This window comes from Candidatus Eremiobacteraceae bacterium, assembly GCA_035710745.1.
Lineage (GTDB): Bacteria > Vulcanimicrobiota > Vulcanimicrobiia > Eremiobacterales > Eremiobacteraceae > JANWLL01.
The window spans coordinates 1-57,671 of sequence record DASTCX010000026.1; the positions used below are offsets into that span (position 1 = coordinate 1).

A 57,671-nucleotide genomic window follows, 5' to 3' on the forward strand; every position below is an offset into this window, starting at 1 on the left:
CGCGCCAGCGTCGAGTTCTTTGAGGATCGAGACGATCTGCGATTCGGTGAAGCGGCTCTTCTTCACGTGAGTCTCCTTGGCGGGCCTTACGCCCGAGAACTCACAGTTTCCGCCTGTCCGAAATCACCGCCTCAGGTCAGCTCTTCGACCGCCTCTTCGATCGCCTTCACAACGGTCAACTGGGGGTCAAGAGGGTTCTTGCGGGCTCGAAATGAGAACGCCACTTTCCCTAATGGAAAAGGGGCGTTTCTGGCGTGGTGGAGATGAGGGGACTCGAACCCCTGACCCCTTACATGCGAAGCAAGTGCTCTACCAGCTGAGCTACATCCCCACGGGTCCGGCGGATATCCTATCATACAAGAAAAGACGGGGCAATACCCCGTCCTTTTTCGTGCCCACTGCCGTAAGGGTCGGGTTATTGCCCGCCCGGGTCCATCGCGTTCGAGTCTTGCTGCGCCTGAAGTTCGTCTGAGGCCGCGCCGCCGTTCTGATCGCCTGCATGATTCGCGGCGGGTGCCGCCGTCGGCGCGCTGTTGGTGTCGACTTCTACCTGCGCCTGCGTCGCGAGCTGGCACTCGCCGGTGTCTTGCGACTGCGGATGCTGCTGGCACCACGCGAGCATCGTCGTGCGATCTTGCGTGTGCGCGACCCAGTAGTCGACGGTACCTTTATCGTTCGGATCGTGCGACACGGCGGGCGCGAAGTAGCCTTTCGCCATCCACGCGATGATCGCGGTGGCGAGCAAGAGGCTCAAAAGACTGAAGTTCCGCATGTCTCAGATATCGGCAACCTAAACGTACGCGAGCGCGATTGTGACCGACGTCACGCACGCAACGCTTAGGGCGCCGGACTCCCTATTCGTATCGTCGTGACGCCGTTGATGAAGCGCGCTTGCGTCTGATCTTCGGGGACGACGAGCTGGCAGATCTCTGGTCCGGGCGGTGGCGCCCCATCGACCGCGTATGCGAGCAAGATCTGCTTGTTGTTGAACGCCACCTCGAATTCGGGAAACGAGACGAGCGCGGCGTCGCCATTGACGCCTTCGATGAGCGCGTATGCGCTGGTCGATCCAGTCGCCCCGCCGGGCCCGACCGGGGATACCGAGGAGATGAGGTCGCGCAAGAGCACGCCGGTGTACGTGTGCACGCGCCACTTGCCGTCCGAGTCGAGCACGCGCAGCGTCAGCGACGATCGGCGCATCCTCTGCAAGTCCTTGAGCGTGACGACGCGCGGGTCGGCGACGTCACCGACGACTTGAATGACCGATCCGGGCGGCGCCATGACCGAACCACCACCGGCGTTCGACGGCGAGTTCGGCTGCACGGGGGGCGTTGTCGCCGGTCCGTTCGGCGCCATCGTCGGCAACGCCGGAAGCGTCGTCACCGAAACCGTCGGTGACGGCGCGAGCGCTACCAACGCGTGCGCCGCTGCCGGCGCTGCATAGAGCCGGTTGGCCGCGACGATTGCGACGAAGGCGACGAGCACGATCGAACCGAGGATACGGGTCATCGGATCTCCTCGCGTGCCGAGCTTCGCTCGGCCTACTACATCCGGTCGAGCTAAAGCTCGACCGCTACACTGCCGGTGGTTATTGCTGCGCCGACGGAAAGCCTCGCGCGCGCAGCCAGCGCGAGACGACGAAGCGCGACCGCTCGGCGCAGTCCGTGTGGTTCGCGTCGACGATCTCGAACGTTTTCGGCTCGCGCGCATCGTCGAACAGGCGTCTGACCGCGCTCGGCGGCACGAGCGCGTCGCGCAGTGCGGCGATCAGCAGGATCGGCCGCGGCGCGACGTCTCCGACTCGATCGGTGTAGCGGTCCATCGCCGCTGTGATCGAGTCGGGGTCGGCTCCATCGACATACGCGGTCCGATTTCGCAGACCGGAGAGCATCGTGTCGTCCGTCAGCTGGCGGCTGCGGCCGGTCGACGTCGCCATCGCGATGACGCCCTCGATATCCGCATTCGCGACCGCGACGCCGATCGACGTGGCGGCACCCATGCTGTGGCCGCCGATGACGAGGTGCTCGATACCCTCCATGCGGCGCGCGACGGCGCACGCATCGAGGGCATTCGCGACGAGGTCGGCGCCTTCGCGCAGCGGCCCGCTGCTCGCGCCGAGCCTATGCCCGAGAAAATCGAATGCGAGCGAAGCGTAGCCGTCGGCGGCGAGGTGGAAAGCGAGTGGGTCGACGTTGTGTTTGGACGACGAGTAACCATGGCACAGGACGACGCACGTCCGCACGCCTTCCATACTATAGTAGAGACCGCGCACGGTCCCACCCGCGCTCGGGAATTCGACGCGGTCGATACGGACATGCGACATGTCGCGTAGTCTCACCATGCGTGAGCTGTCAGATGAGCGACCTCAATGTGAGCACGATGTCCTTCGTCGCTTTGCGCCGTTGATACGCGAGCGCGACCTTCGTCCCCGTCGGCCGATCGAACGACCGCACCGCGGAGTCGAGGTCGAGCGGCGGTTTGCCATCGATCGAGAGGATGACGTCGCCCGGACGAAGTCCGACGCGATCCGCCGGCGATAGCGGCACGATGCTGCGCACGACCACTTGACCGTCGCGCCAGATGAGCCACAACCCGCTGCCGTCGAACGGCGACGGCGCCGCGTTCGTCGCCGCCGCGCCGCTCTGTGCGAGGGTAAGCGTGCCGCCGAGCTCGTCGATCGTCACCACGAACCGCGAGAGAAGGCCGCTGCCGATCACCGCGTGGACCGTCGATGATAGCAGCGGCTCTTCGCTCGAGCTCATCCTATCGACGAGCGGCCCGGCGATCGTCAATGCTCCCATCGACATCGCCCCTGCACGTTCTACCGTTCCGTTGACCTCGTGATCCGGTTCGGCATCGCGGATGCCGATCGACCGCCTGCTGAAATCGGAACCGGCGCCTCCCCACACCGCGATGTCTTCGTCCGAGCAGACGTCGACGAAACACGGCGGCTCGTTCTTGCCGTCGATTCCGCACGCTACCGTAGGCATGCCATCGACGAGAGCCAGCGGGATCGCCGCCGCCCCCGCTGGGCGCGCCGCAGCGGCGGCCGCCTCGTCGCGGTAGATCGTCATGCTCACGTTCGCGTAGTCGATCGTCACCGGGTAGTGCGCGAACAGATCGGCGCCGAGTATCCCAGTCGCGTTGGACCCGAGATACGCTTGCGCGAATGGCCCGATTCTCGCGGTCGCGACTTTCAATCCGACGAAGCGGACGGCCCCGACTTGCAGCGTTCGGATCGAAGGCACGTCGCCGCCGCGATTGACCGGAATGGAATCATCGATCGTCGTCTGACGAAGACTGCTCAATAGGAAGTCGCGACGAACACCGTCGAGCACGACGGGGACGTATGGTCGCCCGCCGTGCATCGCAAGCGGGATCGTCGACGAGGCCGCGTCGCCTTGCCAGAACGACGGCGCGAGCGTCGGTTCTGGGCGTGGAGTGACGACACCGATCGGCGCTGTCGTCGGCGAGATCGCCTGCGCATCGGGCGGAGGAGCCGGCGGCGGCGGAAGCGGCGTCAGCGTCGGAGTGGGCGTCGGGGTTTCGGTCGGTGCGGGCGCCGGAGCAGACGACGCCGTCGGAACGGGTTGTGGCAAGCGCGCCGCGACCGCAAGCGTGCAGCTCGCGATTGCGATGATCAAAGCCACGGCGAAAGCGCGCGCGATCACGAAGCCGACAAGAACTCCTCGACGATGCTGACAAAACGTTCGGGTTGCTCGATCTGCGGGCAATGCCCGCATTGCTCGAAGATCTCGAGGCGGGCGCGCGGCAGTACGCGCGCGAGTGAAGCGGCGTCGCTTGCCGGAAACAAGCGATCCTCATGACCCCAGATCGCGAGTATCGGAACGTCGAGCGAGGCGAGCCGTTCGTGGAACGGCTCGAGCCGCCGGCAATAGTCGAAGAATTTCGTGAACGTGTGGCGGGCGATGCGCTTTGCACGCGGATCGGCATGCCGCCGCGCGAGCTCATCGACGGTCTCATCGTCGACGCGCGACGCGTCGAAGAACGCCGTCGAGTACAGCGCGCGCGTCATCGCTTTCGTGCGCGGGATGCCGACGAACAGGCGCATGAGCGATGCCGCCGCCGTGCCGAGCAGATTATTCGGCATCGGCGTGAATCCGACCGGGTCGACGAGCACGACGCGGCGATATCGTCGCGGCGAGCGGAGCGCATCGAGCATGAGCGCGAGCCCGCCGGCGGAGTGGCCGATCGCATCGAGCGAGCCGAGACCGAGCGCCGAAGTCGTCGCTTCGACGACTTTCGAGAAATACTCCGGGCCGCCGTACGGTTGCGCGTCGGGCGCCGGACTCTCGCCGAAACCCGGAAGGTCGAGAGCGATCGTCCGATGGTGTGACGCAAAGGCGGGCATGACGCGCCGCCAGGCGGTCGACGACTGACCGAGGCCATGGAGCAACAGCAGCGGCGAACCGGCACCGGCTTCGAGATAGCGCGCGCGCGCGCCGGTGACGTCGACCGATCCCGCGGAAGGGCTGAACGCCTGCATGAATGGCTGGATTCTTGACGGGCCGAGGGACTCCCGTACGCACGAGTGGGAGCGGTCGAGATTTATCTCGACCGCCGCGGCCTTACTCTGTAGTACGGTTGAGATACGGGAGCTACGGCTGGCGCGGACCGACGTCGACGACGCCGCTCTCGCTCGCGGCCGTGATTTCAGGGCCGCCGCCCGCAAGGCTCATCGACATCGCGTGTTGCGACCGGAAGCGGACGCTCGCGGTCCGAGCGAAGCGGTTTATCACCGAACCTCGCGTGCTTTGCGCGTCGATCGTCGCCGCTTGACGTCCATCAAGGGTGACGTGCACGTTGCCGGTACCGCTCGTGAAGCGATACGGGCCGCCGGCCAGGCCTCCGAAACCCCAATCGATGTCGCCGCCCTCGGTCTTCACCTCGGCGCGTTCCGCGAGCATCGCCGTGCCCATGACGCTGCCGGTCGTCGTCTCGACGCGAAGGTTGCCGGCGACGTGCGTCATCGTCACGCGACCAGACGACGTCCGGACATGGCCGAACCCGGCGAGCTCGCGAAGGTCGACGGATCCGCCATTCGTCACGACGACATAGGGCCCGCGGAACTGCGAGAGCGCTGCATCGCCGCTGTCGAGCTTGACCAGCACCGCCGCGTCGCGCTGCGGCACGTATACCGTCACGTCGCCGCCGGAGTTCTCGATGCGAACGCCCGTCGTTCCCTCACGCACGCCGGGAAGCGTGAAGCGCCGCGGCGGAAGACCCATGCCGCGCGGGATCATCATGCCCTGGTTGGTCGACGTGATATGAAACGTCGTCGCCGTCGGGTTGTCCCCGCCGACGACGCGGACCGCGCCGTCATCACCGCGCGTCACGGTGACGAGTCCAGCGGTCGAATGGATGACGACGACCGGAGCATCGGGCGTCTGGACGATTTGATCGGCGAGCGCGGGTCGATAGGCCGCTAAAGCGGTGAGGGAGAGCAGGGCCGCGCTGAGCAGCGGGCGGGCGAGGCGAGCGATAGGCATGGTGCGAGGACCTAAGCGTACTGCGTTAGCGGCTCGAGCGCATGAGCCGGCAGTGAGCCGGATATGAGGCGTGCATGAGAACCCGCCGGCGCGCCGGCGCCGTTCATCGAGCGACATCCGCGTCACCGCTTCGCAGCAGCGGGATGTCGACGGTGAAGGTCGTCCCCTTCTCAGGTTCGCTCGCGACGGACACGGCACCGCCGTGCACGCGCACGATGTTGCGGACGACCGCGAGGCCGAGACCCGTGCCTTCGACCGCGCGCGAGCGCGCACGATCAGCGCGATAGAAGCGCTCGAAGACGTGCGGCAAGGCGTCCGCCGGGATCCCCGGGCCAGTATCGCCGACGACGATCCGGCCGGTACCGTTGAGGCGTGCGACACCGACGCGCACGCCGCCCGACGAAGTGAACTTGATCGCATTCTCGGTTAGGTTAGCGACGAGTTGGCGAAGGAGCCCGGGCTCGCCCATGACGACGGCGGGAGCAGTCGCGTCGATCGTGAGCGATAGTCCCTTCTGTTCGGCCGACGGACGCAACCCCGAAGCCGCATCCTTGACGACTGCCGCGAGATCGGTCGGCTCCATCGCGAGGGCGCTTGGGTCGTCCGTCTTCGCAAGCGTCAGCATCGCATTGAGGACGCGCGCCATGTTCGCGCTCTCGGCGCGGATGGTCTCGAACGCTTCCCGGCGGATCTTCTCATCGCCATCGCCCCAGCGCTCGAGCATCTGCGCGTTCGCGCTGATGACCGTCAGCGGCGTCTTCAGCTCGTGCGACGCGTCCGCGATGAGCCTGCGCTCGCGAGCGAATGCCCCCTCGAGACGTTCGAGCATCTCGTCGAACTGCGCGGCGAGCTGGCCCAATTCGTCGCGCCGCCCTTGCCAGTTCAAGCGCTTTGCCAGATCCTCGCTGCCGATCTCGCGCGCCGCGCGCGCGATCGCGTTGATCGGACTGACCGCCCCGCGCGCCAGCCAGAACGAGACGCCGACGACCGCGGCCAACGCCAGGGCGACCGTGATGAGGAGGAAGATCGAAAGGTTCTGCTGCTCGGCGTAGACGCCCGCGAGCGAGGCCCCGACGATGAGCGTCAGGATCGGAGCGCGGGGACTCGATTGGATCGTGCTGATCCGCACGAGCACCGGTCCGACACCGTTCGCGCTCGCGGTCCCCCAATCTCCGGTGAGGCCGCGCGGCGGGAACCATCGATCGTACGTCTGGATCGACAGATCGGCATCGCCGAGGTTCGTCGTCTTGCCGACGCGGAAATCGGCGCCGTTGTAGACTTCTGCGTAGATGCCGGGTCCGACGAACGTATCGAGCGTCGTCTGATCGGCGAGCGCCGAGACCGCGGAAACGGGACCGAACGGATCGTTCGCCTCGGCGTGGGTGAACGAGTCGATCTCTTGCCCGACACCCTCGATGCGATCGGCGAGCGCGCCCCACACGATGCGCCCCGCCTCGATATAGACCGCGCTCGCGAAGACGAGGATGAAAAGCGCGAGCACGCCGCCGTACCACGCCGTCATCCGGCCGCGCAGCGAGGAGAAGAACGGGAACGGCGCGCCGCCGTCAGACGCGGAGCGCGTACCCGACGCCACGGACCGTGTGGATGAGCTTGTCATCTGTGTCGACATCGACTTTGTTGCGCAAGTAGCGGATATAGACGTCGATGAGGTTCGATTCGCCGAGGAAATCCGAACCCCAGACGCTGTTGAAGATCTCGTCGCGCGTATGGACTTTGTTCGGGTACATGAGCAGGAACTCGAGCAGCGAGAACTCCTTCGCCGTGAGCTCGATCGGTTTGCCGGCGCGGACGACCTCGTGCGTATCTCGGTTGAGGACGAGATCCTTTGCGGTCAGGAGTCGCGGGGCCGGCTCGTGGCTTCGCAGTTGAACGCGGATCCGCGCGAGCAGCTCCTCGATCGAGAACGGTTTGGTCAGATAGTCGTTGGCGCCGGTATCGAGACCGGTGATCCGGTCCGGCACGGCGTCTTTCGCGGTCAGCATGATGATAGGAACGGATGAGTGCTTTCGGACGCGTCTGCACACCTCGAGGCCGTCGATGCGCGGCAGGAGCAGATCGAGGATGATGAGGTCAGGTCCTTTGAGCGCGCGCTCGATCGCGGTGGCGCCGTCGGCGCACCATTCGACTTCGAAGCCTTCGTGTTCGAGCTCGAGCTGCAAGACGCGCGCTATCTTCTGATCGTCTTCGACGACGAGGATCTTCTGTTTCGGAGCAGCGGCGGGGGAAGGCCCTAAGTCCATGCCGATCGCCTCCTTCCTTTAGAGTATCGGGGAGCCTGGCGGCGGGCATTAACACCCCGTGAGAGCGCCGACCGGGAGCGGCCCCTAAACCCTCCGAACCCTCGCCGCGTGAGCGGACGTCTCTTCGTGGCAGTCGATCTCGACGAACCGATGCGCGATCTCATCGACGATGCGATCGCGCGCCTGAAGGCCGCCGGCCTCGACGAGCGTTTCACTTCGCGCGAGAAATGGCATGCGACGCTCGCGTTCCTCGGGCCTGTGGACGCGTCGCGGCGCGCCGCCATTAGCGAGGCGATCGCTACGGCCGCCAAGTCGTGCGACGCCTTCGACCTGACACTCGACGTCGTCGGCGCGTTTCCGGACGCGCGCCGGCCTAAGGTCGTATGGGTCGGATCGTCGTCGCCGCAGACGGGTTTCGCCGCATGTGCCGAGGCGGTGCGCGCACAGTTATCCGCCATCGGCTTCGACTTCGAGTTCGACGCGGTCCCGCACGTGACGGTTTGCCGGCTCAAGCGTAGCGGTCCGCTCCCGGCCGTCGGAAGCCTGAACCCTCGAACGATCCATGTCGACTCACTCACGCTGTACGAATCGGCGCCCCAGGGCTCGTCGACCCGCTATGCGGTGCTCGGCGAAATGCCGCTGCGCTGACGAACGTTATGGAATCGAAGACCGCGAAAATGCGGAATTGTAGCGGTCGAACTTTTAGCTCGACCGGCCGAGCGAAGCTCGGCTCTGGAGTGCCGACAGATGACGAATAACCTAGCCATGACAGCAGCCGCGTTAGCGCTGTTGCTCGGCGCGCCGGTCGCCGCCGGAGCCGACCCCGCTCAACCGCCGACGATCAGCGTCAGCGGAAGCGGGTCGGTGTCGTACGCACCCGATATCGCCAGCATCTCGCTCGGCGTTCGCGCGCAATCGGCGAGCGCGGCGGCGGCCGCGAACATGGTCAACGTGAGAGCCGGGTCCGTCGTGAGCGCCATGCACAAACTTGGCATAACAGACGCGGCCATCACGACGTCCGACTACTCGATCTCGTACCAGCCGCCGGATAACTCGGAACAGCCGGTGCCGATGGGAGCGTCGACAAGCGTCGCGCCCAGGCGACCGGTCGCGCAAGGCTCCTACGTCGCGACCGAGACGATCGATGTCAAGTCGTCGATCGCGAAGGCCGGTCCGGTGCTCGACGCCGGCGTCTCAGCGGGCGCGAACGAGACGTACGGCATCTCGTTCGATACAAGCGAACGGACGGCGCTCTATCGCGAGGCGCTCTCGCGCGCCGTCGCCGACGCGCGCGCACAGGCGGAGATACTCGCGAAGGCGGCGGGCGTGAGCATCGCCGGCATCCAAACGATCAGCGTTGGATCAGGCCCCGGGCCGATCGAGCCGATGGTGCGAGCGATGAACTTCTCGGCGCAACCGGCGACGATCAGCGGCGGCACCGGCACGGTCGACGCGTCTGTCCAGGTCGTCTACCGGATCAGGTAGCACCAGTCGCTGCGCAGGACACGCTAAGAAAACGATGACCGCCGGCCTGAGCCGGCGGTCTGCGCTTGTCGAGGAGGAGGAGGTTACGTTGAAAGCTTTGAGATGCTAGTCGGTGTCACTCGTCGCAACGAGCGATCGCGAGCGCCCAGCCACGCGGAGTCATCTTCCGCACCAAATAACCGTCTTTGGTCCGGTCGAAGTACTGGAAGCCGCTTGACAGCGCTTCCCCGATCGACTTGAAGATCATAATCCCTTGCATGGCGTTGGCCCCCCATGGCCTTCTATCTGTATTACGGCCGTTGCGGCGAGATTGTTACTTTTGTCGTCCCGTCTTGAGGCTCTCACCGAGTTTTTATGATGACAGGCACATGCAATTCGCCGTCATTACACTAGGTCGGAAGAAGATTGGAAGAGGTTCGGAAGAGATCGAATAGGCCAAAGGTCGCCCTTACGTTTGCGCGAAATCCGCGTCCGATGGTGTCGACGCCGCTGTTAGAAGCCGCGGAACTCATAAGCCGGGAGCGCGTCGCTCCCGGTTTTTGGTGTCTTGGGTTTCGCAGCCCGGAAATTGCCCGCCGCGCCCGCCCCGCGCACTACGTGGCCATCGACCTGCCAGGCACGTTCTCCGTCCGCCTTCCGCTCGGCATCTGGACGGCGCGCGACGACACGTTCACGCTCCTCTTCCGCGAATGGGGCGAGCGGACGACGCGCCTCGCGTGCATCGCCGACCACGAGCCCCTATCGATCATCGGGCCGCTCGGCAACGAATTCTCGCTCCCGGATACCGGCAAGCGCGCCGTGATCGTCGCCGGCGGGATCGGCGTCGTGCCGTTCTGGCTGCTCGTCCGCGAGCTGCTCGCCGCAAAAGTACGGACGACGGTGGTGCTCGGCGCGCGTTCGAAGCATATGCTCGTCGGCGTCGACGAGCTGCGCGCGCTCGGCGCCGAAGTCAAGATCTGTACCGATGACGGATCGGCGGGAACCCGAGCGACCGCGCTCGACCTCGCGCGCGAGTTGGCGCCGCCCGACATCTTCTACGGCTGCGGGCCGCCGCCGTTGCTGCGCGCCTTGGGCGAACACGCGAACGCCGCCGGCATCCCGTGTCAGATATCTATGGAAGAGACGTTCGGATGCTCGATGGGCACGTGCTGGGGGTGCGTCGTGCCGATCCGTCGTGGCAGCCCGCAAGCCGTCGGCTACCCGCGGGCGACGAACGAGAAGCGCGAGTATGACTTCGCGCGCGTCTGCGTCGACGGCACCGTCTTCTGGAGTCGCGAGATCTTATGGAACCGATGATCGGCGCCGCCCTAGAAAGCGACCTCGACCTTTCGGTCGAGCTCGGCGCGCTGCGGCTTCGCAACCCGATCATCGCGGCGAGCGGGTGCTACAACCGTGGCGCCGAGTTCGGTCGGATCATGGACGTCGGCGCGTACGGCGCCGTGACGCTGAAAAGCGTGACTCGCGAGCCCCGGCTCGGCAACGAGATGCCGCGCCTGCTGTCGACGCCGGGCGGTTTGCTCAACGCGATCGGCTTGCAGGGGCCCGGCATCGCGTATTTCCTCGAACACGAAGCGCCGAAACTCCAGTCGGTGCCGACGGCGGTCATCGCGAGCGTCGCGGGTTTTTCCGTCGGTGAGTTCGCCGAAGTCGCTTCGCGGATGGACGGCATACCCGGCATCGTCGCGATCGAACTCGACGTCTCGTGCCCGAACGTCGATGCCGAGGGCGCTTGCTTCGCGGAGGATCCGTCATCGACCGCCGCGGTCGTCGAAGCGGTGAAAGCGCGTGTGACGAAGGTGCCGATCATCGCGAAGCTGACGCCGAACGTGTCGGACATCAAGCCGGTCGCGCGGGCCGCCGAGGCGGCAGGCGCGGATGCGCTCTCCCTCATCAACTCGCTGCGCGGCATGTCGGTCGACGTCGATCGGGCGCGCCCGTGGCTGGCGAACAGCTCTGGTGGCCTGACCGGCCCCGCGATACGACCCATCGGTGTCTACCACGTGTGGCAGGCGGCGACCGCGGTGAAGATCCCGATCATCGGCATGGGCGGCATCGAGAACGGGCGCGACGCGCTCGAGTATCTCATGGCCGGCGCGACCGCGATCTCGATCGGAACGGCGAACTTCCGCGATCCGCTCGCACCGCTGCATGTCGGTGAATCGATCGCTGCGGAACTTCGGAAGCGCTCGTTCACTCGCGTCCGCTCGCTCACCGGGATGGCGAACCCCGATTTCGCCGGAGTGCGTGCGTGAAGCCCGAGCTCGTCATCGCGCTCGACGAACCGGATTGGGAACGCGCGTCGACTCTCGTCGCCAAGACGCGCTCGCGCGTGCAATGGTACAAGGTCGGCTACCAGGCGTACTACGGCTACGGCGAGCGGATCATCGCGCAGCTGCGCGACGAAGGAAAGTCGCTGTTCCTCGATCTGAAGCTTCACGACATCCCGACGACGGTCGCAGCGGGCGTGCGCGCCGCGGCGAAGACCGGCGCATCGCTCTTGACGTTGCACGCCGCCGGAGGCCGCGCGATGCTCGAGGCCGCCGCCGGGGCACGAGATGAGGTCTCTGAGAGATCGCGACTGCGTCTGCTCGCCGTGACGGTGCTGACGAGCATGCGGGCGGCGGACTTGCGCGAGGTCGGTGTCGACCACGATCCCGAGACGCTCGTACCGATGCGCGCACGCCTCGCGGCGTCATGCGGGGTCGATGGGGCCGTCTGTGCGGTCGCCGAGGCGCGCGTCGTGCGCGAGGCGACGGACAAAGATTTCGTCGTGCTTTGCCCGGGTATCAGACCTGCCGGTGCGTCCGAAGGCGATCAGCGCCGCGTCGCGACGCCGAGCGACGCAGCGAGAGCGGGAGCCGACTTTATCGTCGTCGGCCGGCCGATCGCCCAAGCCGCTGATCCGGGCGAAGCAGCCTATGCGATCACGCGCGAGATCGAGGGAACGCTCGCATGACACCGGCGGAGTTGCGCGCGATGCTCGAACGGCGCGGCGCCATGCTCGCTGGGCACTTCGTCTTGTCGTCCGGCCTCCACAGCGACCGCTTCATCCAGAAGTTCCGGATCTTCGAAGATCCGGCGACAGCCGAAGCGGTCGGCGCGGCGCTGGCCGATCTGCTGCGCCCGGCGAAACCGGACGTCGTCGTCACGGCAGCCGTCGGTGGGATCATTCCCGGCTTCGTCGTCGCGAAGGCGCTCGGAGTGCGGAACATGTTCGTCGAAAAGGTCGACGGCGTGCCGAGGCTGCGCCGCGGGTTCACCGTCGCTCCCGGCGAGCGTGTCGCAGTCGTCGAGGACGTCATGACGACCGGGAAATCCGTCGGCGAAGTCATCGACGTCGTTCGTGAAGCCGGTGGTGAAGTCGTCGCGATCGGGGCTGTGGTGAAACGCGGCATCGTCGATCTTCCGTTACCGGTGAGCGCATTGCTCGATCTGCCGCTCGCCGACTACGCGCCCGAGGACTGCCCGCAGTGCCGCGCCGGCGTGCCGCTCGAAGACCCGGGCAGCCGCCGCTCTATCTAGGCGACCCCATAAAAAGGGAGCGGTCGAGATTCATCTCGACCGCCGCGGCCATTCCAACCGAGCTAAAATGGAGCGGTCGACCTTCACGGTCGACCGCCGCGGTCTTTCTAGTTCGGATCGTCTCTAATAGTGTCCGAGCGTGCCGTCGCGGCGTGCGCGGTTGACCGCTGTTCGGAAGATGAAGAGCGACAGCGGCAAGAGGATGGCCGTCGCAACGAGCAGCCAGATCGCATCCGAGGCGACGGCGGGATCGGTCAGCGCTGCGCCCGCAGTCATTTTTTGGTGACCCGGCAGTAAGCCGATCGCCGCTCTGATGCCATTGAGCGAGTGGGTGATCGGCAGGCACCACGAGAGCAGCTGCAGCGGCTTTGGCAGGAGCGCCACCGGGATGAGCATTCCGCCGAGCAGCTGCGCGGCGCTGCCGGCCACGAATTGCGTCGGCGCGTTCTGCTTGAATGTCATGATCGTCGACGCGGCCATGACACCGAGCGGCGACATGCATGCGATCGTCAGCAGCACGAATACTATGAGCGTCAGGAAGTTCACGTGCGAGAAGTCGACGCCGAGGAACATGCCCATGACGATATAGAGTATGACCTGAAGCGCGGTGAGCGTGAAGCCCCAAAGACCCGGCGACATGACGACGGTCGCGAGGCTCGTCGGCGTCACGAGCACGCACTCGAGCGTACCGAGCATCTGATCGCCGCGGATGGCGGTTTGGAACGCCTGAAGCGCGGTCAGCTGAAACCGGGAGAAGCCGAGACTGATGAGCCAGTACGAAAAACCGGGGAAATGCGAGTTCTTGCCGGGGGGTATCAGTTTCGCGATGAAATAGAATACGAATACCTGCACGACGATCTGCAGCCATTGGATGATGAACGCCATGTCGTACGACGTGGCGATCCGCCGATCGCGCTTGTAGATCGCGCCCGCCTTCGCAAGCGTCGCGAGCAACGTGTTCTGACCCGGTGCGGGAATCGCAGGTGCGATGCTACTCATCGCCGTCACCCGCTTGGGTTATGTCGGTGAAGACTTCCATCGGCCTCGGCTCGTCGAAGGTGAAGGACCGAACGGTGATGCCGTTGTCGCTCACAGCGCGCATGAGTTCGGTGACGGATCTTTCGTTCGTCGGTTCGATCTCGACCTCGACGGTGACACCGTTGGGGACGTCGACCGTGACGACGGTCGTCACGCCTGGGACCTCGCGCACACGCTGAAGGAGCGCCTCGTCCGTCTTGTCGACCGTGATCTGGTACTTGAGAAGGCGCGCGTAGCTCGCGTCGAGTTCCTTCGGCGGCCCGAGCGCAGCGATCGTGCCGCGCCGCATGATCGCGAGGCGGTCGCACAGCGCCCACGCCTCGTCGAGGAGATTCGTCGCGAGGATGACCGTCTTGCCCCGACGATTGACGAGCTCTTCGCGGATGAGCGTTCTGATCTGCTCCGCGTGCACGGGGTCGACCGCGCGTGTCGGTTCGTCGAGATAGAGGATGGGTGCGTCGGAGAGCATCGCGCGCGCCATCGTGAGGCGTTGCCGCATGCCCGACGAAAAACCGGAGAACTTCGTGCCCATCGCGTCGGTGAGATCGACGACCTCGGCGACGTGCTCGATGCGTTTGCGGAGAATATCGCCGCTCAACCCGGCGAGCGATCCGAAGAACTCGAGATTTTCGCGCGCTGTCAAACGGAAGTAGAAGCTGCGCTCTTCGCTGCTGCACAATCCGATGCGGCGTTTGACGGCGATCGGGTGCTTCACCGCATCGATGCCGTCGACGGTGATCGTGCCCGCATCTGGCGTCGTCAGCGTGCAGAGAAGTTTGAGGAGCGTTGTTTTGCCGGCGCCGTTCGGGCCGAGGAGCCCGAAGAGCTCTCCGCGCTTCACGGTGAAAGAAATGCCGTGCAAGATCTCGCGGCGCGGGATCCTACCCCGGTACTTGATGTTGGGGATAAGGCCGTACGAGATCGGGAACGATTTACGTAGTTGGTCGACGACGATCAAATCAGGGTCCTCGGGCTTAGTGTATCGTACACGGATTACCGCATCTAGGGACTATCGGGACCGATGCCCGGGGCCGCCCGGCGTCAATTATGAAGGTTCGCCAGGCGGGTGGCCTTCTCTTGATATCGGCTATCTTTAGCGGGACAACACGATATTCGAGACGACCTGCGTTCCCACATGCTGGGCAGTGAGCAGTTCGACGATCGACGCATGATGCGCCGTGAGGTCGAGCAGCTGAGCAGCGTCGACGCCCGCGCGGACGCCAAGCGCCGCCGTTCGCAGATGATGGACGAGCTCGGCCGAGAGCGATCCTGCAGCCGCGAGGTCGAGAGCTTCCGAGGAAGTGAGTTCTTGAATGATGCCGTCATCTTCGATCGAGGGAACACCGCCGCGTTGCGCCGGCAACAGCAGCCGAACGGCATGGGTGGCCGAAGCGAGCATTCGCGCGGCGTCGTCGCCGTCGATCCGTATCGGTAACCCCGAGAGTGCCGCGCCTTGCGCTGCGAACACCGGGATATAGCCTTGCTCGAGCAGCAGCGACATGAGCTGCGCGTTGACGGTCCGGACGACCGCATTGCCGTCACCGTCGTTCGCCGCGATGAGCGTGCCGGCTGAGGTGCCGTCGAGACCGACCGCGTCGCCGCCGATCCGATTGATCATGCCGATGATCTTTGCGCCGGTCTCGCGATCGTCGGCATCGTGGACGACGAGCGGGCGGACGCCGAGGCGACGCATGAAGATGAGGTCCGATATCAGCGTCGACGCTTCGGCCGATTGCGGATCGAGCCGGAGCACGACGGTGCGGCCGATGAACGCCTTCGCGGTCGGCAGCGATTCGGGATCGGGCGCGCTCAAGAAATCCATTGCCATAATATTAGACGCACATCGGGTCCAGGGCGTTACTGGATACTACCCAAGTTTTCGGTTAAAGCGCTAAGAAAGTGGAGCGGTCGACCTTTATGGTCGACCGCCGCGTCCCTCCTATCGTCGGCGCGCGATCAGGTTGAGGACGATCGTCAAGATCACTGAAATGAGGATGCACGTGGCGATCGGTATCGAGATCTGCCAACCTTTGCCGGACCACGTGAAGTCGCCGGGCAGCGAGCCGAGCCGCAAAGTGCGGCCCCACATGACGAGTAAGCCGACGACGACGAGCGTGATGCCTGCGCCCACTAGCAGCCTGCCCAACACGTCACTTTGCGACATATGCGGATATTCGGGTCACGTCGTCGAGGTTCATGGTTGCCCATAAGGCAATCGAAAAGTCGAGCTTCGCTCGGCCTACTACACTAAAACGCTCGAATGCAAGGCCGCGGCGGTCGACCATAAAGGTCGACCGCTCCCTTCCTAAACGGAACGGCCGTACATTTTATTCTTGCGACGGAGGGGCGCCGCCGTTCGCGTTGACGAGCGCGATCGCCGCTTCGATTCCGCCGTGCAAGAACGTCTCGACGCCGGCGACGGCGCGATCGATCACTTCGACCAGCGCCTTCTCTTCCGCGGTCGTGAAGGCGCCGAGCACGACGCCGATCGCGTCCGGACTCGAACGTCCGACGCCGACCCGCAGGCGCGGATATTCCGGTGTCGAGAGAGCGTGCTCGATCGACCGCAAACCGTTGTGCCCGCCGGAACTTCCGTCGCGTCGCATTCGCAGCACGCCGAACGGCAATGCGATGTCGTCGCAAACGATGAGCGCGTTCTTCGGCAACACCTTATAGAACCCGGCGGCGCCGCCGACCGCCTCGCCCGAGTCGTTCATGTATGTCTGCGGCAACACGAGCAGCGCGTCGAAGGACTGCGCGTGCGCGACGCGAGCATGGAACTTCGAGCGCCACGATGTGACACCGTGACGGCGGCCGAACTCCTCGACGACCCGGAAGCCGACGTTGTGACGAGTACGAACGTATTGGGCCCCGGGATTGCCGAGGCCCACCACGAGGTGATGCACGCGTTCTTTCGGTCGTCGGAAGAGCGAGAAGAACGTCGCCGCTATTCCGCCGGTTCTTCGTCGGGTTTCTTCGCGCCGATGAGCTCGGGCTCCGCAGGTGCGGCGCCAGGCACCGCCTCGGCGACCACAGGCTCTTCGACCTTCGCAGGCGGCAACACCGACACGACGATGTCGTTGGCATCCGCGGTGATCGTGACGCCTTCCGGCGCGACGAGATCGCGGACGTGGAGCGCTTGACCGATCTCGAGCTCGCGCACGTCGATCTCGAGGTGATCCGGCACGTTCGCGGGCAGTGCGCGGACGTCGACTTCGCGAGCGACGAGGTCGAGGATGCCGCCGTTCTTCACACCCGCGGCGGTGCCGACCGCGATGACCTTGACGAGCGCGTCGACTTCTTCGTTCAAGTTGACCGCATGGAGGTCGAGGTGGATCGGACGCTTCGAGATGACGTCGTCCTGGCGTTCGTGGAGAAGCACCGGTGTCGTGCCGCGACCCTCGATCGTCAGGTTGATGATCGAGTGAACGCTCTTGCCGGACATCGCGCTGCGGAACTCGCGGGCGTCGATCGTGATGGGGAGCGCATCGCCGAACTCGCGTCCGTAGACGACGGCCGGGATCTTATGCTCGCCGCGAAGGCGACTCGCGGCTCGGGTGCCGCTTTGCGTCCGCGGTTTGGCGCTGAGGTTGACGGTTTCCATTCCTATTCCTTATCGTGCGGTCAGTTAGAAGCGGTCGCGGGCTCGGGCATAGGCTCGACGGACCCCGCGTCAAAAAGCGTCGAGCCGAGCCGGTCACTCGACGGCTGCTCCTTGTCCTGCTCCTCATAGAGTTCGGATATCGATCGGTTCTGGCCGATGCGACGGATCGCGTCCGCCAGCAGCGACGCGACCGACAAAACCTTGATCTTGGTGTCGCGGATCGACTCGGGGACCGGTATCGTGTTGGTGACGACGACCTCGGAGATCTTCGATTCGACGAGCTTCTTCGCGGCGTTGTCCGCGAAGATACCGTGCGTCGCGCATGTGATGACCGACGTGGCGCCGCGCTCGAGGACCGCCTCTGCCGCTTTCACGAGCGTGCCGCCGGTCGAGATCATGTCGTCGACGATGATGGCGGTCTTGCCGGCGAGGTCGCCGACGACTTCGCTCACTTCGTTGACGTCAGGCCTCGGTCTGCGCTTGAAGACGACGGCGACCGATGCATCGAGCTTTTTCGCGAACGCTTCCGCGCGCGCGAAGCCGCCGGCATCCGGTGAGACGACGACGATCCCGGGCCCACGCAGCTTTTTCGTGTTGATGATATAGTTGCGCAGGATGTAGCTCGCGGTGAGGTTGTCGACCGGCTCGTCGAAAAAGCCTTGGATCTGAGCGGCGTGGAGGTCGACGGTGACGATCCGATCTGCACCCGCGGCGACGAGCAGGTTCGCGAGCAGCTTTGCAGAGATCGGCTCGCGGCCTTTTGTCTTCTTGTCCTGCTTCGCATAGCCGTAGTACGGGATGACGGCCGTGATGCGATACGCCGACGCGCGTCGCAGCGCGTCGATCATCAGGAGCATCTCCATGAGGGAATCGTTGACGCCGCGGGCGCCGTTCTCCGATTTGCAGATCGATTGGATGACGAATGCGTCCGCGCCGCGGACGTTCTCGTGGATCTCGATCCGGCACTCGTCGTTGGCGAACGTCGTCACGAGCGCTTTGCCGACGTCTTTACTGCCCAGCTTCTGGGCAATCTCCACGGCGAGCGCGCGATTGGAGTTGCCGGAGAAGAGGACCGGTTTTGCCGTAGCCATAACCTCGGTCTCCCCCTTTGGACCCGTCTTAGCGGACCTTGTCTTTCTGCATGCGGCGCACGCCTGTCCTGTGGGACGGGCTATGTTTTCAGTTACTTTTGGCGGACGCCCGCGATAGGAACACGCATGACGTCGACCAGCAAGAAGGCGCGGATCGCCGGCTTTCTCTACCTCCTGTTAGCGGCGCTTGGACCATTCTTGCTCATCTACGTGCCGAACGCGCTCGTCGTCGGTGGAAACCCCTCGGCCACCGCCGCGAACATCCAAACGCACGAGACCTTGCTCCGGCTCGGAATCGCTTCCGACGTGGTCGGCGGCGTGTTAGCGCTCGCGGTCTCGCTCGCGCTGTACTCCCTATTCGAGACGGTCGACGTGAAGCTCGCGTGGCTCGTCGTCATCCTCGGCGGACTATTGCCGTGCGCGATCTATTTCCTCAACTCGCTCAACTGGTTCGCGGCGCTCGTGCTCGTCCATGGCGACTCGATCGCGCCGGCCTTCGCCGGACCGCAACGCGACGAACTCGTCATGTTGTTCATGCGGCTCCACCACTACGGCGTCATCGTGAGCCTCATGTTCGCGGGTCTGTGGTTGCTGCCGCTCGGCATGCTCGTCATCAAGTCGGGCTTCATCCCAACGTTCCTAGGCTGGTGGCTTCTGCTCGCGGGCGTCTCGTGGCTCGCGCAGAGCCTCACGCCGATCGTGCTGCCGCAGTACGCAGACATCGTCAGCAACGTCGGCTTCCCTTTCGGAGTCGGCGAAGTCGCGTTTTTACTCTGGCTGCTTGTCTTCGGCGCGAAGGAACATTAAGCGCGACCGCGGCGGTCGACCGTAAAGGTCGACCGCTCCATTTTTACTGCGCTACGGTGTATAGATCTCCGCGCTTCTTATCGGGACGAAACTAGGACTCAGGCCACCCGCGACAAGCACGCGGCCATCGGCCAGGCGCACGGCGCTCTGCACCCAGCGCGCGATGTTGAGGTTTGCATCCAACGTCCAGTGTTGAGTCGTAGGATCGTAGATCTCCGACTGTTTGACGAGCATGGTCGGCCCTTGGCCTCCGACGACCAGAACGCGACCGTCAAGCAGCAACGTCGCCGTGTCCGCTATGCGCGTGACATTCATACCGCCTGCCGTTCCGGTCCACGAACCCGACGTTGGATCGAATAGCTGCGAGGTCGGCGGGTTGATCTCGTCGGTCGCGAGCACGTGGCCGTCGTCGAGAAGCACGAGATTGGCCGATTGGCCGTGGATCGATTGCGTGAACGTCCAGACATTTGTGACAGGATCGTACAACTCGCACGTCAGCGTTTGGAGCGCGTCTTGCGACGTGCCGCCCTCGACGAGCGCGCGACCATCGGCGAGCTCGGTCGCGCCGAACGCGTAGCGCGAGATATTGAGGCTCGGCGTCGACGTGAAAGTGTTTGTCGACGGATCGTAGACGTCAGCGCTGTCGCGCGGAATCGTTCCGACCGATGCGCCGGCCGGAGCTATGAAGGTGCCGTTCCCGAGCGGTATGAGCGCGCCCAACGTCCGAGGGCTGTTCATGATTCCGGCGACGGTCCACTGACCCGTCGACGGGTCGTAGATCTCGGCGGTCGACCGCCATACGTTACCCGCGTCGCCGCCGACGACGAGCACGCGACCATCGGGCAGCAGCGCCGCCGAGTGGCGGCAGCGACCGAAATGCATGGAACCTGTCCGCGACCACTTCCCGGTCGCGGGATCGAACAACTCGGCGCTCGCGCCGCCGGTTGTGAACGGTTGCGTGCAACCTTCGACGAGCACTTTGCCGTTGCGCAAGAGCGTCGCGGGCGCACCCGCGCGAGCGACATTGAGCGAACCGGTCAGCGCGAAGCTCCCGATCGTGGGAGAATCGCCGACGCGCTCGATCGAGCGAGTGACTGCCGGCAGTCGTACGGAGCGACGCGCCGAGAGCGGCGCGCGGGGCAGAAACGCTTCACGCGCCATCATTCCGAGCGTGAAGATCTCGGCCGTCGCTGTCGCCCCACGCCTCGTTCCTCCGCCGATGACCATCGCCCGACCGTCCGAGAGCGTCACCATGGCCTGTTCGTCACGCTCGACCTGCATGTCCGGAGTCAACGTCCATAGCGACGTCGCTGGGTCGAAGAGCTCGGCCGAGCGGAGCACGCGAAATGTCTGCGCGTCGTGCGTATAGCCGATCCCGCCGGCGGCCAACACCATACCGTTGCCGAGCAATGCCGATGTGTAGAATACGCGCCCGCTCACCTTGGGAATGCCGCCGATGACGACGTTCATATCGCCGACCGCCGACCAGGTCCCGGTCGAGGGATCGAAACGATCGGTGGACGGGAACGGATCGTACGCGACTTCGTCGCCGTAGGCGCCGCCGGCCACGATGATCGTGCCGTCGCGCAACGTTATTTGGGTGTGGAAGAACCGCGAGCTTGTCATCCTGCCCGCTAGGTTCCAAATGTTGTGCGCTGGATCGTAAACTTCGACGCTCCCTTCCGTCGGCGTTATGAACCCCGGGTCGCCGCCGGTGACCATCACGTCGCCGTTCGACATGAGCGAGGCCGCGTGACCCTCGCGTGCGACGGGCATGAACGAAGCGCCTCGCCATCGACCAGTCGCTGGATTGTAGATCTCTGTCGATGATAGCGACATGATGCTGTTCGCACCGACGCCTCCCACGACGAGTACTCTGCCGTCCGTCATCAAGGTCGCTGTGTGCGTCATGCGCGCGGTGCCCATCGATCCCGTACGCGACCACTTGCCGGTGGACGGATCGTAGAGCTCGCAGCGGTTCGTCACCCCCTGCGACGTCTCGCCGCCGGCGACGAGCACTTTGCCGGTTTGCAGGACCGTCAACGTCGCACCGACGCGGTCGACGCTCATCGATCCGGTCCGCGACCACATGCCCGTTGCCGGATCCCACAGTTCGGCCGACGCGAAGCTGTTCGGATTGTTGAATCCGCCCGCGACGAGAACTCTGCCGTCCGGCAGCGTCACCGCGATGGGCGAGATGCGCGCCACGTGCATCGATCCGGTCGTCGTCCACGTGCCGGTTGCAGCTAAAGCGGCTCCGTAGCCCGACGAAAGGACGAAAAAAGCACACGCAAGCGGGCACGTGTAAAGCAATCGATTCATCACGAACACCGTTCTAGCAGTGGGAAAGCGTCAGCGTGAATCCTTTGCCGTTTCTCGCGAACAGGCCGAGTCCGGTGCAAAGTCGCCGCATGCCCCAAGCCCCCGTGCGTCTAACTTTGCGCCGCCGTACTGAAAAGTTGCTGAACGGATCGGCTCGATACGCGATAGCCGTGGTTTTCGCAGCGCTTCTATCTGTTAACGCCGGCGGCGGGACCCAACATCAGCGTCTGCGCGTAGACCCATCCCTCGCGTCCGGCATCGGGGCCGTCCGTGACGTGCACGTGGAGTTCGGGCTGGTAGGCGGCGCCGTTGACATCGAGCACTTCGAAGCGCGTGTCGACCGGCTCGAGGGTCGAGTCCGAGTCGCCGCGGTAAGGAACATCAGGCCGGTCGTAGAGCCGGACCTTGGCGAACGGCTGCTGGATAATAGCTCTGGGCCCAGGTTCGCGCCACAGCTTGTCGCCGCCCACGAAGCCGCTCCACGACCCGTCGCGCGCCGCGATCGCATAAACGACGTATAGCCCACGATAGAGACGGTACGGGGAGACTGCCGTCACGGCGGTCGCCGTCGTCGCGGCGATCGTTCGGCGTTCGGTTCCGTGCACTAGACCGTCGAGCGATCCGTAGACCGTGGCGTAGTCCGCGTGGTGCCGGTCATGGTAAAGCCGCACGCTTTCACCCTTCGTGAACGCGGCGACGGGCGTCGCTCCGGCTGAATCGAAGTCGAAAGCCTGGTACGACATGAGCGGCAGCCTCCCGAACGCCGCGTACTGCGCGGCGACGACGAGCGCCGGGATGACGAACGCGAGCATGTGCGGGCGCCGCCGAATCGCCGCTTCCGCGATCGCACCGATCGACAGCGCCATGATCGGCACCGCATACGCGACGCTCGTCAGCTTCGCGAGCGCGTCGACCGACAGCGCGGCGGCGACGAACTGTTCCACGAAGACTGCTGCGACGAAATACGGAAGCGCGGTACGCCTCGCCACGATCGCGCCGCTCAACAAGATGACGACAACTATGACGCTTAGAGTCGCCGCGAAATGCGGCTGGCTCATCCACTCGTCCGGGTACGAGAACGCGAACAACGCCGCTGGTGCCCCGCGGATGTCCGCTCGCGCGATGGCCGCGGTCGTCGAATCGCTCGGCAGGAACGCTGTGCCGATCGCCAACGCCGCCGTCGCACACGCGACGCCGACTCCGAGATCCGGTCGCCGCACCGAAATCGAGCGCGTCAGAGCGTACGCCGCCTCCGACAGCACGAGCCATGCCGACTCGACGTGCAGTCCGAGCGCGATAGCGGCAGTCGCAAACCATAGCATCCGCCACTTTCTGACGTACTGCGAGTCGCCTCGACCGAACGCCTCCACGGTGAACCAACACGACAACGTGCCCGCGATGACGCCGAGCGCCGCGGGCGACATCTGGTTGACGAGCGCGAACAAGAATGGGCTCGTCGCCGCGACGGCGACCGCGACGCCCGCGCTCCACCAACCCGAGAGGGCACGCGCCGCTAGAAAGACGGCGATGGCGGACACGAAAAGACACGCGACGACGATCGCGTGCGGAACGCCGCCCGGGCACGCCAAAGAGTGAAGGAGCCTGGCGATCGGCATGAACGGCTCGACGTTGTCGAAACAACGTTGCGTTCCGCCGTCCCAGAGAATCTCTCGTCCCCGCAGCGCCGGAACGTTGCCGAGCTGCCAGCTTAGGAAGTCCAAAGCCGACCACAGCAGCGCAGCGGCGACACCGATCGGCAACGCGCGCTGCAACCATTCCGGAACGGCGATGGGGTCGGTGAGCTTCATCGCTATAGCGGGATTCGCCCGTATGGCGATGCGGTCCGGGTTCGAGCCGGTAAATATGACAGGTTTGCATGGTCCGCAGGCGGCGCGTGTCGAATAGCCGCCAAATGCCGCAATTCGAGGTCGTATCACCCTTCAAGCCGTCCGGCGATCAGCCGCAGGCGATCGCAAAACTCGCCGAAGGCGTCATGCGCGGCGATCGAGCGCAGGCGTTGCTCGGCGTCACCGGCAGCGGAAAGACCGCGACGATGGCCTGGACGATCGAGAAGGTCCAAAAGCCGACGCTCGTCTTGTGCCACAACAAGACGCTGGCGGCGCAGCTGTGCGGCGAATTCCGCGAGTTCTTCCCCAACAACGCGGTCGAATATTTCGTCTCGTACTTCGACTACTACCAGCCAGAAGCATACATCGCGTCGTCCGACACGTACATCGAAAAGGATTCGTCGGTCAACGAGGAGATCGAGCGCTTGCGCCACTCGGCGACGCAGTCGCTGCTGACCCGGCGCGATACCATCATCGTCGCGTCGGTCTCGTGCATCTTCGGCCTCGGCTCGCCATCCGACTACATGGAGATGTCGCTCCACCTGCGCCGCGGCGACGAGTACGACCGCGACAAATTGCTGCGCAAGCTCGTCGATATGCAGTATACGCGCAACGACATCGCGATGGTTCGGGGGACGTTCCGCGTGCGCGGCGACGTCCTTGAGTACGTCGCGGTCGACGACGAGATCATCACGCGGCTCGACTTCTTCGGCGATCAGATCGACCACATCACGCGCGTCAACCAGGTCACGGGCGAGATGATCGACGATCTCGAAGAGATCACGATCTTCCCGGCCAAACATTTCATCACGCCCGAGGAGAAACTGCGTCGAGCGGTCGAGACGATCGAGGCGGAGCTCGAAGAGCGCCTTCTCTACTTGCGGGGCGAGGGCAAGCCGCTCGAAGCGCAGCGCCTCGAGATGCGGACGCGCAACGACGTCGAGATGCTGCGCGAGATCGGCTATTGCAACGGCATCGAGAACTATTCGCGGCACCTCACCGGCCGAGCGCCGGGCCAGACGCCGTTCTGCTTGCTCGACTTCTTCCCCGACGATTGGCTGCTCTTCATCGACGAGTCGCACGTGAGCGTGCCGCAGGTGCATGGCATGTACGGCGGCGATCGGACGCGCAAGCTCGCGCTGGTCGAGTACGGCTTCCGCCTGCCGTCGGCTTTGGACAACCGCCCGCTCACCTTCGAAGAGTTCGACAAGCACATCAATCAAGTCGTCTACGTCTCGGCGACGCCCGGCGAGTACGAGAAACGCGCGTCGACGCAGGTCGTCGAGCAGATCATCCGGCCGACCGGTCTCGTCGATCCGCAGATCATCGTGCGCCCGACGCAGGGTCAGGTCGACGATCTCATCGATGAAGTGCAAAAGCGCGTCGAAAAGGGCGAGCGCGTCCTCGTGACGACGTTGACGAAGAAGATGGCGGAAGACCTCACCGACTATCTCATCGAGATGAACATCAAAGCGCGCTACCTCCACTCCGAGGTCGAGACGCTCGAGCGCATCGCGCTTTTGCGCGACCTCCGTCTCGGCGAATTCGACGTGCTCGTCGGCATCAATCTATTGCGGGAAGGCCTCGATCTCCCGGAGGTCTCGCTCGTCGCGATACTCGACGCGGACAAAGAAGGCTATCTGCGATCGGAGACCTCGCTCATCCAGACCGTCGGTCGTGCGGCACGACACGTGAGCGGCATGGTCCTCATGTACGCGGACAATATCACGCAGTCGATGGAACGAGCGATCAACGAGACCGAGCGCAGACGGACGAAGCAGCTCGAGTACAACGCCGCACACAACATCGATCCGCAGTCGATCCGTAAAGCCGTACGCGACATCTTGTCGGCTGCGGTGGCCACCGACGCGAAGCGATCGCGCCGCCAGCTCAAAGAAGTGCCGCGCGAACTGCTCGTCGCGACGTGCCAGAAGCTCGAGCGCGAGATGAAAGAAGCCGCCAAGAATCTCGAGTTCGAGAAGGCAGCTGCCCTACGAGACGAGCTCTGGGAACTGCGCAGCCAACTCCCCGACGCTGGCGACGCGACCCTCTCGCGCAAAGCGCCTAAGGTCTTCGGCAAGGAGCTGCGCGAAGCGGCGCTCTTCTAACGAACGACCACGCGTCTCAAAACAAAAAGAGCGGTCGACCTTTACGGTCGACCGCTGCGGTTTGCAAGCAGCAGGCCGAGCTACGCTCGGCATACCACATTGAGCATCAGGCAGTGACTACTGCTGTACCGGGAGCTTGCTGCGGATGACGCCTTCACCGAACGATGCGAGGAACAAGTAGCCGTTGCTCCACGACGCGCCGATGAAGTGGTGCGCGATCGCCTCGTGGTCGACGCGCTTCCAGGTGTTGCCCGCATCCGTCGAGACCCATGCGCCAAAGCGCGTCGTCAGGACGACGTCAGGGATCTGACCCGTCGGCGGCGACGGATTGAACACGAGGCGGTTGCCGAAAAAGCGCGTCGCGTAGTAGGGGAGATTTCTTGGCGCGCGTTCTTTCGGCGTCGGGAACGCGAGGTGCGGCCACGGGCGCGACGGCGCCGGCTGTATGAACGTCTTGATGTGCGTAAAGCTGACGCCGTTGTCCGTGCTCCGGAAGACGAGGATATTGTCGGTGGCCGGATCGTGGTCGGCGACGAGGATCGTGCCTGGCGTCGCCTGATCGAACGCGGCATAGAAGCGGTTGACCGGGTAGTAGAGCGTCGATTGGCCGAGCGCCTTATGAGGGAGGCCCGTCGACGGCGTCCACGTCGTACCGCCGTCGTGCGTGTAGTATAAATGCGGCGTCTGACCCGGCGCGCCGGTCGCGACGACGATCGACTTCGCATCGTTCGGCGAAACGGCTACTTGATACGGATACGTGAACGACCACCCCGTCGCGGTCCACGAGCTGCCGAAATTCGTGCTCGTGACGACGGACGGATTTTGATCGGCGTTCGTGATCCCATAGAGCTTGCCGGAATGCGTCGGGTCGAAGGTGACGGATTCGAAACCGGCGTTCACGACGAGGCTTGTCGTGGCGCACGAATTTGACGACATCCACAGACCCGAGTCGGGATGTGCGAAGTAGCAGTGGGTGTTGTCGTATGGGTCGAGCGTCACTTCGCCGCCCTCACCCGCGTTCGCAGCGCCCGGATACGTCCACGTCTTGCCGCCGTCGGTCGAAACGCCGGCCGAATTGTCTTGCAGTGCGACGAGAGCGTTGTTGCCGTTGTTGGCGACCTTGACGTCGTACGCGAGCGTGTCGTTCGTCTGCTCGTTGAGCGGAGGCGCCGTGCCGGTCGTGCAATGCGACGCGAAGAACAGGCCTTGGTCTTCGAGCAAATAGCATGCGTCGTCGGTGCGCGTGCCGTTCGAGGCGACGATGATGTAGCGCATGTCGACGCCGAATGGCTGTGCGCCGAAATGGATCGTCGGGTGCTGGTTGCCGTCAGCGGTGAAGTAGTAGATCGCGCCGCCGCCGTCGTCGCCCAAGTAGACGCGGTCCGCGACCGCGTTGCTCATCGCAAGCGCCTGCGCGCCGACGGAGCAGTTGCACTGGACGAACACCCAGGTCTTGCCGCCGTCCGTCGAGGCGTAAAGATTCTCGTTCCACGCGCTCGCGTCGTCGACGTTCGCGTAGACGATGTTCGTGTGGAACGGATCGATCGCGATATTGTGGACCGGCCCCGTACCGGGATGGCCCTTGAGCGTCCACGTGCCGCCGCTCAAGACGTACACGTCGCCGGCCATCGAGCCCGCCATCACAGCGCCCGCGGCGATATCGATGGTCGATGCGCCACCGCTGATCCCGAGCGAAGTCGACCACGTCGCGCCGTCATCGACGGACGACAGAATACCGGCCGCGGTGGCGACGTAGATCGTCGAGCCGTTCTGCGCGAATTGGGTCGACTCGTTGCGGTCGACGTTCGTCCATGACGCGCCGCCGTTGGTCGAGCGGAACGTGCCGCCGAACTCGGTCGCGGCGAGCAATACCGATGGGTTCGATTGATCGAGCCAGAGGCCGTTGACGACAGACGAGATCGTGCCGTCGACGTTCTGCAGACCATTGTCAAGCGCGGTCCAATGCGCGCCGCCGTCGGTCGTGCCGTAGATGCCCATCTGGGAAGGCGACTCGCGGGGCGTGTTGCCCCAGCCGCCGCCGACGTACATTATGTTCGGATTGCTTTGGACGTACGCGAACGCGTTGAGCTTGCCTGAACCGATATTCGGACCGTTCGGTCCGACCGGGATCCATCTGACGCTCGCGTCCGCCGCCGCATACGACGAGAAAACGACGATTGCACAGACGGCGATCATCACCGCTTTGAAGCGCATCATAAACTCCTCAAGGATTGCAGTAGGGGCCGCTTCATCGCCCGAGCTGCGATTCCATGTGAGAAGTCATCTAGCACCGTTGTGCGGTGCTGACATCCTCTTCGTATGACTATGAAAAAAACGACTCCGACCGTAACGTCCATGTTCCGGTCGGAGAAGCGCTAGACGGTCGCGGCCCAGTCACGCGTCCGCCCGCTAGTCGCGGCCTCGCTGGGCTATGCCGCGAAATCGTCCTTCGATGCCGAGGATTTCGTGGATGTCGTGGCCGTGCGGCTGACAGGCACCGCGAGCCACGGTCGCTGGTCGACGGGCGGGTGCTCGCGCATGCACTCTCGTCGGATGCACTCTTCGCAAAGCGTCGCCGTTCCCAGATCCACCGTAGTCATCGCGGGCTTGTCGCAACCGCTGCATATCGACATCGTCGTAGTCGTGTTCCCGCTGAGGAGGGTTCCAAGCAACGGCGTGTCTGCCGTCACGCAATATGACCAGGCGGCGTTACGGATGTTACATGTCCTGCGCAAAATATGACTACAGCCTGAAAAGGCGGCCTCAGCGCAAAGAAATGGAGCGGTCGACCTTAATGGTCGACCGGAGACGGCCTCGCCTTGGGCAGTCGTACGCTTGTACGGTCTACGAGCAAGGCCGCGGCGGTCGAGCTAAAGCTCGACCGCTACGGGGGCGATATAAACCGAGATTAAGCCGCCTCGCTCGCGCGGCGGTTCTTCCAGCGCTCCTCGATGCTCGCGATGATGATGTAGAGCAGCGGGATCACGAACAAGTTGAGCAACGTCGAGACGAGCATGCCGCCGACGACGGCGGTGCCGATCGAGTGCCGCGCGTTCTGGCCGGCGCCCGACGCGAACACGAGCGGGCTGATGCCGAAGATGAACGCGAACGACGTCATCAGGATCGGCCGCAACCTGGTCTGAGCGGCTTGCACGGCGGCTTGCGCGACCGGTACGCCCTGCGCGCGCAACAGGTTCCCAAACTGCACGATCAGGATGGCGTTCTTGCTCGCGAGTCCCACGAGCATCACCAACCCGATCTGCGTGAAGATGTCGTCCTGCTGCCCGCGCAGCCAGACCGCGACGAGCGCGCCGAAGATCGCGAGCGGCACCGCCATGATGACGATCAGCGGATCGATGAGGCTCTCGTACTGAGCCGCCAAGACCAAGAACACGAATACGATTGCGAGACCGAAGATGAAGATCGTCGCGCTGCCTGCCTCGATCTGATCGAGCGACACGCCCGTCCATTCGTAGGACATCCCCGGCGGCAGCACTTGCGAAGCGACCTTTTGCATCTCTTCGATCGCTTGACCTGAAGATTCGCCCGGTCCGGGCTGTCCGTTGAATTCGACGGACCGGAACAAGTTGTAGTGCGCGATCGTCGGCGGTCCGAGCGTTTTCGTCGCCGTCATGATCGCCGACAGCGGCACCATCGTGCCGTCGGTCGCGCGGACGTAGTAGCTGTTGAGATCGTCGACCCGCGCGCGATACGGCGCGTCGGCCTGCACGTAGACGCGGTACGACTTATTGCGGTAGTTGAAATCGTTGACGTAGTCCGACCCGAGCATGGTCTGGAGCGTGTCGAAGACATCGCTCAGTTTGACGTGGAGCGTCTGCACCGCGTTGCGATCGATGTTCAGTTGGATCTGCGGGTTGTCGGCTCGGAACGTCGTGAACACCGACGTGAGCAGCGGCCTGCCGTGCGCGTCGAAATCGGTGTTCGCCTTGTACATGATGCCGTTGGCGGTCGCGGCGAGCGCCGGGATACCGAGGTTCGCTTGATCTTCGACTTCGAAATCGAAGCCGCCGACGTTGCCGGCGCCCTGGAGCGCGGGCGGATTGAACGCGAACACCGACGCGCCCGTGATGCCGAACAGCCCGCGCTGCACGTTTTGGATGACCGCCTGTGCGGTCTCGCCCGCACCGTGACGTTCCGACCAAGGCTTCAAGCGGGCGAACGCGATGCCGTTGTTCGAACCGACGCCGGTGAAGCTGAAGCCTGCGACGCTGAAAACGGCTTCGACGTCCGATTGGCTGAGCATGACGTGCTCGGCCTGGTTCATGATGTTCGAGGTGTACTGTAGCGACGACCCCGGCGGCCCTTGCGCGATGACGACGAAGAAGCCCTGATCCTCGTCGGGTATGAAGCCGGTCGGCACGATTTTGAACATGAAGACCGTGCCGACGAGCAACAGCGCGAATACGGTGAGGACCAAGGGGCGGTGCCCCATGATCCACGGCAGCGCGCGGCGGTAAAAACCGCGGATCCCATCGATCCCGCGCGCGACCACCTGCATGAATCGGCCGTGGTGCGTGGCCTCACCCTCGAGGAAGAGCGCCGCGAGCGCCGGCGCGAGCGTCAGGGCGGTGAACGCGGAGATCGTGATCGTCGAAGCGATCGTCAGGGCGAACTGTTTGTACAGCTCGCCGGTCGTACCCGGGAAGAATGCGACGGGGATGAACACGGCGAGAAGCACGAGCGACGTCGCGATGACTGCGCTCGCGATCTCCTGCATGGCAAGGGGCGTCGCCGTCTTCGAGTCCTGTTTGTGCTCGTGGATATAGCGTACGATGTTCTCGATGACGACGATCGCGTCGTCGACGACGAGCGCGGTGGCGAGCGTGAGACCGAAGAGCGTCAGCGTGTTGATCGAGAAATTGAACAGTTTGAGCAGGCCGAACGTGCCGAGCAGCGAGACCGGGATCGTGATCGCGGGGATCGCCGTCGTTCGCCAATCCTGGAGGAACAAGAAGATGACGAGCACGACGAGCAGGATCGTGATCGACAGCGTCTTCAAGACCTCGTTGATCGACTCGTTGACGAAGACCGTCGCATCGAAGCCGATCTGGTAGTGGATGCCGGGCGGAAACGATTTCGACAGCTCGGCGAGCGCGGCGTTCACGCCCTTCGAGACGTTGAGCGCGTTGGCGTCCTGGAGCTGCAGCACGCCGAGACCGACCGCTGTCTTACCGTTGTAATTCAGATCGGTCGAGTAGTCTTCGGCGCCGAGCTCGACCCTGCCGACGTCCGAAACGCGGACCAGATAACCGGGGCCCGACTTGACGATGATGTTCGCGAACTCGTCGGGTGACGTGAGGCGTCCTTGGACGCGCACCTTCAATTCATAGGGCTGGTTCGCGGGGGCGGGCGGCCGCCCGATAGAGCCGGCGGCGACTTGGGCGTTCTGCTCGGACAACGCGCTCGTCACATCGTCGGCCGTGAGTCCGTAGGCTTGCAGCTTGCGCGGATCGAGCCACAACCGCATTGCGTACTTGCGTTCGCCGAAGATGATGACGTTGCCGACGCCTTTGACGCGCTTGATCGCTTCGGTGATATAGCGGTCGGCGTAGTTGCTCAAGAACAGCGTGTCGTATTTCGGGTTGTCCGACGTGAGGGCGATCGCCATGACGAACGACGACGAGTTCTTGTTGACGCTGATGCCGGTCGCTTTGACCTGCGCCGGCAACACGCCCTGAGCGACGCTGACCCGGTTCTGGACGTCTTGCGCCGCTTTGTCGAGATCGCGGCCGAGATCGAACGTCGCAGTGATCGAGCTCGTGCCGTCGTCCGAGCTCGTCGAAGAGAGATAGCGCAGCCCTTCCGCGCCGTTGATCTGCTCCTCGAGCGGATTCGTGACCGATGACTCGACGGCGGCTGCGTCGGCGCCGATGTAGACGGAGCTCACCGTCACCTGCGGCGGCGAGATGTTCGGATAACCCGCCACGGGCAGCGTCGGGATCGAGAGCGCACCGCCGAGCATGATGAGAGCGGCGAGCACGCCCGCGAAGATCGGCCGCGAGATGAAGAACTTGGTGAACATCAGTAACCCGGTTTCGGAGTCGCGTGCTGGGCCTGTGCGCCTTGCCCAGGCTTGGCGCCGGGCTTACCGCCGCCCGCCGCGGGTGGACCGCCCGCGCCCGGCGGTCCGCCGCCGCCCGGCGGCAGCGCCATGACCGGCATACCGGGTTGCAGCGTCGCCGAGTGATTCAAGATCGCCATCGTGCCCGGCTTAAGACCCGGACCCGACACTTCCATGTTCTGATCGTTCTCGAGACCGACTTCGACGGGGACCTGCTTCGCTTTGCCGCTGTCGATGACGAACATCGACATTCCGGCATCGGTCTGGAAGACGGACGCGCGCGGCGCGAGGATCACGTTCGATTTCTTCGCCTGGACGAACGAGACGTCGGCGACCATGCCGCCTCGCAGCGCGAGGTCTGGATTGCTGATCCGGATGCGCGCGAGGTACGTCAGCGACCCGGGCTCGGACGCGAGGTTGAAATATTGCACCGTGCCTTGCCACGCGCGGCCCGGTACCGTCGAGATCGTCACCGTCGCCGGCGTTCCGACGTGGACGAACGGGAGGCTCGAGCCGGAGATGCCGACGTCGACGTAGACCGGATCGAGCTGCGCTACTTCCATGAGCGTCGTGTTCGGTGACGCGAGAGAACCGGGATCGACGTGACGCTGAGTGACGACGCCGTCGAACGGCGCGCGCACTTCGGTCTGCCCGATCTGCGATTCGACGAGCGAGACTTGCGACTGGGCGACGTCTACCGCCGCCTGCGCGTCCTTGAGGTTCGCCTGTGCGACGCTTTGCGAGGCCGGATTGACCTGTGCGTTCTGCGCGGCGACCTGCGCGCTGCGCAGTTGCGCCTGCGCGGCCATCGCGTCCGACCACGCCTGATCGAGCGCTTGCTGAGAGACGTAGCCCTCTTTGAACAGCGACTGGTCGCGCTGAAGGTTGGTCTGGGCGGTCTGGTTCGCGGCGCGGGCCGCGAGAAGACCGGCGTTCGTCGACGCGACGTCGCCCGTCGTGCCCGCTCGCGTCTGCGCCAGCTTTGCCTGCGCCGACTCGAGCGATGCCTGCGACGACTGCAATTGCGCTTGGAGCGGTCCGTCGTCGATCTGTACGAGCAGTTCGCCGTGCGATACGTGCTCGCCGATCTGCGCGTTCACGGCTAGGACCGTGCCGGATGCGACCGACGAGAGATCGGCGGTCAAAAGCGGCGTCACGGTGCCGGTGACGTCGAATGTTTGGGTGATCTGCCCGCGCGTCAGCGGCGCCGCCGCGACCGGGAAAGAGAAGCCGCCTGCGCCTCCGCCGCCGAAGCCGGCAGGAGGTCCGCCATGTCCGCATGATGCCGCCGCGAGTGCGCCCGCGAGCGCGAGAACCGTACGCTTTTTCATATCGAACGGCTATACGGTCAGCCCGCTTAAGCGACCTTCGCGTCCGCGGTCAGAAGCATGCCTACGACAGCAAGCCATACTGCCCGAACGGCCAGTGTCTCACCACGCGCAACGCCGACGAGCGGACCGACGGGCAGGATTCTCCGGAATCGTCAGCGGCCTGTCAGGATTTAGTGGATGTCGATGTCTTGCGGATCGACCAGCCCCGTCAACGAACCGCTTATCGCGCGCAACGGCGCGATGTCGCCCGTACCGTTCTTCGGGTACACGGTGATCGACGCATTGGCCGAGTTCGCGACCGCGATGACCGTTCCGTGCACGCTCAATCCGCCCGGGCCGTCCAGTAGCGTCGCCGATCCCGAGATCGTGGCGAGTGGCGTCGCGTTGCCATTCGCATTCGCCGCGTAGACGATGACATTATTGCCGTCGGTGACGTAGATGCGTCCTTTCGTGTCGACGGCGACGCCGCGCGGCGAGTTGAGACCGGTGATCTCCGCCGTCGGGTTCACCGTTCCGTTCGAGTTCGCCGGATATTCGTTGAGCGATTGGTCGCCCGGATCGGCGACGTACAGCGTGCCGTTGAAAAGCGCGATGCCGGCGGGTACGAAGAAGAAATTCTGACCGTCGAAGATCGTCGCGATCGCCCCGCGATTTCCGTTCGAGCCGGCCGCGTAGACGGTGATGTACGAATTGCCGCCGGTGCTGTTCGTCACGTACGTGATGCCGCTCGGATCGACGGCGATCCCTTGCGCGTTGTCGAGTTGCGTCAACGCTCCCGACACCACGAACTCCGGCGCGACGTTGCCCCTCGCGCCGGCCGCGAAAACCTCGAAGCTCGACTGCTCGAGCACGTAGAGCTGGCCTGAGCCGTCGTTGTCGACGCCGATCGGCGCCGCGAGGCCCGTGTTCCTCCCTTTCAACTTGGTCGACGGTTTGACGTCGCCGGTCGCGGTCAGCTTGTACGCGAAGATCGCGTTGGCGGACTCATCGGCCGCGTAGATCTTGACGCCGGTCAGCGCGGGCACGACGTTTCTATTCGGCGCCGCGGTGTGCTCGGCGAGAGTCGATGAGCTGCAAGCCGATGCGAATGCCGCACAAGCGGCGACGATGACGATCCCTGCCGTTCTCATACCGACATTGTACGCCTGTAGGACGCGGCGATTCAACGGGCCGATAGGCCTAGGACAAACTCTAGCAGGCCGAAAACCCGTCGGACCGTGATCCGTGCGATTTTCTTCGACCTCGACGATACGCTCGTCGACGACACGATATCGCTCGAGCAATGCGCCGAGGAAGCGGCGCGCGAGCTGGCGCCCGACCGAGGCGCGTCGCCGGTCGATCTCGGCGACGCATACGTCGACGCCGCCATCAACTTCTGGACGCAGCTCGGTCCCGGGTCGCCGAAACCCGCGATGGGCGCGATCAGGCCGATGATGTGGCGCGCCGCGCTGCAGCGCTACGGCATCGAGGACGAGCATTTGGCCAAACGTCTCGCCGCGCGCTTCGACGAGCTGCGCATCGAACGCGTCGAGCTGTTCCCGGAAGCCGTGCCGGTGCTGAGGTCGCTGCGCGCCGCCTACAAGATGGCCGTCATCACGAACGGTTTCGCCGAGACGCACGAGCGGAAGATCGCGCAGCTCGAGCTCGAGCGTTTCTTCGACGTCGTCGTGCTCGCCGGCGAGCTCGAGATGGCCAAACCGGATCCCGCCGTTTTCGCCCACGCGATGGAGCTGCTCGACGTCGGCCCGGACGAGAGCATCATGGTCGGCGACCGTTACGATCGCGACGTCGAAGGTGCGCACGCCGCGGGCATGCGCGCGATCTGGATCCGTTGCCGCGGCGAAGAGGTGCCCCACGGCGCCCGTCTCCCGGAGGCCATCATCGACTCGATCGCCGGTCTGCCCGGAGCGCTCGCCGCTATTCCTGCGTAGACCCGCGTGACGCAGCGCACAAAGATTCGCCGTCCATCACAACGGTGCCGATGAACCTGTCAGAACGATTGGGAGGTCCATCGTCACATGCGGAAATTACTCATCGCCGCGAGCAGCGCGGCAGCACTGTTCGTCATCGCGGCGGCCCATCCGGCGCCTGCGATGGCAGACTTCAAGATCTGCAATCAGTCGAGCGAGAAGATATCGGTCGCCATCGCGTACCACGATCAGGAAGCGGGCAACTGGGTGTCGCGCGGCTGGTGGAACGTCGATCCTGGCGAGTGCAAAGTCCCCTTGTCCGGCGAACTCAAAGATAGGTATTACTATCTGTACGGCGACGGTGAGCAGCACTACTGGAGCGGCGAGCATTCGTTCTGCGTCGACAATAACGACAAGTTCACGCTCAACGAAGCCGACACGACCTGCGACTACGACTACGAGGGTTTCCTCGAGGTCGATACGGGCGACTCCAACGGCTACACGTATACGTTCCAATAACACTCTCCGTATCTGAGATCGTCTCCACGAGAATCCGCGGCGGTCGAGCTAAAGCTCGACCGCTACGGCTTTTTGCGCGTAAAGGTCGACCGCTGCCGTTTTAGCGAATCCAGCACGTCCATGAGTGCGCGCCCGAACGGCAGTCCTATCGACCCACACGCCGCTCCGGCCGCGCCGGTGCCGGTTCGCCACGGCATCGAGACGATCGTCGTCAAAGGCGCGCGCGAGCACAACCTCAAGAATATCGACCTCACGCTGCCGCGAAATCAGCTCATCGTCATAACGGGCCTCTCCGGATCGGGCAAGAGCTCGCTGGCGTTCGACACGATCTACGCCGAAGGCCAGCGCCGCTACGTCGAATCGCTGTCGTCGTACGCGCGCCAATTCCTCGGCCAGATGGAAAAGCCCGACGTCGATTACATCGAGGGGCTTTCGCCGGCGATCTCGATCGACCAGAAGTCGACGAGCCGCAACCCGCGGTCGACCGTCGGAACCGTCACCGAGGTCTACGACTATCTCCGTCTGCTGTACGCGCGAATCGGCGAGCCGCACTGCCCGAACTGCGGCCGGAAGATCACGCCGCAAACGGCGGAGCAGATCGTGGAGCAGATCCTCGCCCTGTCGGAAGGGACGCGCATCCAAATCCTCGCGCCGATGGTGCGCGGCCGCAAAGGCGAGTATCAGAAGCTGTTCGAGCAGGCGATCAAAGATGGCTACGCGCGCGTGCGCGTCGACGGCGTCATCCGCGAGCTGCGCGAGAAGATCGACCTCGATAAGAAGCGCAAGCACACGGTCGAAGTCGTCGTCGATCGCCTCGTCATCAAGCCGGACCTGCGCAAGCGCCTCACCGATTCGGTTGAAACGGCGCTGCGTCTCACGCAAGGCACGGTCACGGTTCTCATCGACCGCGGCTCCGCCAAGACCGGCTCAAAGAATGTAGTAGGCCGAGCGAAGCTCGGCGACGAGGAGCTGAACTTCTCGGAGAAGTTCGCCTGTCTGCACTGCGGCCTGTCGTTCGACGAGCTTGCGCCGCGCATGTTCTCGTTCAACTCGCCGTACGGTGCGTGCCCTGAGTGCACCGGGCTGGGCGTCAAGATCGAGATCGACCCGCGCCTCGTCATACCCGACCGCAACAAGTCGTTCAACGAAGGCGCGGTCGTGCCGTGGACCAAGGGCCTGTCGTGGGGCATGAACTCGTTCTACATGCAGCAGATCGAGGCGCTCCTCAAGGAAGACGGTTTCGATCTCGACACGCCGATCAAGAAGATCCCGAAAGATCTTCTCGATCTCGTGCTCTACGGGTTCGACGAAGACGACGAGAAGCGGTCGTTCACGTACCGGACGAAGTCGGGTAAGAAGTGGCACTACGAGGCGAACTATCGCGGCATCATCCCGGGATTGCAAAAGCGATTCGACGAGACGTCGTCCGAGTGGGTGAAGGAAGAGCTCGAAAAGCTCATGACCTCGGTGCGATGCCCCGCGTGTAAAGGCGCTCGGCTCAAACCCGAATCGCTCGCGGTCACGGTCGGCGGTCTGTCGATCGCGAAACTCACCGGACTGCCGGTCGACCGCGCCCTCGAATTCGTCAACGCGATGACGCTGAGCGCGCGCGAGGAACAGATCGCTCGCCAGATCGTCAAGGAATTGAAGGCGCGGCTCGGCTTCCTCGTCAACGTCGGGCTCGAGTATCTGACGCTCGACCGCAGCGCGACGACGCTTTCGGGCGGCGAGGCGCAGCGCATCAGGCTCGCGACGCAGATCGGCTCGTCGCTCGTCGGCGTGCTGTACGTGCTCGACGAACCGTCGATCGGTCTGCACCAGCGTGACAACGCGCGGCTGCTCGCGACCCTCAAGACGTTGCGCGACCTCGGCAACACGCTCATCGTCGTCGAGCATGACGAAGACACGATGCGCGAGGCCGACTTCATCGTCGACATCGGACCGCGCGCAGGCAAGGACGGCGGCAGGGTCATCGCGGCCGGCTCGATCGCCGACATCATCGCGAATCCGGAATCGCTCACCGGCAGGTTCCTCAAGGGTGACGACATCATCCCGATCCCGAAGCGCCGCCGGACGCCGAAGGGCTCTATCACGGTGAAGAACGCGCGAGCGAACAATCTCCGCGGGATCGACGTGACGTTTCCGCTCGGCGTCCTCTGTTCGGTGACGGGCGTCTCCGGCTCGGGCAAGTCGACGCTCGTCGAGATGGTGCTCCATCGCGCGCTCGCGCATCATCTCCACGGCCAGCCGGCGGACGACACGTACGGGCGCGTCGTCGGGCTCGATCAGCTCGACAAAGCGATCGTGATCGACCAATCGCCGATCGGCCGGACGCCGCGCAGCAACCCGGCGACCTACACGGGCGCGTTCGATCCGATCCGCGAGCTGTTCTCCATGACGCCCGACGCGCGCGTGCGCGGCTATCAGCCGGGCCGGTTCTCGTTCAACGTCAAAGGCGGACGATGCGAGTCGTGCTCGGGCGACGGCATTATCAAGATCGAGATGCACTTCTTGCCGGACGTCTACGTCCCGTGCGAGTCGTGCAAAGGCAAGCGCTACAACCAGCAGACGCTCGAGGTGAAGTACAAGGGCAAGTCGATCGCCGACGTGCTCGAGATGCGCGTCGACGAAGCGGCGGAGTTCTTCGCCAACGTGGCTCGGGTCCACAACAAGCTGCAGACGATCTGCGACGTCGGTCTCGGCTACATCCAGATGGGGCAACCCGCGACGACCCTTTCGGGCGGCGAAGCGCAACGCGTCAAGCTCGCGACGGAACTGTCGAGACGGAGCACCGGGCGCACGTTCTACATCCTCGACGAACCGACGACGGGTCTTCACTTCGCCGATATCGCGCAGCTGCTCGGCGTGCTCGAGCGTTTGGTCGACGCCGGCAACACGGTGCTCGTCATCGAGCACAACCTCGACGTCATCAAGACGTCCGACTTCGTCATCGACCTCGGTCCCGAGGGCGGCGACAAGGGCGGCACGATCGTCGCGACCGGCACGCCTGAAGAGGTCGCCGAGGTTCCGGAATCATACACCGGGCGTTACCTCCGCCGCGTCCTCGCCGACCCGCGCGCGCACATCGCGATCTCGAGCGAGCACAGCGCCGTCGCCGACTTCGAACGCGTCAACCTCGAACTGCTTCGCACGCTCGAGAGCACGAAGTCGCGGTAGTGACGCAGTGCATCGGCTAGGCCGGGTTCATATGGACCGCGATTCGGTACAAACCGGCGCTGAAGTAAATCCGCCGCGTCTTCCGCCGATGAGAAAGTACGAGGACTTATAATGGCTGACGCTGCGACTCATCCGCAGAGCAGAGACGACCTGCCCGCTGCGCTCTCCTACCCGGTGTCGATCAACATCCGCAACTCCGATCTCGGCATCGACGAAAGCGGACATGCGTCACGTTTGAGCGAGACCGCGATGCTCGCGACGATCCGCTCGACGGTCAATCCGGGCACCGTGTTCTTCACCGCCATCGACATGAAGGCGCTCAACGCGACCGCGCGGGGGCTCATCCGCGTCGTTTCGCAGCGTCCGCTCGAGGACGGCATCGGCGTCGAGACGCTTTTCGATTTCATCGAGCTGAGCGACGACGCCAAGCAGAAGATCCAGCGTCTCCTCACCGGCGGGCCCGCGGCAGCGACAATCGCTCCGCCGAGCGGCCGTAATTTCGCCACCGATCAGCTCGCGGTTCAACCGGTCTACCAGCGCGGCGATCTCGGACGCATGGACGTCGGGGTGTCGACGACCGAGCGCACGTACTTCGAGCCCGCTCCGCTGCGGCAGCAAGCGCACGCGACGCGCAGCACGAAATTTTGGAACTCGCTCGGCGTCACCGCGTATGTCGCCGCGTTCCTCGTCGTCGTCGCGTTCTTCCCCGCCGGCCGCAAACTCGAGCTGACGGTGTGGAACACGATCGCCTGGAGCCTTTCGCGCACGTGGTACTGGGCGAACCACGTCGGCGACGTCAAGCTCTACAACAACAGCTAGGTTTCCGGGCCTCATTCGGGAAACATACCGCTGCTATGAGCAATGGTGCTGATTCCCGTTCCTCGCATCCCGGTGCCGAACGCCGGGCGCACGATCGCGTCGCGCGGTCGATGCCCGTCCATCTGCACAAGGGCCAAGAAGATAAGCGCTTCGATGCGAAGATCGTCAACATCAGCGCCGGCGGGATGCTCATCGAGACGGAGATGCCGCTCTCGCAAAACGATTTGCTCACGATCGATCTCGATCTGGCGGGCGAGAAGGAGCCGATCTACGTCTACGGCACCGTCATCCGAAACGACGCACGCGGCACGGGTGTGTCGTTCGTCCGCGTCAGCGAGATCACGTCCGACCTCATCAACTATCTGATCCGCAAAACCCCGACCGCCTAACACCACGATTGAGGATGTAGCGGTCGAGCTTTAGCTCGACCGGCCGAGCGAAGCTCGGCTTTGCGCCCGCAAAGGTCGCCCTACCCTACCATAGAACCCGACTCGCGATGACCGCCCAGTCCGTTGACGCGAAGCGCGCGGCTCAGTTGCGCGACCTCCTCAACCGCTATTCGCACGAGTACTACATCCTCGACGCGCCCTCGGTCGATGACGCGGAATACGACCGCTTGCTCCGGGAGCTGCAGGCGCTTGAGGCCAACCATCCCGAGCTGCAGACGCCGGATAGTCCGACGACGCGCGTCGGCACGGCGCCGTCATCCGCCTTCACACCGTACAAGCACAACATACCGATGCTCTCGCTCGGTAATGCGTTTGGCGCAGACGAGTTGCGAGCGTGGAACGAACGCGTTCTCAAGGCCTCGAAGGGCGATCGCGTCGCATACGTCGCCGAGCTCAAGATCGACGGACTCGCCATCTCGCTGCGCTATGAAAACGGTGCGTTCGTGTCCGGCGCGACACGCGGCGACGGGTCCGTCGGCGAGAACGTCTCGTCCAACCTGCGCACGATCCGCTCCATCCCGCTTCGGCTCGCGGGCAAAGCGCCGCGCGTGCTCGAGGTGCGGGGCGAGGTCTACATGCGCCGCACCGACTTCGATGCGATGAACGAGAAGCGAGCTGCCGCCGGCGAGCCGCCCTTCGTCAATCCGCGTAACGCGGCCGCCGGCGCTGTGCGGCAGCTCGATCCGCGCATAACCGCTACCCGGCCGCTGAGGTTTTACGCATACGCGCTCGGCGATGCCGAGCCGCCGCTGCGCGCGAAGACCCAGGCCGAGTTGCTCGACGAGCTGCATGATTTCGGCCTGCCGGTCAACACGCGCCGCAAACGTTTCGTCGACTTCGACGAGCTCGTCGCCTATTGCGAGAAGTGGGAGCACGAGCGCGCGACGCTCGATTTCGGCATCGACGGGATCGTCGTCAAGATCGACTCGCTCGAACAGCAGCGAAAGCTCGGTTTTGTCGGCAAGGATCCACGCTGGGCTATCGCGTTCAAGTATCCGCCCGAAGAGGCGCGGACGAAGCTGCTCTCGATCGAGGTGAACGTCGGCCGCACCGGCAGCGTCAATCCGTACGCCGTGCTCGAGCCGGTCCACGTCGGCGGCGTCACCGTGACCACGGCGACGCTCCACAACGAGGACTACATCCACCAAAAGGATATCCGCCCGGGCGACATCGTCATCGTGCGACGCGCGGGCGAGGTCATCCCCGAGATCGTCGGACCCGTCGTCAGCGAGCGAGAAGGCAAACGCCTGCGCGAGTGGCACATGCCCGAGCGCTGCCCCGTGTGCGGCTCCGCGATCCACCGTGCAGAAGGCGAAGCGATGGCGTACTGCACGAACGCGGCGTGCCCCGCACAGATAAAGGAAGGATTGCGACACTTCGCGTCGCGCGGTGCGATGGATATCGAGGGCTTAGGCGACAAGCTCTGCGAGGCGGTCGTCGACGCGGGTTACGTCCGCGACGTCGCCGACGTGTATGCCCTCGATGAGGCGCGCCTCTTGAAGCTGCCTCGGATGGGCGAGAAGATGGCCTCGAATCTGCTCGCCAATATCGAGCAGAGCAAGAAGCGGCCGTTCTGGCGATTGCTCTATGCGATCGGCATCCGCTTCGTCGGCGCGCAGACGGCGCAGCTATTGGCCGACGAATTCGGCGACGTCGATTCGCTCGAAAAAGTCGACGCGGTAAGGCTGCAGACCGTCGAGCAGATCGGCCCCGTTCTCGCCGACAGCATCGCGACGTACTTCCAGCAGCCGCAGAACCGTAAGGTCATCGAGAAGCTGAGAAAAGCGGGCGTGACGATGCGCGGCGAGCCGGCATCGCGGCGTTCGAAGACCGGCGGCAAGGTCGCGGGCAAGACGTTCGTCCTCACCGGAACGCTGGCCAACCTCACGCGCGAAGATGCGAGCGCGATGATCGTCGCGGCCGGCGGCAAAGTGTCGGGCTCGGTGAGCAAGAAGACCGACTACGTCGTCGCCGGCGAATCGGCCGGGAGCAAGCTGTCGAAGGCGGAATCGCTCGGCGTGAAGATCATCGACGAAGACAAGTTACGCGCGCTGTTGTCCTGAGTTAAATGTGGTATGCCGAGCGAAGCTCGGCTCTTGAGTGAAAGGCTCGCCTTGCCGCTTCCAAAGCTCATCGCGATCGATCTCGACGGGACCGTGCTCAACTCGATGGGCAAGATCTCGCAGCGGACGAAAGCGGCCATCAATGAGGTCCGCGACCGCGGTATTCGAGTCGTCATCGTCACGTATCGGGCCTATCGGTCGGCGAAGCCGCACGCGGCCGAGCTCGGCTTGCATGTGCCGCTCATCTGCGTCAACGGCGCGCTCGTGAAAGACGCGAGCGACGATTCGGTGCTAGAGGAATTCTCGCTGGATCGCGACGCCGCTAGGGAGGCTGTCGACTACGGGCTCGCGCACGGCTACGACACCTGCTTATACATAGGCGAGCACTACGTCGCAACAGCCGACATCGTCAGCAAGTACGGCGGCGGCTGGGAGAAGCATCAGTGGCTCACGACGCCGGATCTGCGCAAGGCGCTCGAGCATCCGACGCTCATGGTGCGCTACTTCGGCGACAACCGCTTCGAGCAAGCGCGGCTCGACCTACGCCATCTCGATCTCGAAGAAGTCGACGATATGATCGACGACGTCTTCGAGCTGACGTTCATGCACAAAGGCATGTCGAAGCATTTCGCGCTCGAGCGCTTCGCCGCCGACCTCGGCATCGCGCGCGAAGACGTCATGGCGATCGGCGACGGTGCACTCGACGCAGGCATGGTCGGCTGGGCCGGCTGGGGCGTCGCGATGGCGAATGGTGCGCAAGTGACGCGCGACGTCGCGAACGAGGTGACGCTTTCGAACGACGACGACGGCGTCGCGGTCGTCCTCGAACGCCTGCTCAAAAGCGCATACGAAGATTTGTAGCGGTCGAGCTTTAGCTCGACCGCAGACGACCTTGAAGTTGAAAGACCGCGGCGGTCGACCGTAAAGGTCGACCGCTCCCAAGACATCAGGGCTACACGACGCGGGTCAGGTAGCCGTCGTCTTCCTCTTCCTGCTCGTCGTGCCAGTGGAGCGCGTCTTGGAGCGCGGCAGAGATGTCGCCCGCGGCGATCGAGTGCTTCTTCTGATCGTGCAGATACGCTGCGGTGATGCCGTGCCAGTACGCTGCGATCGCGGCGGCTTGTCGCGACGAACAGCCGGCGCCGAGCATCGCGCCGATCATGCCGGAGAGGACGTCGCCGGATCCGGCGGTCGCGAGCAGCTCGTTGCCGGTGAGGTTGACGTACGTCGCCTCTTTCGTCGCGACGATCGATCGCGGACCCTTGAGGAGCAGCGTCGCGTCGAGCGCTGACGCGAAGTCGTCGGCCGCCTTGATGCGATTCGATATCGCGGTATCCGCCTTTTCGCCGAGCAGTCGCGCGAACTCACCGTCGTGCGGCGTCAGCACCGCCTTCTTGCCGGACACGACGTCGGTATGACCCGCAAGCGCGAAGAGCGCATCGGCATCGACGACGAGTGGGCGCGCCGTCTCCCTGACGAAGCCGCGGACGATCGCCTGCGTCTTCTCTTCGCGACCGAGCCCAGGTCCGATGACGACCGCGCCCGAGTGGCGCGTCAGCTCGAGCAAGAAATCGACGATAGTCGAGGCATCGCCGTCGGGCCAAGGCGTGACGACCTGTTCGACGAGATGATGGCTGATCGCCGATGACGCGTCGTGCGGGCACGCGACGGTGACGTATCCGGCACCCGTTCGCTGTGCGGCGACGGCGCAGAGCACGGGAGCGCCGACGTATTGCCGGCTGCCGCCGATGATGACGATGTCGCCCGCGGTCCGTTTGTTCGCCTGAGGGCTGCGGTGCGGCAACCAGTAGAAGAACTGCTGTTTCGTCATCACATGATAGCGCGCGCCGACCTCCGCGAGGATCGAGGGCGGGATGCCGATGTGCGCGACCCAGAGCTCGCCGACGTATGACGCGGCCGGATACAAGAGCATGCCGACTTTCGGTGCAGCCATCGTGACCGTCGCCGTCGCGGTGACCGCCGGCCCCGCGACCATGCCGGTGCTCGGATCGATGCCGGTCGGTACGTCGACGGCGATGACGTCGCGATCCGCGATATTGATCTCGTTGACCCAGGTGCGGTACTGATCCCGGAGCGGGCCTGAAGACCCGGTGCCGAGCAATCCGTCGATGATGAGCGCGGCGGCGCGCAGCCCGGAGCGGAAGAATTCCGGCGACTGCTCGCGCAGGAACGAGATCGACGCGCCGAGACCTTCCATGATGTCGAGCTGCGCGCGGCATAGCTCGTCGCAGTCTTCGGCCTTGGCCGCCATGTAGATATCGGGCTCGAATCCGACCTGCATGAGGTAGCGCGCGGCGACGAGCGCATCGGCGCCGTTGTTTCCCGGGCCGGCGACGATCGCCACGCGGATCGGGTCGCCGTCGAGATCGTCGAGGAAATCGCGGGCGAGATCGGCGACTGCCCGACCGGCCGACTCCATGAGCAACAACGGCGGGATGCCGACATCCTCGACGGTGCGGAGATCGGCTTGGCGCATTTCCGAAGCCGTAAGCGCGTTCATCGAGCGGCCGCCTCGCCTGCGCCCGTCAGCGGCGACGACATGACGCCGCCGGCCGGGTCGTCGGCTTCTAAGATGACGATCGCGATGGCGTCGCTCCGGCTATGCGTGATCGTGAGGTGCATCCGGCGCACGCCTCTCGCGCTCATCAGCTGTTCCGCTCTGCCGGTCAACTCGATGAAAGGTCGGCCGCTGCGCTGATGGCGCACGCCGACGTGTCGCCACGGGATCGCATGGCCGAACGCTTTTCGCGTCGCCTCTTTCGCGGCATACGCGCCGGCGAGGCGCTCCGCAGGATAGCGATAGCGCTTCGCGTGTGCGACCTCAGCTTCGGTGAACACCTTGTGCGCGAAACGTTCGAGCTTGAGGTCGTCGAATTCGTAGCGATGCACTTCCGCGATGTCGACGCCGATCCCGATGATCATACGTTAATGCTCCCGGATGCGCGCTCGCTCTCACCGGAGGACTGGAGCGGAGCGCGTGGAGAATCGGAACCTCACGGTGGAAAAAATAAGTCTCGTCCCCATGAACGGCGTCGGCACCGATTTCTGCGAACGGCTCGCCCCATGCCTGGAGGAGAGATTTTTCCACAAGTTCGCAGTCGAAAAGCCGCTCACCCTCTCCCTTACCCAGGCGAACGCGACGCGCGGTCAGTTCTTCCTCAACACCGTCTTCAATCGCATGCTCGCCGCTTTCCCGCGGCAAGACGGTCTGCTGCTAGGCGTCATGGCCGGCGACCTCTACAAAGCGGCGCACAATTATATCTTCGGCGATGCGAGCGAATCGGATCGGGTCGCGGTCGTATCGACTTTCCGGCTTCGCCCCGAGCACAACAACGAGCCGCCGGATGACGGCTCGCTCTTCAACCGCACGCTCAAGGAATGCGTGCACGCGCTCGGCCACGCATTCGGCCTCAAGCACTGCTACAACACGCGCTGCGCCATGTATTTCAGCCATTCGGTCCACGACACGGACGGCAAGCTGACGTACTTCTGCGACTCGTGCGATAAGCGCGTGAGAGCAGCCAACCGCTGACGCGGACCTAGCGCCGCGCTCTAGAAAAGCCCCAAGCATAAGGACCCAAGGACGGACATCGGCCGTGCGCCGAAGTCGCGCGCCCTTATTTCGCTTTCTTGAGGGGGATATTTCCGATGAGTACTACTCCCAAGCGGGCCTTTTCGCGTTGGAGTATCGGCATCGCATGCGGCGTGCTAGCCGCCGCGGGCGCGATCGCGCTTAGCCCGGCGGTCGCCTCCAGAGCGCCAGGCGGTGACCTATCGATAACGTGCAACAACTCGACGGAGTGCGTGCTCCGCACGAACGCCGGCACCGGACTGGCCATCGAGGGCATCGGCACGCAAAACACCGGCATCGACGGTCAGACGACCGCATTCAACACGAGGTCGAGTTTCTTCGGCGTTCGGGGCAGCGATCTCGCGACACCGAATCCGAACGGCACGCCGTTCAACAATGCGGGCGTGCTCGGCGAGACGTCGACCGGGATCGGCGTCTGGGGCAAAGCCGGGCCGGGCACCGCGATGGTCGCGAACGCGAACGGCGGCGACGGACTCTTCGGCACGACGCAGAGCAACGTCACGGGCATAGCGTCGGCCGGCGTCTTCGGTGAAGACGTGGGCAACTCGTCGCAGGCATTCGGCGTTCTCGGCTTCTCCGGCACCGGCATCGGCATACAAGCCGATCAATTCGAGCGCGGCAGATTCCTCAACGCCGCATTCCTCGGCCTGACGTTCTCGTCAACCATCACGACGGAGTTCCCCGCGGCACCGCCTGGCGGCGTTTTCAACTCCGACATCGGCGAAGGCGTCGTCGCGGAAGCGCAAGGGCACACGGCTGAAGCGCTCGCCGCCGCGAATTTCGGCGGCGGTCCGCTCTTCAGAGCGTACGCGGCCAGCACGGAAAAGCTCGATCTCGACAATGCCGGCAACATGGTCATCGCCGGAACGCTGACGCAGAACGGCACACCGCACGATGCGATGCAGACGTCGAGCGGTAATCGCGTCGTCATGTACGGTCCGATGCAAGCGGTTGCGACCGTGGAAGACGTCGGCGAGGCGCAGCTGTCGGGCGGTCAGGCGTACGTCCACATCGACGCGCGCTTTGCGGGCACTATGGATCTGACGCGCTCGTACCTCGTCTTCCTGACGCCGCAGGGCGACACGCCCGGTCTCTACGTGACGCAGAAGAGCGCTGCGGGTTTCGTGGTCCGCGAGCACGGCGCACGATCGAACATCGTCTTCGACTATCGCATCGTCGCCGCGCCGTACGTATCGCAAGGCGCACGTCTCGCAAACGCCCCATCGATGCTGACGAACGCGTTCACTCGCAGCGTCACGACGCACAAACCGACCGTGCTACCGAACGGCACGATCGCCGTCCGCCACTAGCGGCGCACACTCGACCGCTCCTAAAGAACGAAAAAATGGGAGCGGTCGAGATCTATCTCGACCGCCGCGGTCTAACGGTGTTTAGCGATGCAGCTCTCGGAGCGCCCAGGCCACGGCGATCTGCGTCTTCGCGTCCGGAATCTCGTCGCGTTCGATCATCCGCTGCACGTCCACGACCGCGAATGTCTGGACGTGGAGTACCTCATCGGCCTCAGGCTGCGGTTCGCCCGCGGTCAATCCCTCGGCGACATATAGATGAAGGAGCTCGGAACAAAAACCTGGCGCCGAATAGAACGACCACAACTTGCGCAGAGATTTGCAGCGGTAACCCGTTTCTTCAAGCAGTTCGCGGCGTGCAGCGATGGCCGTGTCCTCGTCGCCGTCGAGCTTGCCGGCCGGAACCTCCCACAACTCACGTCCGATCGCGGGCCGGAACTGGCGCACCAAGACGATCGATGCCGGATCCGGCTGTGCGATGACGCAGACGCCGCCGTTGTGTTCCACGATCTCGACGTCGGAACGGTTTCCGTTCGGATAGATGACGTCGTCCACGCGCACGCCGATGATGCGCCCTTGGAAGATGCGGCGGGTACCCATGACCTGGACCAAGAAACACCTCTCGACCCACAAATCGCTTGAAACCCGTTAGATTGCACCAGCCCCGAGGATATCCATGCGCGAAGTCGTGATCGTCGCCGCGGCGCGAACGCCAATCGGCAAGTATGGCGGCGCGCTGCGCTCGGTACGCCCCGACGACATGTCGGCGCTCGTCTTACGTGCGCTCGTCGAGCGCGCCGCTATCGATCCATCCGACGTCGAAGACGTCATGTGGGGCTGCAGCAATCAGGCCGGCGAGGACAATCGAAACGTCGCGCGCATGGCCGTGCTCGCAGCCGATTTTCCGGAGACGGTACCTGGCACGACGCTCAATCGACTTTGCGGTTCCGGACTCCAGGCGATCAACAGCGCGGCGCAAGCGATCATCGCCGATTGCGGCGACGTCTTCATCGCAGGCGGCGTCGAGAGCATGACGCGCGCGCCGTACGTCATGCCGAAACCCGAAACCGAATTCGCGCGCGCGCCGCAGCTCTACGACACAACGCTCGGCGCCCGCATGTACAACCCGAAGCTCACGGCACGCGGCTATCCTCCGCTGTCGATGGGCGAGACCGCGGAGAACGTCGCAGATCGATACAAGATCTCGCGTCGCGAACAAGACGAGTTCGCGCTGGCGAGCCAACACAAGACGGGCGCGGCGCAGCGCGCCGGCGCATTCGACAGAGAGATCGTCGGCGTGCCGGTCTCGAACGGCAAGGCGAAAAAAGGTACGCCGCCTTCGATCGTCGCCGTCGACGAGCATCCGCGGCCCGATGCCACGCTCGAACAGCTCGCGTCGCTGAAGCCGGCGTTCCGCGAAGGCGGCAGCGTGACGGCCGGCAACTCGAGCGGCATCAACGACGGCGCTGCCGGCGTCGTCCTCATGTCGGCCGACGAGGCGAACCGTCGCGGACTCAAAGCGCTCGCGCGAATCACGACATCCGCGGTCGCGGGCGTCGACCCGAACTGCATGGGTCTCGGTCCGATACCGTCGACGCAGAAAGCCCTCTCGCGCGCGAACATGCGCATCGACGACATCGATCTCATCGAGTTGAACGAAGCGTTCGCGGCGCAAGCGCTCGCGTGCGCGCGCGAGCTCGAGATGCCGATGGATCGCGTCAACGTCAACGGCGGGGCGATCGCGCTCGGCCATCCGCTCGGCTGCAGCGGCGCCCGCATTCTCGTCACTTTGCTGCACGCGATGGACGCGCGCGACGCGAAGCGCGGACTCGCGACGATGTGCATCGGCGTCGGTCAGGGTATCGCAACGATCGTGGAAAGGAACTGACTCGCATGGCCGTCGCGCTCGAGCAGCAGACGTACGAGCTCTTCATCAACGGTGAGTCGGTGAAGCCTCAGTCCGGCAATTACACCGACATCGTCAACCCTTCGACGAACAAGCCGATCGCGCGGGTCGCCGCGGCCGGGATCCACGACGCCGACGCAGCGGTCGCATCGTCTCGAGCAGCGCTCGAAGGCAAGTGGGCGACGATGCCGCCGGCACGCCGCGCGCGCGTGCTCTTCAAGATCGCGAACATCCTCAGCGAGCGCATCGACGACATCGCCAAGACGGAGGTCTTGAACACCGGCAAGACGCTCGCCGGCGCGAAGGGCGAGATCAATCAGATCATCGAGCTGTTCGAGTTCTACGGCGGCGCGGTGACGAAGCTCATGGGCTCTACGATGCCGTCGCTTCCCGGCTACTTCAACTACACGCTCAAAGAGCCGGTCGGCGTCTGCGCACAGATCGTGCCGTGGAATTATCCTCTGCTCATGGCGGGCTGGAAGGTCGCGCCTGCGATCGCCGCCGGCAACGCCGTCATCCTCAAGCCTGCGTCGCCGACTCCTCTGACCGCGCTTATGCTCGGCCAGATCTGTCTGGAGGCCGGGTGCCTGCCGGGCGTCGTCAACGTGCTGCCGGGTCCGGGGGCGACGGTAGGCTCGTACCTCGCCGGACATCCGGGAGTCGATAAGATCGCGTTCACCGGTGAGACGAAGACCGGCGCGACGATCATGGAGATCGCGTCCGCAACGATCAAGCGCGTGACGCTCGAGCTCGGCGGCAAGTCGCCGAGCCTCGTCTTCGACGATGCCGACATCGATGCGGCCGTCGCCGGCGCCGTCTACGGCATCTTCCACAACGCCGGGCAGTCGTGCGACGCGCGCTCGCGCATCCTCGTCCACGAGAGCGTCAAGGACGCGTTCACGGCGAAGTTCGTCGAGAAGGCGAAGTCGCTGCGCGTCGGCGATCCGATGGACCCGAAGACGCAGATCGGCGCGATCATCTCGCGCAGCCAGTTGGAGAAGATCGAGGGCTACGTCGGGATCGGTTCGCAGGAGGGCGCAGTTGTCGCGTGCGGCGGCCAGCGGCCCGAGGGCGAGTTGAGCGCCGGCAACTTCCTGCTTCCGACAGTGCTCGACAAGGTCCGCAACGACATGCGCGTCGCGCAGGAAGAGATATTCGGTCCCGTCGCGGTGATCACGACCTTCAGGGATGAAGCCGAGGCGATCCGCATCGCGAACGACACGGTCTACGGTCTGGCGGCGTCCGTTTGGACGCAGAACGCCGGCCGCGCCCATCGCGTCGCGCATGCGATCAGAGCGGGCGGCGTCGCGATCAACACGCCGTTCTCGATCCATCCTGGAATGCCGTTCGGCGGCTACAAGCAGTCGGGATTCGGCCGCGAGCTCGCGTTGCAGACGCTCGATCTCTACACGGAGACGAAGGGCGTCGTCATGTACACCGGCACGAAGGCGGTCAACCCCCTCGGCGTCTGACCAGACCTGTGAAAAGGGAGCGGTCGAGATTTATCTCGACCGCCGCGGTCTTGCTACATCCAGTCGCAGCAGAAGATCTTCAAGGAGATAGCGAGGTAGCCGTCTGCGAAGAAGAGCAGTGACCAGATGACGCCGAGCACCCAGTTGATACGCGAGGCTCGCGGGAACGCGGATAGGACGACACAGTAGGTAACAGCCATCGCGGCCGGACCCCAGGCGTTCCAGAAAAGGATGAACGACAGAGGGTCTCCTGGTATGTGGAAGACCGTCGTCCATCCGATCGGCACGACAAGGCCCATCAGGATCGACCACAGCGTCGTCGAGATGAACGACCGACTCGCGACGACGCGGCTCGTACGGACGAAGGTGAACGTCGAGAGCATCACGCCGAACAGCCACGCGATCGCGACCCAGAAACGAACGCCCTCGACGCCATTGACCCAGATGAGCGGCAGCTCTACGGCGATGAAGATCGCCGTAAGTACGACATTGACGATCATGTACGGGAGCGGAGACCTTGGCGGTTTCACACGCCGACTATGTCGTTGACTATCCGGTCGCTCAGCCGCTCGATGACTTCCGCTTCATGCCGCGCCAACGAGATCGCTTCTTCGAGCGACGTCGAACCTTGCGGGCCCGCCGCGTTCGTGATCGTCAGGAAGAACTTGTCTGGCTGCGCGAAGAGCGGTTCGACGTGAACGTCGTGCTGCGCGCCGTCTTCCGAAGCGAACACGTAACGCAACCCCGCGAATGCACAGCGGCCGACAAGTTCGCTCCACGACGGTCGCGGCGGTGCATACGACTTCAGAACGCCGACAGGATCCAAACCCTCCATCGCCTGGATCGTCCCCGCGCCCTCCACCTTGATGCGAAACGGTGGTACGACGTGGAGGATGGGGACGATCTTGCGCAGGTCGTCATACATCCGGTCGACCGCTGCCGTGACCGAAGGCGTGTTCATCGCGGTCAGTTCGATTTTTGTCGGGTCGACGATCAAGACGCGGCCCTTTTGGGGCTCGGTGAACATCGCGCCGCCCGGGATCTGCGTCAGCGTCGGATAGTCGCGATGAAGCTCGCGCAGGAGCTCGCCCTGGATTGCCGCGTCGAGCGGCTGGCCCGGCGGGAAGCGATACAACCCAAATGCGAACTTGAGGAAGTTGAAAGGCCCGAGTCTGATGGCGCGAAGCCTCCATTGAGCGAAAGGATGTATCCGTCAGACGACTAGGTAGATGAAAGGAAGTTTCGACTCCTTGCCTCGCCGAGCACGTTTCCGGATGGCGGAGGGAAAAGCCGAATATCTATAAGAAGCGCAAACTCGCTTCACCCAGGGTCGTCTTTCGCTCGTGCGAGGTTCGATCGAACCGTCACGAGCGTCTGCTCCATCGGAGTCATCCATGACCGTTACCCCCTTTACCGACACGCCGATCAAAGTGCTCGAGTACGACGGCACGCCCGGCCCGGACGTCGACTCGCTCGGGTTGTCGAAGGACGAGTTCCTCAGCATCTATCGCTGGCTCGTTTACGCGCGCGCGGTCGACGACCGCGGCTACATCCTCGTCCGCCAAGGCCGCTCGGGCTTCTACGCGCAGATCGCCGGCCAAGAGGCGTCGCAGATCGGCAGCGCGCTGCCGCTCGAGCGTACCGACTATCTCTTCGGCGATCATCGATCGCAAGGCAGCATGCTCGTCAAGGGATTGCGCGCCGCCGAGTGGTTCGCACATCAGCTCGGCCGCATGCTCGACCCCTCCAAGGGCCGGCTCATGCCGCACGGACCGGGCCGCAAAGACCTACGTATCGTGCCGCCGTCGTCGACGGTCGGCAACCAGATCACCGAAGCCGTCGGCACCGCGATGGCGCAGAAGATCAAGAAGACCAAGGAGATGACGATCTGCTACTTCGGCGACGGAGCGACGAGCGAAGGCGACTTCCACGTCGGCATGAACTTCGCAGCCGTGTACGGCTCGCCGATCATCCTGTTCTGCCAGAACAACCAGTACGCGATCTCGGTTCGGCTCGACGAGCAGACGCATACGAAGACCATCGCCGAGAAAGCGAAGGCGTACGGGATGGAGGGCTATCTCGTCGACGGCAACGACGTGCTCGCCGTCTACGCGGTGACGAAGCACTGCGCCGACAAAGCGCGGCGCGGCGACGGCCCGAGCCTCATCGAGGCGTACACGTATCGCTACGGTCCGCACTCGTCGGCCGACGACGACACGCGCTACCGCCCGAAGGGTGAACTCGAGATGTGGCGCAACGAGCGCGATCCGATCACGCGCTTCCGCAGGTTCCTCGAAAAGCGCAAACTTTGGGATGACGCGAAGGAGCAGAAGCTCCAAGCCGAGTGCAAAGCGGAAGTCGCCGCGGCGCTCGAGGAAGCCGAGAAGAGCCCCGCGCCGGAGCCGATCACCGTGCTCGACGACGCATACGAGAAGTTGACGCCGCAACTCGAATGGGAGCGCAAAGAGCTCGCGGCCGAATTGGGGATCAACTGATGGCGACCGCACAAGCAGAGAAGAAACAGACGACGAGCACGATGGTGCAGGCCGTCCGGTCCGCGCTCATCGACGAGATGTCGCGCGACGAAGACGTCGTGCTTCTCGGCGAGGACATCGGCATCCGCGGCGGCGTCTTCCTCGTCACCGAAGGCTTGATCGATCAGTTCGGCAAGGACCGCGTCATCGACACCCCGCTCGCGGAGTTGGGCATCATCGGCGCGGCGGTCGGGATGTCGCTCTACGGCTTGAAGCCGGTCGCCGAGATCCAATTCATCGACTTCCTGTTCCCCGGTTTCGACATGCTCGTCTCGGAAGCGGCGAAGATGCGCTACCGCTCCGCCGGCGAGTTCGCCTGTCCGATGGTCGTGCGTTCGCCGTACGGCGGCGGCGTCCGCGGCGGCGGCTACCACTCGCAGTCGCCCGAGGCGTACTTCGTGTCGACGCCGGGCTTGAAAGTCGTCGCGCCGAGCAATCCGTACGATGCGAAGGGATTGCTCATCGCGTCGATCCGCGATCCGGATCCGGTCGTGTTCATGGAGCCGAAGAAGATCTATCGCGCGGTGAAGAACGAAGTGCCTGAAGGCGCGTACGAAGTGCCGCTCGGCAAAGCGGCGGTGACGCGCGAAGGCAAGCACGTCTCGTTGATCTCGTTCGGCGCGATGGTGCACGTCGGGCTCGAAGCAGCTGAGCTCGTGAAGAAAGACGGCGTCGAAGTCGAGGTCATCGACTTGCGGACGCTCCAACCGTACGACATGGATGCGATCGCGAAGACCGTCGCGAAGACTGGCCACGTCGTGCTGCTCCAAGAAGCGCCGACGATCGGCGGCTTCATGGGCGAGATCGCCGCGCACATCGCGGAACATCACATCGGCTACCTCGAGGGTCCGCTCGTGCGTGTCGGCGGCTGGGATACGCCCTTCCCGTATGCGCTCGAAAAGGCGTACATGCCGAACGCCGAGCGCGTCAAGCGCGCGATCCAAAAAACGCTGAACTATTGAGTGTGGTATTCCGAGCGCAGCTCGGAGATGATGTAGCGGTCGAGCCTTAGCTCGACCGGCCGGATGTAGTAGGCCGAGCGCAGCTCGGCGATGGAGACCGCGACATGCCCGTCGAACTCGAGATGCCCGAACTCGCCGAATCCGTCATCGAAGGCGAGATCGTCAAGTGGCTCGTCAAAGAGGGCGACCACGTCGCGATGGACCAGCTCATCGTCGAAGTGATGACCGACAAGGTGACGGTCGAAGTCCCGTCGCCGTTCGAAGGCGTGCTCCTCAAGCAAGTCGCCAAGGAAGGCGAGGTCGTCGCGATCGGCAAGCCGATCGCGATCTTCGGCAAGGAAGGAGAGACGTTGCCGGCCGGGGGCGAGAGCGTGCCGATGGAGCACGTCACGCCCGGCAAGGTCGTCTCCGAAGGCGAGGCTGCGTCTTCGCCGGCATCGTCGCCATCGAAACCCGGGCCGAACGGTCACGCCGCCGTCGATGGAGGCTCGAGCGCAGCTACGCCGTCCGCTCCGACGGCAGCTGCCGCAGAGAGCGCGACGCTTAGCGCATTCGGTAAGCCGATGGCCGCACCGGCCGTACGCAAACTCGCGCGCGAACTCGGCGTGGATCTCAACAACGTTCGCGGCTCAGGAGATGGTGGCCGCATCCGCGGTGAGGACGTGAAGCGAGTCGCGGCGTCGCTTACCGGTGCGACGACAGCTGCATCGCGGCCGGCAGCGGCCGCCCCTCAGGTCTCTACAGAGTCCGGCGGAACGGAGCGCGTTCCGCTTCGCGGGCTGCGTCGTGCGATCGCGGACCGCATGACCCAGAGCAAACACACGGCCGTGCATACGCTCCACGTGGACGAGGCCGACCTCACGGAGCTCGTCGCGTTGCGCGCCGGAGCGAAAGAGATCGCCGCGCAGCGCGGCGTCAAGCTCACGTACTTGCCGTTCTTCGTCCGTGCGGTCTGCTACGCGCTGAAGAAGTATCCATACATGAACGCGTCGCTCGACGACGCGGCGCACGAGATCGTCCTCAAGAAGGACTACAACATCGGCATCGCGGCGAACACCGACAACGGTCTCGTCGTCCCGGTCGTCCATCATGCCGATCGGCTGACGATATTCGAACTCGCGAACGTTATTAACGCGCTGGCAGACAAGGCGCGCGCCGGCAAGCTCGCACACGACGACATCGCCGGCGGCACGTTCACGATCACGAATGTCGGCTCGGTCGGCGGCTTGTTCACGTTCCCGGTCATCAACTATCCGGAAGTCGGCATCCTCGGCACGCACGGCATCCAGGAACGCCCGGTCGTCCGCAACGGCCAGATCGTCATCCGTCACATGATGTACTTATCGATCTCTTTCGACCACCGCGTCGTCGACGGCGCGCTCGCGGCGCGTTTCGTCCGCGAAGTCGCGGACTATCTCGCCAGCCCCGCGCTGATGCTGATGGAGGGGAACTAGAGCGTGGCGACACGGTACGACGCGATCGTCATCGGCGGCGGCCCCGGCGGCTACTCGGCCGCGATCCGGCTCGGCCAGCTCGGCAAGAAAGTGCTATGCGTCGAGAGCTACCGCCTCGGCGGCGTGTGTCTCAACGTCGGCTGCATGCCGAGCAAGGCGCTGCTCCACGTCGGCGAGGTCATCACCGCCGCGCGCGACGTCAAGGAGATGGGCATCACCTTCGGCGAGCCGAAAGTCGACCTCCCGACACTGAACAAGTGGAAGTCGAAGATGATCGACGACCTCGTCGGCGGCATCGGCACGCTCTTCAAAGCGAACAAGGTCGAAGCGATGTTCGGCGTCGCGACCATCGTCGACAAGAACACCGTCCGCGTCAAGAAGAACGACGGCGGCGACGAGACGTTGAATGCCGACAACCTCGTCATTGCGACCGGATCGGAACCGGTGGCGCTTCCCGGCTTCGAGCGAAACGGCAAGACCGTGCTCAATTCCGACGACGCGATCGCGATGGCGGAAGTGCCGCGCAGCATCGTCATCCTCGGCGCCGGTGTCATCGGCCTCGAGTTCGCGACGATCTATCGCCGGCTCGGCGCCGAAGTCACCGTCGTCGAGATGCTCGACCGCGCCTTGGGCGATACGGATCTCGAGACCTCGACGCTCTTGCTGCGCATCCTCAAGAAACAAGGCATCAACATCCACCTCAAGACGAAGTGCGCGAGCGTCGACGTGCGATCGAATGGGATCGTCGCGAAGCTGCAAGGCGAAGTGAACGTCATGCAGGAGGCCGAGAAGATGCTCGTCGCCGTCGGCCGGCGGCCGCGGACACCGCAGGGCGCCGACAAGCTCGGCCTCGCGATCGATCGCGGTTTCATCAAGGTCGACGAGCTGCGGCGGACCGCCTTGCCAAGCGTCTACGCGGTCGGTGATTGCACCGGCGCGCCGCTCCTCGCGCACAAAGCGATGAAGGAAGGCGTCATCGCGGCCGAGGTCATCGCGGGCATGAAGTCCGCTTACGATCCGATGGCGATGCCGAACTGCGTCTACACGGATCCCGAAGTCGCGACGGTCGGCCTTTCGGAAGAGCAAGCGAAGGCGGCCGGCTACGAGATCAGCATCGGCAAGTTCCGCTTAGCTGCGCTCGGCCGAGCGCGCACGGTCGGCATCACCGAAGGTATGGTCAAGGTCATCGGCGACAAGAAGACGGACCTCGTGCTCGGCGTTCACATCGTATCGCCGATGGCCGAGGCGATGATCGCCGAAGCGGTCATCGCGATCGAGATGGGCGCTACCGTCGAGGATATCGGCCTGTCCGTGCACCCGCATCCGACGTTCTCCGAGTCTATCATGGAAGCGTCGGAACTCTTGCACGGCCGAGCTATCCATATGGTCAACACCCCACCCAAGTAAGCGATGTAGTAGGCCGAGCGAAGCTCGGCGAAATGTAGTATGCCGAGCGAAGCTCGGCGAATAGAGCCAAGCATGGACGCCATCCTCGAAGATCTCGGACGCATCAGATACGGGCCGGCGCTCGACATCCAACGCCGCGCGCACGGCGAGCGCGTGCGCGACGAACGACCCGACACGTTCTTCTTCTGCGAACACGAGCCGGTCATCACGATGGGCAAGTCGGGCAAGAATCAGAACCTGCTCGTGTCGCGCGATGAGCTCGCGCGCCGCGGCGTCGACTACTTCGAAGTCGAACGCGGCGGAGATCTGACGTATCACGGCCCCGGCCAGCTCGTCGGGTACCCGATCTTCAAACTCGGTCGCTTGCGCGAGGTGCAAGGTTTCGTGCGCAAGATGGAGGCGGCCATCATCGAGGCGATCGGCGCGTTCGGGGTCGTCGGCGAGCAGCGCAAAGATCACGCGGGCGTCTTCGTTCGCGGCGCGAAGATCGCGTCGATCGGCGCGGCGGTGCGGTCGGGCGTCACGCTTCATGGATTCGCGCTCGAAGTCTGCACCGATCTCGGTTACTACCGGCTCATCAATCCGTGCGGCATGCCCGACGTCGAAACGACGTCGGTGACGCGCGAGGCCGGTCGGGAAATATCTCTCGAGGATATCAAGCCGCACATGCGCATAGCGCTCGAAAAAGCCTACTCGGTGACGTTCGTCGAACAGGTGGCGTCGTGATCGCACGCAAGCCGGAATGGCTCAAAGTCAAACTGCCGACCGGCGAGAATTACAACAACTTGCTGTCGATCGTGCGCGAGCGTAAGCTCCACACGGTCTGCCAGGAAGCGATGTGCCCGAACATCGCCGAGTGCTGGGGCGTCGGCACCGCGACGTTCATGATCCTGGGCGACACGTGCACGCGCGGCTGCCGCTTCTGCAACGTCAAGACCGGCCATCCAAACGCGATCGATCCGCTCGAGGCGTTCAAGCTCGCCAAGAGCGTCGAAGAGCTGAAGCTCAACTATTGCGTCATCACGTGCGTCGACCGCGACGACTTGCCCGACGGCGGTGCGCAGCAGATGG

Annotated in this window: 52 protein-coding genes and 1 tRNA gene (1 of these 53 running past the window's edge); 25 read left to right on the forward strand and 28 right to left on the reverse strand. The window is 64.3% G+C overall.

Translation table 11 applies throughout. From position 1 onward, the window contains the following. Window positions 1–255 precede the first annotated feature (255 nt). From VFO25_10865 to VFO25_10905, 9 genes are all read right to left on the reverse strand, one after another. Window positions 256–331 (reverse strand) — tRNA-Ala (locus VFO25_10865). An 84-nt stretch (window positions 332–415) separates the two neighbouring features. Further along, on the reverse strand, window positions 416–772 hold the full coding sequence (locus VFO25_10870; GenBank protein ID HET9343403.1) for a hypothetical protein: 357 nt from the start codon (window positions 770–772) through the stop codon (window positions 416–418). Window positions 773–837: 65 nt separating this feature from the next. After that, window positions 838–1,509 (reverse strand): hypothetical protein, encoded by a 672-nt coding sequence (locus VFO25_10875; protein HET9343404.1) that lies wholly within the window; start codon window positions 1,507–1,509, stop codon window positions 838–840. Between the two features lie 79 nt (window positions 1,510–1,588). Further along, complete coding sequence (locus VFO25_10880) at window positions 1,589–2,323, reverse strand: alpha/beta fold hydrolase (GenBank protein ID HET9343405.1); 735 nt, start codon at window positions 2,321–2,323, stop codon at window positions 1,589–1,591. Between the two features lie 28 nt (window positions 2,324–2,351). Next, complete coding sequence (locus VFO25_10885; protein HET9343406.1) at window positions 2,352–3,671, reverse strand: PDZ domain-containing protein; 1,320 nt, start codon at window positions 3,669–3,671, stop codon at window positions 2,352–2,354. Beyond that, entirely contained in the window at window positions 3,668–4,507 is an 840-nt protein-coding gene (locus tag VFO25_10890; GenBank protein HET9343407.1) for an alpha/beta fold hydrolase, read from the reverse strand. The genes VFO25_10885 and VFO25_10890 overlap by 4 nt, the downstream gene beginning before the upstream one ends. A gap of 112 nt (window positions 4,508–4,619) precedes the next feature. Next, complete coding sequence (locus tag VFO25_10895; GenBank protein ID HET9343408.1) at window positions 4,620–5,510, reverse strand: DUF4097 family beta strand repeat-containing protein; 891 nt, start codon at window positions 5,508–5,510, stop codon at window positions 4,620–4,622. A 103-nt stretch (window positions 5,511–5,613) separates the two neighbouring features. Beyond that, window positions 5,614–7,128, reverse strand: coding sequence for a HAMP domain-containing sensor histidine kinase (locus tag VFO25_10900; protein HET9343409.1), 1,515 nt, complete (start codon window positions 7,126–7,128; stop codon window positions 5,614–5,616). Further along, a complete protein-coding gene (locus VFO25_10905; protein HET9343410.1) occupies window positions 7,076–7,771 on the reverse strand; it encodes a response regulator transcription factor in 696 nt (231 codons plus the stop codon). Before VFO25_10905 ends, VFO25_10900 begins: the two co-directional genes overlap by 53 nt. A gap of 108 nt (window positions 7,772–7,879) precedes the next feature. Between VFO25_10905 and thpR the strand changes: the two genes are divergently transcribed. Both thpR and VFO25_10915 read left to right on the forward strand, forming a co-directional pair. Beyond that, window positions 7,880–8,419, forward strand: a complete 540-nt coding sequence (gene thpR / locus VFO25_10910) for an RNA 2',3'-cyclic phosphodiesterase (GenBank protein HET9343411.1) — start codon at window positions 7,880–7,882, stop codon at window positions 8,417–8,419. A gap of 117 nt (window positions 8,420–8,536) precedes the next feature. Then, entirely contained in the window at window positions 8,537–9,256 is a 720-nt protein-coding gene (locus tag VFO25_10915; GenBank protein ID HET9343412.1) for an SIMPL domain-containing protein, read from the forward strand. A 115-nt stretch (window positions 9,257–9,371) separates the two neighbouring features. Here VFO25_10915 and VFO25_10920 read toward each other — a convergent pair whose 3' ends face one another. Next, window positions 9,372–9,503 carry a hypothetical protein gene (locus VFO25_10920; GenBank protein HET9343413.1) on the reverse strand — a complete coding sequence of 44 codons (132 nt, stop codon included), beginning with the start codon at window positions 9,501–9,503 and terminating at the stop codon, window positions 9,372–9,374. 227 nt (window positions 9,504–9,730) lie between these two features. Between VFO25_10920 and VFO25_10925 the strand changes: the two genes are divergently transcribed. The 4 genes from VFO25_10925 to pyrE are packed head-to-tail and all read left to right on the forward strand — an operon-like array spanning window position 9,731 to window position 12,778. Further along, window positions 9,731–10,552, forward strand: a complete 822-nt coding sequence (locus VFO25_10925) for a dihydroorotate dehydrogenase electron transfer subunit (GenBank protein HET9343414.1) — start codon at window positions 9,731–9,733, stop codon at window positions 10,550–10,552. Continuing rightward, window positions 10,540–11,508, forward strand: a complete 969-nt coding sequence (locus tag VFO25_10930) for a dihydroorotate dehydrogenase (GenBank protein ID HET9343415.1) — start codon at window positions 10,540–10,542, stop codon at window positions 11,506–11,508. The genes VFO25_10925 and VFO25_10930 overlap by 13 nt, the downstream gene beginning before the upstream one ends. Continuing rightward, complete coding sequence (gene pyrF, locus VFO25_10935; GenBank protein HET9343416.1) at window positions 11,505–12,212, forward strand: orotidine-5'-phosphate decarboxylase; 708 nt, start codon at window positions 11,505–11,507, stop codon at window positions 12,210–12,212. Before VFO25_10930 ends, pyrF begins: the two co-directional genes overlap by 4 nt. Continuing rightward, complete coding sequence (gene pyrE, locus VFO25_10940; GenBank protein HET9343417.1) at window positions 12,209–12,778, forward strand: orotate phosphoribosyltransferase; 570 nt, start codon at window positions 12,209–12,211, stop codon at window positions 12,776–12,778. Before pyrF ends, pyrE begins: the two co-directional genes overlap by 4 nt. Before the next feature lie 123 nt (window positions 12,779–12,901). On the opposite strand, the gene VFO25_10945 is transcribed toward pyrE, so the two are convergent. The 7 genes from VFO25_10945 to VFO25_10975 form a co-directional block, all read right to left on the reverse strand. Next, a complete protein-coding gene (locus VFO25_10945) occupies window positions 12,902–13,777 on the reverse strand; it encodes an ABC transporter permease (GenBank protein HET9343418.1) in 876 nt (291 codons plus the stop codon). After that, window positions 13,770–14,774 carry an ABC transporter ATP-binding protein gene (locus VFO25_10950; GenBank protein HET9343419.1) on the reverse strand — a complete coding sequence of 335 codons (1,005 nt, stop codon included), beginning with the start codon at window positions 14,772–14,774 and terminating at the stop codon, window positions 13,770–13,772. Before VFO25_10950 ends, VFO25_10945 begins: the two co-directional genes overlap by 8 nt. 135 nt (window positions 14,775–14,909) lie before the next feature. Beyond that, window positions 14,910–15,638 carry a hypothetical protein gene (locus VFO25_10955; protein HET9343420.1) on the reverse strand — a complete coding sequence of 243 codons (729 nt, stop codon included), beginning with the start codon at window positions 15,636–15,638 and terminating at the stop codon, window positions 14,910–14,912. Window positions 15,639–15,755: 117 nt separating this feature from the next. Further along, window positions 15,756–15,980, reverse strand: coding sequence for a DUF2905 domain-containing protein (locus VFO25_10960; protein ID HET9343421.1), 225 nt, complete (start codon window positions 15,978–15,980; stop codon window positions 15,756–15,758). Between the two features lie 163 nt (window positions 15,981–16,143). Continuing rightward, on the reverse strand, window positions 16,144–16,722 hold the full coding sequence (gene pth, locus VFO25_10965) for an aminoacyl-tRNA hydrolase (GenBank protein HET9343422.1): 579 nt from the start codon (window positions 16,720–16,722) through the stop codon (window positions 16,144–16,146). A gap of 41 nt (window positions 16,723–16,763) precedes the next feature. Beyond that, window positions 16,764–17,420, reverse strand: coding sequence for a 50S ribosomal protein L25 (locus VFO25_10970; protein ID HET9343423.1), 657 nt, complete (start codon window positions 17,418–17,420; stop codon window positions 16,764–16,766). Between the two features lie 20 nt (window positions 17,421–17,440). Beyond that, on the reverse strand, window positions 17,441–18,511 hold the full coding sequence (locus VFO25_10975) for a ribose-phosphate pyrophosphokinase (protein HET9343424.1): 1,071 nt from the start codon (window positions 18,509–18,511) through the stop codon (window positions 17,441–17,443). Between the two features lie 126 nt (window positions 18,512–18,637). Here VFO25_10975 and VFO25_10980 point away from each other — a divergent pair, with 126 nt between their 5' ends. Then, window positions 18,638–19,318 carry a DUF4386 domain-containing protein gene (locus VFO25_10980; protein ID HET9343425.1) on the forward strand — a complete coding sequence of 227 codons (681 nt, stop codon included), beginning with the start codon at window positions 18,638–18,640 and terminating at the stop codon, window positions 19,316–19,318. A 51-nt stretch (window positions 19,319–19,369) separates the two neighbouring features. Here VFO25_10980 and VFO25_10985 read toward each other — a convergent pair whose 3' ends face one another. After that, entirely contained in the window at window positions 19,370–21,640 is a 2,271-nt protein-coding gene (locus VFO25_10985; GenBank protein ID HET9343426.1) for a kelch repeat-containing protein, read from the reverse strand. A gap of 188 nt (window positions 21,641–21,828) precedes the next feature. Further along, entirely contained in the window at window positions 21,829–23,448 is a 1,620-nt protein-coding gene (locus VFO25_10990; GenBank protein HET9343427.1) for a hypothetical protein, read from the reverse strand. 104 nt (window positions 23,449–23,552) lie between these two features. Here VFO25_10990 and uvrB point away from each other — a divergent pair, with 104 nt between their 5' ends. Further along, on the forward strand, window positions 23,553–25,595 hold the full coding sequence (gene uvrB, locus VFO25_10995; GenBank protein HET9343428.1) for an excinuclease ABC subunit UvrB: 2,043 nt from the start codon (window positions 23,553–23,555) through the stop codon (window positions 25,593–25,595). Window positions 25,596–25,712: 117 nt separating this feature from the next. On the opposite strand, the gene VFO25_11000 is transcribed toward uvrB, so the two are convergent. From VFO25_11000 to VFO25_11015, 4 genes are all read right to left on the reverse strand, one after another. After that, the gene (locus VFO25_11000; GenBank protein HET9343429.1) at window positions 25,713–27,812 is read right to left on the reverse strand and encodes a hypothetical protein; all 2,100 of its coding nucleotides are present in this window, start codon (window positions 27,810–27,812) and stop codon (window positions 25,713–25,715) included. Window positions 27,813–28,503: 691 nt separating this feature from the next. Further along, the gene (locus VFO25_11005) at window positions 28,504–31,638 is read right to left on the reverse strand and encodes a multidrug efflux RND transporter permease subunit (GenBank protein HET9343430.1); all 3,135 of its coding nucleotides are present in this window, start codon (window positions 31,636–31,638) and stop codon (window positions 28,504–28,506) included. Further along, the gene (locus VFO25_11010; protein ID HET9343431.1) at window positions 31,638–33,008 is read right to left on the reverse strand and encodes an efflux RND transporter periplasmic adaptor subunit; all 1,371 of its coding nucleotides are present in this window, start codon (window positions 33,006–33,008) and stop codon (window positions 31,638–31,640) included. Before VFO25_11010 ends, VFO25_11005 begins: the two co-directional genes overlap by 1 nt. 170 nt (window positions 33,009–33,178) lie before the next feature. Further along, the gene (locus VFO25_11015) at window positions 33,179–34,138 is read right to left on the reverse strand and encodes a hypothetical protein (protein HET9343432.1); all 960 of its coding nucleotides are present in this window, start codon (window positions 34,136–34,138) and stop codon (window positions 33,179–33,181) included. 87 nt (window positions 34,139–34,225) lie between these two features. On the opposite strand from VFO25_11015, the gene VFO25_11020 reads away from it, so the two are divergent. From VFO25_11020 to VFO25_11050, 7 genes are all read left to right on the forward strand, one after another. Next, window positions 34,226–34,939, forward strand: a complete 714-nt coding sequence (locus tag VFO25_11020; GenBank protein HET9343433.1) for an HAD family hydrolase — start codon at window positions 34,226–34,228, stop codon at window positions 34,937–34,939. A gap of 87 nt (window positions 34,940–35,026) precedes the next feature. Beyond that, window positions 35,027–35,437 (forward strand): DUF1036 domain-containing protein, encoded by a 411-nt coding sequence (locus VFO25_11025; protein ID HET9343434.1) that lies wholly within the window; start codon window positions 35,027–35,029, stop codon window positions 35,435–35,437. Window positions 35,438–35,557: 120 nt separating this feature from the next. Next, window positions 35,558–38,614 (forward strand): excinuclease ABC subunit UvrA, encoded by a 3,057-nt coding sequence (uvrA, locus tag VFO25_11030; protein HET9343435.1) that lies wholly within the window; start codon window positions 35,558–35,560, stop codon window positions 38,612–38,614. 111 nt (window positions 38,615–38,725) lie between these two features. Beyond that, a complete protein-coding gene (locus tag VFO25_11035) occupies window positions 38,726–39,433 on the forward strand; it encodes a hypothetical protein (protein HET9343436.1) in 708 nt (235 codons plus the stop codon). 35 nt (window positions 39,434–39,468) lie between these two features. Next, complete coding sequence (locus VFO25_11040) at window positions 39,469–39,822, forward strand: PilZ domain-containing protein (GenBank protein ID HET9343437.1); 354 nt, start codon at window positions 39,469–39,471, stop codon at window positions 39,820–39,822. 107 nt (window positions 39,823–39,929) lie between these two features. Continuing rightward, window positions 39,930–41,945 carry an NAD-dependent DNA ligase LigA gene (gene ligA / locus VFO25_11045; GenBank protein ID HET9343438.1) on the forward strand — a complete coding sequence of 672 codons (2,016 nt, stop codon included), beginning with the start codon at window positions 39,930–39,932 and terminating at the stop codon, window positions 41,943–41,945. Between the two features lie 33 nt (window positions 41,946–41,978). Beyond that, window positions 41,979–42,806 (forward strand): Cof-type HAD-IIB family hydrolase, encoded by an 828-nt coding sequence (locus VFO25_11050; protein ID HET9343439.1) that lies wholly within the window; start codon window positions 41,979–41,981, stop codon window positions 42,804–42,806. Window positions 42,807–42,897: 91 nt separating this feature from the next. Here VFO25_11050 and VFO25_11055 read toward each other — a convergent pair whose 3' ends face one another. Both VFO25_11055 and acpS read right to left on the reverse strand, forming a co-directional pair. Beyond that, the gene (locus tag VFO25_11055; protein ID HET9343440.1) at window positions 42,898–44,466 is read right to left on the reverse strand and encodes an NAD(P)H-hydrate dehydratase; all 1,569 of its coding nucleotides are present in this window, start codon (window positions 44,464–44,466) and stop codon (window positions 42,898–42,900) included. After that, the gene (gene acpS, locus VFO25_11060; protein ID HET9343441.1) at window positions 44,463–44,888 is read right to left on the reverse strand and encodes a holo-ACP synthase; all 426 of its coding nucleotides are present in this window, start codon (window positions 44,886–44,888) and stop codon (window positions 44,463–44,465) included. The genes VFO25_11055 and acpS overlap by 4 nt, the downstream gene beginning before the upstream one ends. 76 nt (window positions 44,889–44,964) lie before the next feature. Here acpS and VFO25_11065 point away from each other — a divergent pair, with 76 nt between their 5' ends. Continuing rightward, on the forward strand, window positions 44,965–45,498 hold the full coding sequence (locus VFO25_11065; GenBank protein HET9343442.1) for a hypothetical protein: 534 nt from the start codon (window positions 44,965–44,967) through the stop codon (window positions 45,496–45,498). Between the two features lie 116 nt (window positions 45,499–45,614). After that, window positions 45,615–46,868, forward strand: coding sequence for a hypothetical protein (locus VFO25_11070; protein ID HET9343443.1), 1,254 nt, complete (start codon window positions 45,615–45,617; stop codon window positions 46,866–46,868). A gap of 81 nt (window positions 46,869–46,949) precedes the next feature. On the opposite strand, the gene VFO25_11075 is transcribed toward VFO25_11070, so the two are convergent. Next, the gene (locus VFO25_11075; protein ID HET9343444.1) at window positions 46,950–47,477 is read right to left on the reverse strand and encodes an NUDIX hydrolase; all 528 of its coding nucleotides are present in this window, start codon (window positions 47,475–47,477) and stop codon (window positions 46,950–46,952) included. A 64-nt stretch (window positions 47,478–47,541) separates the two neighbouring features. Between VFO25_11075 and VFO25_11080 the strand changes: the two genes are divergently transcribed. Both VFO25_11080 and VFO25_11085 read left to right on the forward strand, forming a co-directional pair. Continuing rightward, window positions 47,542–48,753, forward strand: a complete 1,212-nt coding sequence (locus tag VFO25_11080; protein ID HET9343445.1) for a thiolase family protein — start codon at window positions 47,542–47,544, stop codon at window positions 48,751–48,753. Window positions 48,754–48,758: 5 nt separating this feature from the next. Next, window positions 48,759–50,243: an aldehyde dehydrogenase family protein gene (locus VFO25_11085; protein ID HET9343446.1), complete on the forward strand. Its 1,485-nt coding sequence runs from the start codon at window positions 48,759–48,761 to the stop codon at window positions 50,241–50,243. A 53-nt stretch (window positions 50,244–50,296) separates the two neighbouring features. Here VFO25_11085 and VFO25_11090 read toward each other — a convergent pair whose 3' ends face one another. Continuing rightward, window positions 50,297–50,773 (reverse strand): hypothetical protein, encoded by a 477-nt coding sequence (locus tag VFO25_11090; protein HET9343447.1) that lies wholly within the window; start codon window positions 50,771–50,773, stop codon window positions 50,297–50,299. Beyond that, the gene (locus tag VFO25_11095; GenBank protein HET9343448.1) at window positions 50,770–51,378 is read right to left on the reverse strand and encodes a hypothetical protein; all 609 of its coding nucleotides are present in this window, start codon (window positions 51,376–51,378) and stop codon (window positions 50,770–50,772) included. The genes VFO25_11090 and VFO25_11095 overlap by 4 nt, the downstream gene beginning before the upstream one ends. 259 nt (window positions 51,379–51,637) lie before the next feature. On the opposite strand from VFO25_11095, the gene VFO25_11100 reads away from it, so the two are divergent. The 6 genes from VFO25_11100 to lipA form a co-directional block, all read left to right on the forward strand. Then, window positions 51,638–52,738 carry a thiamine pyrophosphate-dependent enzyme gene (locus tag VFO25_11100; protein HET9343449.1) on the forward strand — a complete coding sequence of 367 codons (1,101 nt, stop codon included), beginning with the start codon at window positions 51,638–51,640 and terminating at the stop codon, window positions 52,736–52,738. Next, a complete protein-coding gene (locus VFO25_11105; protein HET9343450.1) occupies window positions 52,738–53,739 on the forward strand; it encodes an alpha-ketoacid dehydrogenase subunit beta in 1,002 nt (333 codons plus the stop codon). The genes VFO25_11100 and VFO25_11105 overlap by 1 nt, the downstream gene beginning before the upstream one ends. Window positions 53,740–53,843: 104 nt before the next feature. Then, the gene (locus tag VFO25_11110) at window positions 53,844–55,193 is read left to right on the forward strand and encodes a dihydrolipoamide acetyltransferase family protein (GenBank protein HET9343451.1); all 1,350 of its coding nucleotides are present in this window, start codon (window positions 53,844–53,846) and stop codon (window positions 55,191–55,193) included. Between the two features lie 3 nt (window positions 55,194–55,196). After that, window positions 55,197–56,600: a dihydrolipoyl dehydrogenase gene (lpdA, locus tag VFO25_11115; protein HET9343452.1), complete on the forward strand. Its 1,404-nt coding sequence runs from the start codon at window positions 55,197–55,199 to the stop codon at window positions 56,598–56,600. A 72-nt stretch (window positions 56,601–56,672) separates the two neighbouring features. Next, a complete protein-coding gene (gene lipB / locus VFO25_11120; protein HET9343453.1) occupies window positions 56,673–57,326 on the forward strand; it encodes a lipoyl(octanoyl) transferase LipB in 654 nt (217 codons plus the stop codon). Further along, window positions 57,323–57,671: the 5' end (the start) of a lipoyl synthase gene (gene lipA / locus VFO25_11125; GenBank protein ID HET9343454.1), read on the forward strand. The gene runs 512 nt beyond the window's last position; the window shows 349 of its 861 coding nt (coding positions 1–349); the start codon lies at window positions 57,323–57,325; its stop codon lies off the right edge, out of view. Before lipB ends, lipA begins: the two co-directional genes overlap by 4 nt.

Coding starts and splice junctions, on each gene's coding strand:
- VFO25_10870 (HET9343403.1), bottom strand. CDS start 772: ATGCGGAACTTCAGTCTTTTGAGCCTCTTGCTCGCCACCGCGATCATC.
- VFO25_10875 (HET9343404.1), bottom strand. CDS start 1,509: ATGACCCGTATCCTCGGTTCGATCGTGCTCGTCGCCTTCGTCGCAATC.
- VFO25_10880 (HET9343405.1), bottom strand. CDS start 2,323: ATGTCGCATGTCCGTATCGACCGCGTCGAATTCCCGAGCGCGGGTGGG.
- VFO25_10890 (HET9343407.1), bottom strand. CDS start 4,507: ATGCAGGCGTTCAGCCCTTCCGCGGGATCGGTCGACGTCACCGGCGCG.
- VFO25_10895 (HET9343408.1), bottom strand. CDS start 5,510: ATGCCTATCGCTCGCCTCGCCCGCCCGCTGCTCAGCGCGGCCCTGCTC.
- VFO25_10900 (HET9343409.1), bottom strand. CDS start 7,128: ATGACAAGCTCATCCACACGGTCCGTGGCGTCGGGTACGCGCTCCGCG.
- VFO25_10905 (HET9343410.1), bottom strand. CDS start 7,771: ATGGACTTAGGGCCTTCCCCCGCCGCTGCTCCGAAACAGAAGATCCTC.
- VFO25_10915 (HET9343412.1), top strand. CDS start 8,537: ATGACAGCAGCCGCGTTAGCGCTGTTGCTCGGCGCGCCGGTCGCCGCC.
- VFO25_10920 (HET9343413.1), bottom strand. CDS start 9,503: ATGATCTTCAAGTCGATCGGGGAAGCGCTGTCAAGCGGCTTCCAGTAC.
- VFO25_10925 (HET9343414.1), top strand. CDS start 9,731: ATGGTGTCGACGCCGCTGTTAGAAGCCGCGGAACTCATAAGCCGGGAG.
- VFO25_10930 (HET9343415.1), top strand. CDS start 10,540: ATGGAACCGATGATCGGCGCCGCCCTAGAAAGCGACCTCGACCTTTCG.
- pyrE (HET9343417.1), top strand. CDS start 12,209: ATGACACCGGCGGAGTTGCGCGCGATGCTCGAACGGCGCGGCGCCATG.
- VFO25_10945 (HET9343418.1), bottom strand. CDS start 13,777: ATGAGTAGCATCGCACCTGCGATTCCCGCACCGGGTCAGAACACGTTG.
- VFO25_10955 (HET9343420.1), bottom strand. CDS start 15,638: ATGGATTTCTTGAGCGCGCCCGATCCCGAATCGCTGCCGACCGCGAAG.
- VFO25_10960 (HET9343421.1), bottom strand. CDS start 15,980: ATGTCGCAAAGTGACGTGTTGGGCAGGCTGCTAGTGGGCGCAGGCATC.
- VFO25_10970 (HET9343423.1), bottom strand. CDS start 17,420: ATGGAAACCGTCAACCTCAGCGCCAAACCGCGGACGCAAAGCGGCACC.
- VFO25_10975 (HET9343424.1), bottom strand. CDS start 18,511: ATGGCTACGGCAAAACCGGTCCTCTTCTCCGGCAACTCCAATCGCGCG.
- VFO25_10980 (HET9343425.1), top strand. CDS start 18,638: ATGACGTCGACCAGCAAGAAGGCGCGGATCGCCGGCTTTCTCTACCTC.
- VFO25_10985 (HET9343426.1), bottom strand. CDS start 21,640: ATGAATCGATTGCTTTACACGTGCCCGCTTGCGTGTGCTTTTTTCGTC.
- VFO25_10990 (HET9343427.1), bottom strand. CDS start 23,448: ATGAAGCTCACCGACCCCATCGCCGTTCCGGAATGGTTGCAGCGCGCG.
- uvrB (HET9343428.1), top strand. CDS start 23,553: ATGCCGCAATTCGAGGTCGTATCACCCTTCAAGCCGTCCGGCGATCAG.
- VFO25_11000 (HET9343429.1), bottom strand. CDS start 27,812: ATGATGCGCTTCAAAGCGGTGATGATCGCCGTCTGTGCAATCGTCGTT.
- VFO25_11005 (HET9343430.1), bottom strand. CDS start 31,638: ATGTTCACCAAGTTCTTCATCTCGCGGCCGATCTTCGCGGGCGTGCTC.
- VFO25_11010 (HET9343431.1), bottom strand. CDS start 33,008: ATGAAAAAGCGTACGGTTCTCGCGCTCGCGGGCGCACTCGCGGCGGCA.
- VFO25_11015 (HET9343432.1), bottom strand. CDS start 34,138: ATGAGAACGGCAGGGATCGTCATCGTCGCCGCTTGTGCGGCATTCGCA.
- VFO25_11025 (HET9343434.1), top strand. CDS start 35,027: ATGCGGAAATTACTCATCGCCGCGAGCAGCGCGGCAGCACTGTTCGTC.
- uvrA (HET9343435.1), top strand. CDS start 35,558: ATGAGTGCGCGCCCGAACGGCAGTCCTATCGACCCACACGCCGCTCCG.
- VFO25_11035 (HET9343436.1), top strand. CDS start 38,726: ATGGCTGACGCTGCGACTCATCCGCAGAGCAGAGACGACCTGCCCGCT.
- VFO25_11040 (HET9343437.1), top strand. CDS start 39,469: ATGAGCAATGGTGCTGATTCCCGTTCCTCGCATCCCGGTGCCGAACGC.
- ligA (HET9343438.1), top strand. CDS start 39,930: ATGACCGCCCAGTCCGTTGACGCGAAGCGCGCGGCTCAGTTGCGCGAC.
- VFO25_11055 (HET9343440.1), bottom strand. CDS start 44,466: ATGAACGCGCTTACGGCTTCGGAAATGCGCCAAGCCGATCTCCGCACC.
- acpS (HET9343441.1), bottom strand. CDS start 44,888: ATGATCATCGGGATCGGCGTCGACATCGCGGAAGTGCATCGCTACGAA.
- VFO25_11070 (HET9343443.1), top strand. CDS start 45,615: ATGAGTACTACTCCCAAGCGGGCCTTTTCGCGTTGGAGTATCGGCATC.
- VFO25_11080 (HET9343445.1), top strand. CDS start 47,542: ATGCGCGAAGTCGTGATCGTCGCCGCGGCGCGAACGCCAATCGGCAAG.
- VFO25_11085 (HET9343446.1), top strand. CDS start 48,759: ATGGCCGTCGCGCTCGAGCAGCAGACGTACGAGCTCTTCATCAACGGT.
- VFO25_11100 (HET9343449.1), top strand. CDS start 51,638: ATGACCGTTACCCCCTTTACCGACACGCCGATCAAAGTGCTCGAGTAC.
- VFO25_11105 (HET9343450.1), top strand. CDS start 52,738: ATGGCGACCGCACAAGCAGAGAAGAAACAGACGACGAGCACGATGGTG.
- VFO25_11110 (HET9343451.1), top strand. CDS start 53,844: ATGCCCGTCGAACTCGAGATGCCCGAACTCGCCGAATCCGTCATCGAA.
- lipB (HET9343453.1), top strand. CDS start 56,673: ATGGACGCCATCCTCGAAGATCTCGGACGCATCAGATACGGGCCGGCG.